This window comes from Pseudogulbenkiania sp. AW2-16, from assembly GCF_056824575.1.
The window spans coordinates 564,327-621,997 of sequence record NZ_CP157668.1 but is presented as its reverse complement, the minus strand read 5'-3'; the positions used below and the strand labels follow the sequence as shown (position 1 = coordinate 621,997).

The 57,671-nt window shown below is 65.0% G+C and carries 48 protein-coding genes and 2 pseudogenes (1 of these 50 only partly in view); 35 read left to right on the top strand and 15 right to left on the bottom strand.

Annotated elements, in window-relative coordinates; genetic code table 11:
- Positions 1-28: 28 nt before the first annotated feature.
- On the top strand, positions 29-1,468 hold the full coding sequence (locus ABKF58_RS02975; protein ID WP_482583323.1) for a hypothetical protein: 1,440 nt from the start codon (positions 29-31) through the stop codon (positions 1,466-1,468).
- 117 nt (positions 1,469-1,585) lie between these two features.
- Here ABKF58_RS02975 and gabD read toward each other — a convergent pair whose 3' ends face one another.
- From gabD to ABKF58_RS02945, 6 genes are all read right to left on the bottom strand, one after another.
- Complete coding sequence (gene gabD, locus ABKF58_RS02970; RefSeq protein ID WP_008955629.1) at positions 1,586-3,046, bottom strand: NADP-dependent succinate-semialdehyde dehydrogenase; 1,461 nt, start codon at positions 3,044-3,046, stop codon at positions 1,586-1,588.
- Between the two features lie 63 nt (positions 3,047-3,109).
- A complete protein-coding gene (gene gabT / locus ABKF58_RS02965; RefSeq protein WP_482583322.1) occupies positions 3,110-4,375 on the bottom strand; it encodes a 4-aminobutyrate--2-oxoglutarate transaminase in 1,266 nt (421 codons plus the stop codon).
- Between the two features lie 499 nt (positions 4,376-4,874).
- On the bottom strand, positions 4,875-6,176 hold the full coding sequence (locus ABKF58_RS02960) for a TolC family outer membrane protein (RefSeq protein ID WP_482583321.1): 1,302 nt from the start codon (positions 6,174-6,176) through the stop codon (positions 4,875-4,877).
- Between the two features lie 119 nt (positions 6,177-6,295).
- On the bottom strand, positions 6,296-9,427 hold the full coding sequence (locus ABKF58_RS02955; RefSeq protein WP_482583320.1) for an efflux RND transporter permease subunit: 3,132 nt from the start codon (positions 9,425-9,427) through the stop codon (positions 6,296-6,298).
- A gap of 10 nt (positions 9,428-9,437) precedes the next feature.
- A complete protein-coding gene (locus ABKF58_RS02950) occupies positions 9,438-10,511 on the bottom strand; it encodes an efflux RND transporter periplasmic adaptor subunit (RefSeq protein ID WP_482583319.1) in 1,074 nt (357 codons plus the stop codon).
- A gap of 15 nt (positions 10,512-10,526) precedes the next feature.
- A complete protein-coding gene (locus tag ABKF58_RS02945) occupies positions 10,527-11,186 on the bottom strand; it encodes a TetR/AcrR family transcriptional regulator (RefSeq protein ID WP_014085817.1) in 660 nt (219 codons plus the stop codon).
- A 141-nt stretch (positions 11,187-11,327) separates the two neighbouring features.
- Between ABKF58_RS02945 and argB the strand changes: the two genes are divergently transcribed.
- The 3 genes from argB (at position 11,328) to fdhA (ending at position 14,459) form a co-directional block, all read left to right on the top strand.
- A complete protein-coding gene (gene argB / locus ABKF58_RS02940; protein ID WP_014085818.1) occupies positions 11,328-12,203 on the top strand; it encodes an acetylglutamate kinase in 876 nt (291 codons plus the stop codon).
- 239 nt (positions 12,204-12,442) lie between these two features.
- Positions 12,443-12,898, top strand: coding sequence for a CBS domain-containing protein (locus tag ABKF58_RS02935; protein ID WP_294867774.1), 456 nt, complete (start codon positions 12,443-12,445; stop codon positions 12,896-12,898).
- A gap of 364 nt (positions 12,899-13,262) precedes the next feature.
- Positions 13,263-14,459: a formaldehyde dehydrogenase, glutathione-independent gene (gene fdhA / locus ABKF58_RS02930; RefSeq protein ID WP_008955621.1), complete on the top strand. Its 1,197-nt coding sequence runs from the start codon at positions 13,263-13,265 to the stop codon at positions 14,457-14,459.
- Between the two features lie 81 nt (positions 14,460-14,540).
- Here the strand turns inward: fdhA and ABKF58_RS02925 are convergent, their stop codons facing one another.
- Positions 14,541-15,317, bottom strand: a complete 777-nt coding sequence (locus ABKF58_RS02925; RefSeq protein WP_482583318.1) for an IclR family transcriptional regulator — start codon at positions 15,315-15,317, stop codon at positions 14,541-14,543.
- Positions 15,318-15,480: 163 nt separating this feature from the next.
- Between ABKF58_RS02925 and ABKF58_RS02920 the strand changes: the two genes are divergently transcribed.
- The 7 genes from ABKF58_RS02920 (at position 15,481) to ylqF (ending at position 22,601) form a co-directional block, all read left to right on the top strand.
- Positions 15,481-16,668 (top strand): acyl-CoA dehydrogenase, encoded by a 1,188-nt coding sequence (locus tag ABKF58_RS02920; RefSeq protein WP_482583317.1) that lies wholly within the window; start codon positions 15,481-15,483, stop codon positions 16,666-16,668.
- Between the two features lie 218 nt (positions 16,669-16,886).
- Positions 16,887-18,035, top strand: a complete 1,149-nt coding sequence (locus ABKF58_RS02915; protein WP_482583316.1) for a CaiB/BaiF CoA transferase family protein — start codon at positions 16,887-16,889, stop codon at positions 18,033-18,035.
- Between the two features lie 261 nt (positions 18,036-18,296).
- Positions 18,297-19,916: an electron transfer flavoprotein-ubiquinone oxidoreductase gene (locus ABKF58_RS02910; RefSeq protein ID WP_482584325.1), complete on the top strand. Its 1,620-nt coding sequence runs from the start codon at positions 18,297-18,299 to the stop codon at positions 19,914-19,916.
- Between the two features lie 291 nt (positions 19,917-20,207).
- Complete coding sequence (locus ABKF58_RS02905; RefSeq protein WP_482583315.1) at positions 20,208-20,765, top strand: hypothetical protein; 558 nt, start codon at positions 20,208-20,210, stop codon at positions 20,763-20,765.
- Positions 20,766-20,884: 119 nt separating this feature from the next.
- Entirely contained in the window at positions 20,885-21,223 is a 339-nt protein-coding gene (locus ABKF58_RS02900; protein WP_008955615.1) for a DUF4870 family protein, read from the top strand.
- A gap of 225 nt (positions 21,224-21,448) precedes the next feature.
- On the top strand, positions 21,449-21,661 hold the full coding sequence (locus ABKF58_RS02895) for a DUF3820 family protein (protein WP_008955614.1): 213 nt from the start codon (positions 21,449-21,451) through the stop codon (positions 21,659-21,661).
- A gap of 4 nt (positions 21,662-21,665) precedes the next feature.
- The gene (gene ylqF / locus ABKF58_RS02890; protein ID WP_482583314.1) at positions 21,666-22,601 is read left to right on the top strand and encodes a ribosome biogenesis GTPase YlqF; all 936 of its coding nucleotides are present in this window, start codon (positions 21,666-21,668) and stop codon (positions 22,599-22,601) included.
- Positions 22,602-22,856: 255 nt separating this feature from the next.
- On the opposite strand, the gene ABKF58_RS02885 is transcribed toward ylqF, so the two are convergent.
- Genes ABKF58_RS02885 through ABKF58_RS02875 form a run of 3 tightly spaced genes read right to left on the bottom strand, consistent with a single transcriptional unit; the run spans position 22,857 to position 24,290 of the window.
- Entirely contained in the window at positions 22,857-23,309 is a 453-nt protein-coding gene (locus ABKF58_RS02885; protein ID WP_482584324.1) for a DUF3592 domain-containing protein, read from the bottom strand.
- Positions 23,309-23,737, bottom strand: a complete 429-nt coding sequence (gene ruvX, locus ABKF58_RS02880; RefSeq protein ID WP_482583313.1) for a Holliday junction resolvase RuvX — start codon at positions 23,735-23,737, stop codon at positions 23,309-23,311. The genes ABKF58_RS02885 and ruvX overlap by 1 nt, the downstream gene beginning before the upstream one ends.
- Positions 23,730-24,290: a YqgE/AlgH family protein gene (locus ABKF58_RS02875; RefSeq protein WP_482583312.1), complete on the bottom strand. Its 561-nt coding sequence runs from the start codon at positions 24,288-24,290 to the stop codon at positions 23,730-23,732. Before ABKF58_RS02875 ends, ruvX begins: the two co-directional genes overlap by 8 nt.
- Positions 24,291-24,453: 163 nt before the next feature.
- On the opposite strand from ABKF58_RS02875, the gene smc reads away from it, so the two are divergent.
- Positions 24,454-27,876, top strand: a complete 3,423-nt coding sequence (gene smc / locus ABKF58_RS02870) for a chromosome segregation protein SMC (RefSeq protein WP_482584323.1) — start codon at positions 24,454-24,456, stop codon at positions 27,874-27,876.
- Between the two features lie 119 nt (positions 27,877-27,995).
- Here smc and ABKF58_RS02865 read toward each other — a convergent pair whose 3' ends face one another.
- From ABKF58_RS02865 to ABKF58_RS02850, 4 genes are all read right to left on the bottom strand, one after another.
- On the bottom strand, positions 27,996-28,568 hold the full coding sequence (locus ABKF58_RS02865) for a YceI family protein (protein WP_482583311.1): 573 nt from the start codon (positions 28,566-28,568) through the stop codon (positions 27,996-27,998).
- A gap of 199 nt (positions 28,569-28,767) precedes the next feature.
- Positions 28,768-29,316, bottom strand: a complete 549-nt coding sequence (locus ABKF58_RS02860; RefSeq protein ID WP_482583310.1) for a YceI family protein — start codon at positions 29,314-29,316, stop codon at positions 28,768-28,770.
- Positions 29,317-29,345: 29 nt separating this feature from the next.
- A complete protein-coding gene (locus ABKF58_RS02855; RefSeq protein ID WP_482583309.1) occupies positions 29,346-29,891 on the bottom strand; it encodes a cytochrome b in 546 nt (181 codons plus the stop codon).
- A complete protein-coding gene (locus ABKF58_RS02850) occupies positions 29,878-30,345 on the bottom strand; it encodes a MarR family winged helix-turn-helix transcriptional regulator (protein WP_482583308.1) in 468 nt (155 codons plus the stop codon). Before ABKF58_RS02850 ends, ABKF58_RS02855 begins: the two co-directional genes overlap by 14 nt.
- Positions 30,346-30,667: 322 nt before the next feature.
- On the opposite strand from ABKF58_RS02850, the gene ABKF58_RS02845 reads away from it, so the two are divergent.
- The 23 genes and pseudogenes from ABKF58_RS02845 to ABKF58_RS02735 all read left to right on the top strand — a co-directional run bounded on the left by ABKF58_RS02845 (position 30,668) and on the right by ABKF58_RS02735 (position 56,702).
- Entirely contained in the window at positions 30,668-31,834 is a 1,167-nt protein-coding gene (locus tag ABKF58_RS02845; protein ID WP_014085833.1) for a cell division protein ZipA C-terminal FtsZ-binding domain-containing protein, read from the top strand.
- Positions 31,835-31,884: 50 nt separating this feature from the next.
- Positions 31,885-34,333: pseudogene (gene ligA, locus ABKF58_RS02840) on the top strand (NAD-dependent DNA ligase LigA).
- Complete coding sequence (locus ABKF58_RS02835; protein ID WP_482583307.1) at positions 34,330-35,805, top strand: tetratricopeptide repeat protein; 1,476 nt, start codon at positions 34,330-34,332, stop codon at positions 35,803-35,805. Before ligA ends, ABKF58_RS02835 begins: the two are co-directional and overlap by 4 nt.
- A gap of 31 nt (positions 35,806-35,836) precedes the next feature.
- On the top strand, positions 35,837-36,709 hold the full coding sequence (gene galU / locus ABKF58_RS02830; protein ID WP_482583306.1) for a UTP--glucose-1-phosphate uridylyltransferase GalU: 873 nt from the start codon (positions 35,837-35,839) through the stop codon (positions 36,707-36,709).
- 65 nt (positions 36,710-36,774) lie between these two features.
- On the top strand, positions 36,775-37,317 hold the full coding sequence (locus ABKF58_RS02825) for a hypoxanthine-guanine phosphoribosyltransferase (protein ID WP_008955600.1): 543 nt from the start codon (positions 36,775-36,777) through the stop codon (positions 37,315-37,317).
- A 115-nt stretch (positions 37,318-37,432) separates the two neighbouring features.
- On the top strand, positions 37,433-38,170 hold the full coding sequence (locus ABKF58_RS02820) for an S-methyl-5'-thioinosine phosphorylase (protein WP_482583305.1): 738 nt from the start codon (positions 37,433-37,435) through the stop codon (positions 38,168-38,170).
- Positions 38,171-38,363: 193 nt separating this feature from the next.
- Positions 38,364-39,782 carry a class I adenylate-forming enzyme family protein gene (locus ABKF58_RS02815; RefSeq protein WP_482583304.1) on the top strand — a complete coding sequence of 473 codons (1,419 nt, stop codon included), beginning with the start codon at positions 38,364-38,366 and terminating at the stop codon, positions 39,780-39,782.
- Positions 39,779-41,158 (top strand): aldehyde dehydrogenase family protein, encoded by a 1,380-nt coding sequence (locus tag ABKF58_RS02810; RefSeq protein ID WP_482583303.1) that lies wholly within the window; start codon positions 39,779-39,781, stop codon positions 41,156-41,158. The genes ABKF58_RS02815 and ABKF58_RS02810 overlap by 4 nt, the downstream gene beginning before the upstream one ends.
- 83 nt (positions 41,159-41,241) lie before the next feature.
- Complete coding sequence (locus ABKF58_RS02805; RefSeq protein ID WP_482583302.1) at positions 41,242-42,354, top strand: radical SAM protein; 1,113 nt, start codon at positions 41,242-41,244, stop codon at positions 42,352-42,354.
- An 11-nt stretch (positions 42,355-42,365) separates the two neighbouring features.
- Complete coding sequence (locus ABKF58_RS02800; RefSeq protein WP_482583301.1) at positions 42,366-42,854, top strand: acyltransferase; 489 nt, start codon at positions 42,366-42,368, stop codon at positions 42,852-42,854.
- 20 nt (positions 42,855-42,874) lie between these two features.
- Complete coding sequence (locus tag ABKF58_RS02795) at positions 42,875-43,105, top strand: hypothetical protein (protein ID WP_014085842.1); 231 nt, start codon at positions 42,875-42,877, stop codon at positions 43,103-43,105.
- Positions 43,106-43,168: 63 nt separating this feature from the next.
- A complete protein-coding gene (locus ABKF58_RS02790; protein ID WP_482583300.1) occupies positions 43,169-44,185 on the top strand; it encodes a methyltransferase domain-containing protein in 1,017 nt (338 codons plus the stop codon).
- Complete coding sequence (gene rffA / locus ABKF58_RS02785; RefSeq protein WP_482583299.1) at positions 44,182-45,348, top strand: dTDP-4-amino-4,6-dideoxygalactose transaminase; 1,167 nt, start codon at positions 44,182-44,184, stop codon at positions 45,346-45,348. The genes ABKF58_RS02790 and rffA overlap by 4 nt, the downstream gene beginning before the upstream one ends.
- Before the next feature lie 163 nt (positions 45,349-45,511).
- On the top strand, positions 45,512-50,158 hold the full coding sequence (locus ABKF58_RS02780) for a glycosyltransferase (protein ID WP_482583298.1): 4,647 nt from the start codon (positions 45,512-45,514) through the stop codon (positions 50,156-50,158).
- Positions 50,159-50,265: 107 nt separating this feature from the next.
- Positions 50,266-51,105, top strand: coding sequence for a flagellin N-terminal helical domain-containing protein (locus ABKF58_RS02775; protein WP_008955590.1), 840 nt, complete (start codon positions 50,266-50,268; stop codon positions 51,103-51,105).
- Positions 51,106-51,187: 82 nt separating this feature from the next.
- Positions 51,188-51,610 carry a flagellar protein FlaG gene (locus tag ABKF58_RS02770; RefSeq protein ID WP_008955589.1) on the top strand — a complete coding sequence of 141 codons (423 nt, stop codon included), beginning with the start codon at positions 51,188-51,190 and terminating at the stop codon, positions 51,608-51,610.
- Between the two features lie 102 nt (positions 51,611-51,712).
- A complete protein-coding gene (gene fliD, locus ABKF58_RS02765; protein ID WP_482583297.1) occupies positions 51,713-53,095 on the top strand; it encodes a flagellar filament capping protein FliD in 1,383 nt (460 codons plus the stop codon).
- Between the two features lie 23 nt (positions 53,096-53,118).
- Positions 53,119-53,546, top strand: a pseudogene (gene fliS / locus ABKF58_RS02760) (flagellar export chaperone FliS).
- Positions 53,547-53,598: 52 nt separating this feature from the next.
- Complete coding sequence (locus ABKF58_RS02755; protein WP_482583296.1) at positions 53,599-53,916, top strand: flagellar protein FliT; 318 nt, start codon at positions 53,599-53,601, stop codon at positions 53,914-53,916.
- A 117-nt stretch (positions 53,917-54,033) separates the two neighbouring features.
- Positions 54,034-54,357, top strand: a complete 324-nt coding sequence (locus ABKF58_RS02750) for a DUF2802 domain-containing protein (protein WP_148282927.1) — start codon at positions 54,034-54,036, stop codon at positions 54,355-54,357.
- Between the two features lie 115 nt (positions 54,358-54,472).
- The gene (gene fliK, locus ABKF58_RS02745) at positions 54,473-55,360 is read left to right on the top strand and encodes a flagellar hook-length control protein FliK (protein WP_482583295.1); all 888 of its coding nucleotides are present in this window, start codon (positions 54,473-54,475) and stop codon (positions 55,358-55,360) included.
- Positions 55,341-55,679, top strand: a complete 339-nt coding sequence (locus tag ABKF58_RS02740) for an EscU/YscU/HrcU family type III secretion system export apparatus switch protein (RefSeq protein ID WP_014085852.1) — start codon at positions 55,341-55,343, stop codon at positions 55,677-55,679. The genes fliK and ABKF58_RS02740 overlap by 20 nt, the downstream gene beginning before the upstream one ends.
- Positions 55,680-55,835: 156 nt before the next feature.
- Positions 55,836-56,702, top strand: a complete 867-nt coding sequence (locus ABKF58_RS02735; protein WP_014085853.1) for an NAD(P)-dependent oxidoreductase — start codon at positions 55,836-55,838, stop codon at positions 56,700-56,702.
- Between the two features lie 67 nt (positions 56,703-56,769).
- On the opposite strand, the gene cyoE is transcribed toward ABKF58_RS02735, so the two are convergent.
- Positions 56,770-57,671 carry the 3' portion of a heme o synthase gene (gene cyoE, locus ABKF58_RS02730; protein WP_482583294.1) on the bottom strand. 25 nt of this gene lie beyond the right edge of the window, so 902 of the gene's 927 nt are visible here — the last part of the coding sequence; its start codon lies beyond the right edge, outside the window; it ends in the stop codon at positions 56,770-56,772.

Below are 57,671 nucleotides of genomic sequence, written 5' to 3'. Positions count from 1 at the left end.
TTTATTCCGCTGATCGATGTAGAGACCGATGAAACCCCATCCCCGCAATGCCCGCATCAAGGGCGAGCCGCAGCCGCCCAGCCGTTTCATTTTCGGCGACGCCGTGGACGAGGCCGGACTGGAGCCATGGGAGTACGTGGTCCACACCGGATCGCCCGCCTTCGTCTGCCGCCTGGTCGGCAACGACGTGACGCCGTTCGCCGGCCGCGACAGCACCGAGTTCGCCAGTGCCGTGCTGTTCGACGACGAGGAGCAGCTGACCCATTACGTCTGCAACAGCGGCTTCAGGCTGTTCGATTTTTCCTTCCGCGACGAGGTGCCCAGCGCCGCCCGCCTGCAGTCCATCTGCGACGAGGCGATGACGGTCTATCAGCGCCTGCAGCAGGTCTACAACGAGCGCGACATGGGGCCGAAGGCGCGCGAGATGCGGGTCGGGCCGAGCGAGCCGCTGCCGCCGGCCGAGCGCGCGCGCGCGATCCGTTCGCTGGCCGAAACCGCCCAGGCCGCGGTGGTCGACCCGGTGCGCCGGGTGCAGCTCTCCGCCGACGTGCAGATGGCGTTGGCGGGCGGCGACCAGGCCGTGTTCACTGAGGCCCAGCTGGCGTTGCAGGGCGAGGTGCCGGCGCGCCAGCTGCTGGTCGATACCGCGCGCGACTGCATCGCCTTCCCGGAGGTGGTGCGCCAGGACGGCAGCAGCGTGTCGTTCGAACTGTGGGCGCTGCCGCTGGCGTTTTCGCGCGCGCAGGGCGGGGTGTGGTGGCACTTCCCGCTGCTGGAGCGCATCGAGGGGGTGTTGGCGGATGCGCTGGACGTGCCGTCGCAGGCCATCCTGTGGGTGTCGCCGACCCTCTTCACGCTCGACATGCTCAACGAGCGCTCCTGCCAGAACCTGGTGCACCTGGCGCCGGTGATGGACAGCGGCTGCGATTTCGCCCCGGTCGAGCCGGAGCCGGCGCGCGCCACCTTCGAGGCTGCGCGCAAGACCCAGCAGCCGCAGCTGGTACTGGCGTGGATTCCGTTCATCGTCGAGCGCGGCGTGCTGACCGTGGAGCGCGTGCGTCAGCTCGGCCGCAAGGCGCTGGAGCTGACCATGCCGGTGGTGCAACAGGCCATCGCCAGCGAGATGGAGTACGGCGAGGCCGAGCTGTTCACGCCGTTGCCATGGTGGGAGGCGCTGTCCGCCGGGGTGCAGGCCTGGAACCGCAAGCGCCTGGGCATGACGGTGGCGTTGGTGGCGGCGGGCCATGGCGGTCTGCAGGAGCTGGAAGCCGTGGCGGAGTATCAGCCCGAGCTGCAGGGCTACGATGTCGGCCTCAAGCTGAAAGGCAGCGAGGAGGTCCTGGCCCATACGCCGTGGATGCTGGTGCCGGATGTGGCGCCGGACCGCGAGCTGTCGTTCCACGACCTGGCCTCCTGCCTCAAGGAAGCAGGGATTCCGCTGTCGGAGCGGGTGGCGCGGCTGCACTGAGACCGGGCGTTGCCGCCAAGGTTGGCCGAAGCCTGTCGTTCGGCCAAGCGGCAAAAAAAGGGGCCGGTCTCAGCCGGCCCTAATTCGCTTCACACCTGACAGGGTCTTACAAATTCATCAGCGGTCGATACCGCCCAGCAGCACATACTTGATTTCCAGATAGTCTTCGATGCCGTACTTGGAGCCCTCGCGGCCCAGGCCGGATTGCTTCACGCCACCGAACGGCGCGGCCTCGTTGGAGAGGATGCCGCTGTTGACCGCGACCATGCCGTACTCCAGGCCTTCGGAGACGCGGAAGATGCGGCCGATGTCGCGCGCATAGAAGTACGAGGCCAGGCCGAACTCGGTGTCGTTGGCCATCTGGATCGCTTCTTCTTCGGTCTTGAAGCGGAACAGCGGCGCCAGCGGGCCGAAGGTTTCTTCCTTGGCGACCTTCATCTGCGGCGTCACGCCGGTGATCACGGTCGGCTCGAAGAAGCTGTGGCCCAGGGCGTGGCGCTTGCCGCCGGTGACCAGCTTGCCGCCCTTGGCCAGCGCGTCGGCGATGTGCTCTTCCACCTTGGCCACCGCGTTCAGGTCGATCATCGGGCCTTGCGTCACGCCGGCTTCCAGGCCGTTACCCACCTGCAGCTTGGCGACGGCGGCGGCGAATTTCTCGGCGAAGGCGTCGTACACCCCGTCCTGCACCAGGATGCGGTTGGCGCAGACGCAGGTCTGGCCGGCGTTGCGGTACTTGGAAATCATCGCGCCTTCGACCGCGGCGTCGAGGTCGGCGTCGTCGAACACGATGAACGGCGCGTTGCCGCCCAGTTCCATCGACACTTTCTTCACGGTGTCGGCACACTGCGCGATCAGCTTGCGGCCCACTTCGGTGGAGCCGGTGAAGGAGAATTTCTTCACCGTGTCGGAGCCGGTCAGCACGGCGCCGATTTCGCTGGAGCCGCCGGTGATCACCGAGAACACGCCTGCCGGGATGCCGGCGCGGTGCGCCAGTTCGGCGATGGCCAGCGCCGACAGCGGCGTCTGGCTGGCCGGGCGCACCACCATCGGGCAGCCGGCGGCCATGGCCGGAGCGGCCTTGCGCGTGATCATGGCGTTGGGGAAGTTCCACGGCGTGATCGCGGCGGTGACGCCGATCGGCTCTTTGGTCACCAGGATGCGCTTGTCGGCGCCGGTGGACGGGATGGTGTCGCCGTAGATGCGCTTGGCTTCTTCGGCGTACCACTCGATGTAGCTGGCGCCGTAGGCGATTTCGCCCTTGGCCTCGGCCAGCGGCTTGCCCTGTTCGGCGGTCAAAATGACGCCGAGGTCTTCCTGGTTGGCCATCATCAGGTCGAACCACTTGCGCAGCAGGTTGGCGCGCTCCTTGGCCGACTTCTTCTTCCAGCTCTTGAACGCTTCGGCAGCGCCGGCCACGGCGCGCTCGGCTTCGGCGCGGCCCATTTTCGGCACGTGGGCGATGATCTCGCCGGTGGCGGGGTTAGTGACCGGGATGGTCTCGCCGTTGTCGGCGTCCAGCCACTCACCGTTGAGGTAGCACTGCTGCTTGAGCAGCGACGGGTCTTTCAGGTTCAGCATCATGTTCTCCGTGTGCGGGACGCTTCGGCCAACCTGGACAGGTTGGCCGAAGGGCAGGGCGGCTCAGGCGCGCAGGGCGGCGTCGAGCTTGGCCAGCGCTTCCTGGAATACGCTGTCCTCGATGGTCAGCGGGAACAGGAAACGTACCACGTTGGCGTAGGTGCCGCAGGTCAGCAGGATCAGGCCGGATTCCAGCGCCTTCTGCTGCACCTTCTTGGTGAACTCGGCATCCGGCTCGTGGCTGCCCGGCTTGTTGAATTCGACGGCGATCATCGCACCCAGACCACGCACTTCGGCGATCTGCGGCACGGCCTGTTTCAGACCGTGCAGTTTTTCCTTCAGTTCCTCGCCCAGACGGTTGGCGCGCTCCAGCAGCTTTTCTTCCTGGATCACGCCGATCACGGCCTTGGCCGCAGCCAGCGCCAGCGGGCTGCCGGCGTAGGTGCCACCGAGGCCGCCCGGGGCCAGGGCATCCATCAGTTCGGCCTTGCCCACCAGCGCGGCCAGCGGGAAGCCGCCGGCCAGCGACTTGGCCAGCGTCATCAGGTCCGGCGCCACGCCGAAGTGTTCCATCGCGAACAGCTTGCCGGTACGGGCGAAGCCGGCCTGCACCTCGTCGGCGATCAGCAGGATACCGTGCTGGTCGCACAGCGCGCGCAGGGCTTTCACCCACTCGGCCGGGGCCGGCACGAAGCCGCCTTCGCCCTGGACCGGTTCGAAGATGATGGCGGCGACGCGCGACGGCTCGATGTCGTACTTGAACAGACGCTCGAGGCTGGTCAGCGAATCGGCGATCGACACGCCGTGCAGCGCATTCGGGTAGAGACCGTGGTAAATGTCGGCCGGGAACGGACCGAAGCCGATCTTGTACGGAGCGACCTTGCCGGTCAGCGCCATGCCCATCATGGTGCGGCCGTGGAAGCCGCCGCCGAAGGCGATCACGCCGGAGCGCCCGGTGGCGGCGCGCGCCACCTTGATGGCGTTTTCCACGGCTTCGGCGCCGGTGGAGAAGAACGCGGTCTTCTTGGCGTAGTCGCCCGGGGTCAGGGCGTTGAGTTGCTCGGCCACCTCGACGTAGAGCTCATAGGGGACAACCTGGTAGCAGGTGTGGCTGAACTTGTTCAACTGTTCGGCCACGGCAGCCTGCACCTTGTCGTGAAGGTGACCGGTATTCAGGACGCCGATGCCGCCGGCGAAATCGATGTAGCGGTTGCCTTCCACGTCCCACAGCTCGGCGTTCTTGGCGCGTTCGGCGTAGAAGCCGCACATCACGCCGACACCGCGCGGAGTGGCGGCGGCTTTGCGTTGCTGCAGTTGTTGGTTGCTCATGAGGTCTCTCCTGTGTTCTGTGCCTGTGTGTCGGGCTGAGTGGGGTGGTCTCTACGGGTCCATGCCGGGGGCCCTGCGGCGACAGCGGCGTGCGCCGTCGTCGTGGGCCGCTCTGCTGAATCGGTCTGGGCCCGGCGAGCAGCACGGGTTGAGCAAATTCTAGACGGGTGTTTATTAAAAAGCTACGTTGTACTTAATAAATTAAACGGCAGGACGGCGCGAGTGTTGCGCTGCCGCCAAAGAAAACCGGCCGGAGGGAGCCGGCCGGAGGGTGTGCTGAGGAGCGTAAGCGTTTGTTTCGACAGGAAGAAGTCGGGGCCTGAGCCAAGCCGGTCGGGCGGTGCTCGAATCGTGCCACGGTGCAGGCACGCAGGCTGTGGCGAAAGGCAGGACCGGCCACCGTGCCTGGCGGTGCTAAACAAAGCGGGGCATCGCGCTGTACCGGCGCCGGCGCACCGCCCGCTCACCCCGCGGCACGCTGCGCCAGGGACTGTGAGGCTCAGCGCACGATGTAGGCGTTGACCTCGGCCAGTTGCTGCGGCCCCAGCTGGCCGGCGGCCTGCGCCAGCTGCAGCTTGGCGAGCAGGTAGTTGTAGCGTGCCTTGGCCAGCTGGGTCTGGTCGTTGTAGTACTCCTGCTCGGCCTGCAGCAGATCGAGGTTGGTGCGCACGCCGACCTCCTTGCCGAGCCGGGTGGAGTCGAGCTTGCTCTTGGCCGAGACCAGCAACTGCTGCTGCGCCTTGACCAGGGCCGCCCCGCTGGTGACGCCCAGATAGGCCTGGCGCACCTGCTCGCGCACCTGGCGGCGCGTCGCTTCCAGCTTGTCCTTGGCGCTGTTCTCGTTGGCCGCCGCCTCGCGCACCCGCGAGTTGATGCCGCCGCCGGCGTACAGCGGCAGCGTCAGCTGCAGCCCGACCGAGGAGGCACGGGTGTGCGCGGGGAGGGTGCTGTTGTCGGTGTTGTCCTTGTAGCCGGCGGTGAGCGACACCACCGGCAGGCGCTGCCCGCGCTTCTCGGTCAGATCCTGGCTGGCCAGCGCCAGGTTCTGCTCCTGTGCCTTGATGTCGAGGTTATTGGCCAGCGCCTGGGCGATCCAGCCGTCGAGATCGACGTTGGTCGGCTGATCCAGCGGCAGCGCCGGCGTGACGGCCTGCACCGCGAGCGGCTCGAGCCCGGTGAGACGCCGCAGGGCGTTGCGCTTGATCTCGAGATCGCTCTCGGCCAGGATTTCCTGCGCCACCGCGCCGTCGTAGCCGGCCTGCGCCTCGTGGGTGTCGGTGATGGTGGCGGTGCCGACCTCGAACGCGGTCTTGGCCTGCTCCAGCTGGCTGGCGAAGGCCTTCTTGGTGGCCTGGGTGGAGGCCAGCGTGTCCTGCGCCAGCAGCACGTTGAAGTAGGCTTGCGCCACGTCGACGATCAGCTGCTGCTCGCTGGCGGCGAAGCGGGTGTCGGCCAGGGCGCTGCTGGTCTTGCCCTTCTGGTAGCCGGTGTACTTGCTGACGTCGAACACGGGCTGCGTCAGCTGCACGCCGACGCCGTGCGTGGTGAAATTGCCGCCGGCGACGGAGGGCTGGATCAGGTTGGTGCGGCTGTAGTCGGCGCTCAGCGCCACCTGCGGCAGCAGCCCGGCACGGCCCTGTGGCGCTTTTTCGTGGCCGGCGTCGCGGTCGTAGCCGGCGGCGGCGAAGGACGCGTCGTAGCCGCGGGCCTGCTGCCAGGCCTCCATCAGGTCGAAGGCCTGGGCCGGCAGCGCCGCGGCGGCGATCAGCAGAGCGGTCAGGGTACGGATACGTGATGTCATTGCTGTTCTCGTCAAAGGCTGTTGCCGGAGCCTGTTCCGGATGATGTCGTTCTGCTTCGGGGCCGCCGTGCCGGTAGCGGCGTGGCGGGCGGCTTCCCGGCCGAGGCGTGCCATGCTCGTCATGCCTCGGCGCCTGCCGGCTGCGGTGCTGTGCCGGGCGCCTCCGCCGTGGCGCGCGCGACGTGGTCCTGCGCACGCGGCGCTGAGCGCTGCACCTTGAACCACTGCGCGTACAGTGCGGGCAGGAACAGCAGGGTCAGCACCGTGGCCACCAGCAGCCCACCCATGATCGCCACCGCCATCGGCCCCCAGAAGGTGCTGCGCGTCAGCGGAATCATCGCCAGGATCGCCGCCAGCGCGGTCAGCATGATGGGGCGGAAGCGGCGCAAGGTGGAACCGACCACGGCCTCCCAGCGCTCGATGCCCTCGCCGATGTCATGCTCGATCTGGTCCACCAGAATAACCGAGTTGCGCATGATCATGCCCGACAGCGCGATCACTCCCAGCATCGCCACGAAGCCGAACGGGGCACGGAAGGCGATCAGCGTCAGCGTCACGCCGATCATGCCGAGCGGCGCGGTGAGCACCACCATCAGCGTGCGCTGGAAACTCTGCAGCTGCAACATCAGCAGGGTCAGCACCACCACGATCATCAGCGGCGCCACCTTGGCGATGGCCTGCTGCGATTTCACGCTGGATTCGACCGAGCCCCCCATCTCGATGTGATAGCCCAGCGGCAGCGTGGCTTCCAGCTGCTTGAGACGGGGAGCCAGCGCCTGCACCACGTCCGCCGCCTGCACGCCGTCGGCGGTGTCGGCGCGTACCGTCACCGTCGGCAGCCGGTTGCGGCGCCAGATGATGCTCTCCTCCGGCTGGTACTCGATGCGTGCCAGCTGCGATACCGGGACGAAGCGCCCGTTCGCGGCCTGCACCATCAGGTTGCCCAGGCCGGCGACGTCGGTCTTCTCGGCCGGGTTGAGGCGCGCCTCGACGGTGATGGTGCGGTCGCCCTCGCGCAACTCGGTCACGGCGGCGCCGGAAATCAACAGCTGCAGTTGCCGGCCCAGGCTCTGGGTCGACACGCCGAGGGCGCGGGCGCGGTCCTGGTCGATCACCAGGCGCAGCGACTTGATCTGCTCGCCCCAGTCGTTGTTGACCTGGCGCGTGCCGGGCTGGCTGCGCAGCAGCGCTTCCAGCCGCGCGGCGATGCGTTTCACTTCCTCGTGGCGTTCGCCCATCACCCGATACTGTACCGGATAGCCTACCGGCGGCCCGTTTTCCAGCCGGATCACGCGTCCGCGCAGCGCGGGGAAGTCGCTGTCGAAGGCGCGCTCCAGGTCGCGCTTGACCGTTTCGCGCACCTTCTCGTCCCGGGTCATCACCATCAGCTGGGCGTAGTTGAGGTGCGGCATCTGCTGGTCGAGCGGCAGGTAGAAGCGCGGCGAGCCGCCGCCGACGTAGCTGGTGATGCTGTCGACGCCGGGGTGATGGGCGAACATCGCCTCCAGCTTCTTCGTCTCGCGCTCGGTGGCCTGGTAGCTGGCGCCCTGCGGCAGCCACAGGTCGACCAGCAGTTCCACGCGGTTGGAGGAGGGGAAGAACTGCTGCGGCACGAACAACCTGAACGCCCCCAGCGACAGCAGAAACAGCGCCAGCGTGGCGGCGATCACGCTCTTGCGGTGGTCGAGACACCATTCCAGCACGCTGCGAAAGCGCCGGTAGAACGGCTTGTGGTAGACGTCGGCGTGCTCTCCCTCGGCCTTGAACGTCGGCAGCAACTTGAAGCCGAGGTAGGGGGTGAAGATCACCGCCACCACCCACGACAGCACCAGCGCCAGCCCGACCACGGCGAACAGGCTGAACACGTATTCGCCGGCGTTGGACTTGGCCAGCCCCACCGGTAGGAAGGTGGCGGCGGTGATCAGCGTGCCGGTGAGCATCGGGAAGGCGGTGCTGGTGTAGGCGAAGGTGGCCGCCTGGTAGCGGTTCCAGCCCTGTTCCAGTTTCAGCGCCATCATCTCCACCGCGATGATGGCGTCGTCCACCAGCAGGCCCAGCGCGATGATCAGCGAACCCAGCGAGATGCGCTGCAGGTCGATGTTGAAGAAGTACATGGCGAGGAAGGTCATCGCCAGCACCAGCGGGATCGACAGCGCCACCACCACGCCCGAGCGCCAGCCCAGGCTGAAGAAGCTCACCGCCAGCACGATGACCACCGCCTCGATCAGCGAATGCATGAACTCGCTGATCGAGTGCCCCACCACCTTGGGCTGGTCCGACACCGGCGCGATCTCGACGCCGAGCGGCAGCGACGCCTTGACGCGTGCCAGCAACTGGTCGAGGTCGCGTCCCAGGCGCAGCACGTCGCCACCGTCCTTCATACTGATGGCGAGCCCCAGCGCCGGTTTGCCGTTGAAGCGCATGCTGAAGCCGGGTGGGGTGACGAAGGCGCGGTGCACGGTGGCGATGTCGGCGAGGCGGAAGCTCTGGCCGTTCACCGTGATCGGGGTATTGCGCACCGCCTCCAGCGTGCCGTAGGCGCCGCTCGGGCGCACCCAGATGCGTTCGCCGGCGGTCTCGAACACCCCGGCCGGCGTCACCGCGTTCTGCTCGGTCAGTGCGTTCCAGACGGTGCGGGTGTCGAGCCCCAGCGTGGCGAGCCGGCTGGTGGAGAGGTCGACGTAGAGGCGCTCCGGCTGTTCGCCGACGATGTCGACCTTGCCGACGTCGGGCAGGCGCAGCACTTCCTGGCGCGTGCGGTCGGCGTAGCGGCGCAGCTCCTCGGCGCTGAAGCCGTCGCCGGTGAAGGCGAGGATGTTGCCGAAGGTGTCGCCGAATTCGTCGTTGAAGAACGGGCCTTTGAGGTCGGCGGGCAGGTTCTGGCGGATGTCGCCGAGCTTCTTGCGCACCTGGTACCACTGCTCCGGCACCTTGTCCGGCGCGATGCCTTCGCGCAGGTTGAGCAGCAGCTGCGCCTCACCGGGCTTGGTGAAGCTCTTGACGTATTCCAGCCCGTCCAGCTCCTGCAGCTTCTGTTCCAGCTTGTCGGTGACCTGCTGTTCCATCTCGCTGGCGCTGGCGCCGGGCCACACCACCTTGACCATCATCGCCTTGAAGGTGAACGACGGGTCTTCCTTCTGCCCCAGCTGGGTATAGGCCCAGGCGCCGGCCAGCATCAGGGTGATCATCAGGTACAGCACCAGCGCCTGGTGCTTGAGCGCCCACTCGGACAGGTTGAGTCGTTGTTTCATGGCGGGCACCTCAAGGCTGGAGCAGGCGGACCGGCTGGCCGTCGCGCAGCAGGTGCACGCCGGCGCTCACCACCTGTTCCCCGGTTTTCAGCGCGCCGCTGACGCGGGCAACGCTGTCGTCGATGCCCTGCACGCTGACCTCTCTTCGGCCAACCTTGTGGCTCTTGGGATCGATCACCCAGACGTAGTGCCGGCCGTCCTGGTCGAGCAGGGCGGAGAGCGGCAGCTGCAGGTTCCGGTTGCTGTCCGGCGCCGGCAGCGTCACGGTCGCGCTCATGCCCAGCGCCAGCCCGGCGTTGGCGCCGTCGAGGCTGATGCGCGCGGCGTAGGTGCGGGTGGCGGGGTCGGCGTCGGCCGACAGCTCGCGCAAGCTGCCGTTGAAGGTCTGGCCGTCGGCCCACAGCTTCACCTGCAGCGCCTTGGCTGCCCGCAGCGCCGCCAGCGCGTTCTCCGGCACCTGGATCGCGACTTCGCGCGGACCATCCATGGCCAGCCTCAGCACCGGCTGGCCGGCGGCGACCACCTGGCCGGCCTCGGCGCTGACGCTGCCGATCACACCGTCGGCGTCGGCGACGAGCGTGGTGTAGGCGTTCTGGTTGCGGCTGCCGGTGAGCTGGGCCTGGGCCTGCTGCAGCTTGGCGCGCGCGGCGTTGACGGCGTTCTGCTGGCGCTCGACCTGGGCCGGGCTGATGAACTGCTTGCCCAGCAGTTCCTGGGAGCGCCTGAGGTCGGCCTCCTGCTGCGTGAGGTCGGAGCGGGCGGCGGCGAGCTGGGCCTGTTTGGCCGTGAGGTCGAGTTCGTAGTCGCTGGCGTCGAGCCGGGCCAGGAGCTGCCCCTTCTTCACCCGCTCGCCGGCATTCACCAGGCGCTGGGCGATCTTGCCGCCGACGCGGAAGGCCAGCGGCGTTTCCTGCCGGGCGCGGATGTCGCCGGCAAAGCGGGCGCCGGGCTGGGAGGCGTTGTCGCCGGCGGTGACGTAACGTACCGGGCGGATCTCTTCCTGTACTGTCGCCTCCTTGGCACAGGCGGCGAGCCCGAGCACCGCCACGGCGGTGAGGAGCCAGCGAGAGTGAGGTGTCTTCATCGTGTTGGGCCTTGCTTAGTTGTTGTTATGACTGGGGGCGCACAGGCCATTGAGGACCAGGTCGAGGGCCTCGGCCAGATGATGGCGCGAATTCTTGTAGGAATAACCGGCCCCCTCCGGCACCACCTTGCCGAACGAGTGCGCCCAGGTCATCGCCAGCACCAGCGGCGCCAGCAGGGCGTCGGTGGCGCTCTCAATCGGCACCGCGCGGAATTCCCCGTTGGCGATGCCGCGCTGCAGGATGCGGCCGACCATGCAGAGGCTGGGCTGGATCACCTCGGCGGCGTAGAACTGCGCGAGTTCGGGGAAGTTGGTGGCCTCGGCGATCACCAGCTTGCAGATACCCGCCAGCTCGGTGCAGCCCACCTCGTCCCACCACTTGAACATCAGCTGCTGCAGCAGCTCGGCGGCGCTGCCGCTGTGCTGCCGTTCGATCTCGGCGAATTCGGCGAAGCGCGACGACAGGTTGACCTGGATCACCGCCTTGAAGATTTCTTCCTTGTTCTGGAAGTACAGGTAGGGCGTGCCCTTGGTGACGTTGGCGGCGTGCGCAATGTCTTCCATCTTGGTGGCGCGAAAGCCTTTTTCGACGAACAGGCTCAGGGCGGCGTCGAGGATTTCCGACGGCCGGGCGTCTTTCTTGCGCTGCCAGCGCGGCAGGGTGGGTTCGCTCATGGTGATTGCTGAATGCTTGTTCAGTAGTGGAATGCAAATGTACTAAGCGCGGAGGCGGTTGGCAATTAATAAATAACAGTTCAGCAACGTGATTGATTACAATGCAACACTTCCCGTATCCCCTTACCCAGGAGACCGCACGTGACCGTATCCGCCACCGAGAAGGCGCTCATCCTCGCCGAGGCGCTGCCCTACATCCGCCGCTTCAACGACAAGACCATCGTGATCAAGTACGGCGGCAACGCGATGACCGACGACAAGCTGAAGGAGGACTTCGCCAAGGACGTGGTGCTGCTGAAGCTGGTTGGCCTGAACCCGGTGGTGGTGCATGGCGGCGGCCCGCAGATCAACGACATGCTGGAACGCGTCGGCAAGCACGGCGAGTTCATCCAGGGCATGCGCGTCACCGACCAGGAAACCATGGACGTGGTGGAAATGGTGCTGGGCGGCCAGGTCAACAAGGAGATCGTCTCGCTGATCAACCAGCACGGCGGCAAGGCCGTGGGCCTGACCGGCAAGGATGGCCACTTCATCCGCGCCCACAAGCTGTTCCTCAAGGGCGAGGGCGAGGGCGAGCAGATCGACATCGGCCGCGTCGGCGAAATCGACGTGATCGATCCGGCGCTGGTGTCGCTGCTCGACTCGCAGGACTTCATCCCGGTGATCGCGCCGATCGGTGTCGGCAGCGACGGCGAGGCCTACAACATCAACGCCGACCTGGTGGCCGGCAAGTTGGCCGAAACCCTCCATGCCGAGAAGCTGGTGCTGATGACCAACACTCCGGGCGTGCTGGACAAGAACGGCAAGCTGCTGACCGGGCTGACTGCCGAGAGTGTCGAGGCCCTGTTCGCCGACGGCACCATCCACGGCGGCATGCTGCCCAAGATCAGCTCCGCTCTCGACGCCGCCAAAAACGGCGTCAACTCGGTGCACATCATCGACGGCCGCGTCCCGCACGCGCTGCTGCTGGAAATCCTCACCGACGCCGGCGTCGGCACCATGATCCGTGCCAAGTAAGCGCGGCTGGGCAGCTATTCGTTCCGGATCATCTATAGTGGAGGCATAGTTCCAAAAAGCATTAGACGCGAGAACGCGAAGGCAAGTGAGCGGGGCCACAGACAGTACAGATAGTACGGCAAGTGCTCGCTGAGCGAATCTTGAAGATTCGCACGCTGTCTGCGTAGCGCCGCCGACAAAGTTATCGTGTTTAAGGCGAATTGGAACAACAGGTCCAAACGTCTGCAAAGGGGGATCGCATGCAAACCGTACGACAATTGCTCGACAGCAAGCCCAACCGGCAACTGATCTTCGTTAGTCCCGACGCCACGGTGTTCCAGGCCCTGCAGGTCATGGCCGAACAGAACGTCGGGGCGGTACTGGTGATGCACGCCTGCGACGTGCACGGCATCTTTTCCGAGCGCGACTACGCGCGCCGCGTGGTGTTGCAGGGGCGGACTTCGGCCGGCACCCACGTGCGCGAGATCATGACCAGCCGCGTGGTGTACGTGACCCCCGAGCAGACCGTGGACGAATGCATGGCGCTGATGACCGAGAAGCGCATCCGCCACCTCCCCGTGATGGAGGGCTGCGAAGTGCTGGGTGTGGTCTCGATCGGCGATCTGGTGCGCGCCACCCTCGAAGAGCAACAGCTCACCATCGACCAGCTGGTGCACTACATTCAGGGCGCACCGGCCAGCCCTCCCCGGATATAAGCGCACGGCAACCGGACGCCCGGCCTCGTGCCGGGCGTTCTGCTGCCGGCCTGACCCCTTTTCCTGTTGTATCCCCCCAACGCTTTTCTGCCGTGCCATCCCCGCGGGGCGCTGTCGCGCCTGGTTGTTTGCGGCGGCGGCCGGCCGCTGTCGTATTGCCATGAAGCGTCGTTCTGGCTCGGCGACGGCGTGGTGGCCGGTGCAAGACAGGGGCGTCCGATTTTTCCGCATGTCGGTTTTTGGCCGTTGTGGGGCGTTTTCTGTCTCGTTGCCGGGGGCGATCGCGCCTATTGTCGCGAAGCGCGCCGGCCGACGCTTTGCCGTCGCCGTGCGTGTAACCCATCGAAAAATTCGGAGGCAGACAATGAGCGACAATCGCGGTGTGGTGTATCTGGGGCAAGGTCATGTCGAGGTGCAATCCATCGGCTACCCGAAAATGGTCGATCCGAGCGGGCGGCCGATCGGCCACGGCGTCATCCTCAAGGTGGTGACGACCAATATCTGCGGCTCGGACCAGCATATGGTGCGCGGCCGCACCACGGCCGAGGTCGGGCTGGTGTTGGGCCACGAGATCACCGGTGAAGTGATCGAGATCGGCCGCGACGTCGAGACGCTGAAGATCGGCGACCTGGTGTCGGTGCCGTTCAACGTGGCGTGCGGTCGCTGCACCACGTGTAAGGAGCAGCACACCGGGGTGTGCCTGAACGTCAACCCGTCGCGCGCCGGCGGCGCCTATGGCTACGTCGACATGGGTGGCTGGATCGGCGGGCAGTCCGAGTACGTCATGGTGCCGTACGCCGACTTCAACCTGCTCAAGTTCCCGGACAAGGACAAGGCGATGGAGAAGATCCGCGACCTGACCTGCCTGTCCGACATCCTGCCCACCGGCTACCACGGCGCGGTGACGGCCGGGGTGAAACCGGGCTCGACCGTCTACATCGCCGGCGCCGGTCCGGTCGGTATGGCCGCTGCCGCTTCGGCGCGTCTGCTGGGCGCGGCGGTGACCATCGTCGGCGACATGAACCCCGAACGTCTGGCGCACGCCCGTGCAGTGGGCTTCGAGACGGTGGACCTGTCGCTCGACGCCACGCTGGGCGAGCAGATCGCCGCCATCCTCGGCACCCCCGAGGTGGATTGCGCGGTGGATTGCGTCGGCTTCGAAGCGCGCGGCCACGGCACGCACGCCCACGAAGAGGCCCCGGCCACGGTGCTCAACTCGCTGATGGAAGTTACTCGCGTGGCTGGTGCCATCGGCATTCCGGGCCTGTACGTGACCGACGACCCGGGCGCGACCGACGCCGCCGCCAAGCGCGGCAGCCTGTCGATCCGTTTCGGCCTGGGCTGGGCCAAGTCGCACTCCTTCCATACCGGCCAGACCCCGGTGATGAAGTACAACCGCAACCTGATGCAGGCCATCCTGTGGGACCGTCTGCCGATCGCCCAGATCGTCAACGTCAGCGTGATCTCGCTCGACGAGGCGCCGAACGGCTACCGTCAGTTCGACGGCGGCGCGCCGCGCAAATTCGTCATCGACCCGCACGGCACGCTCAAGTCGGCCTGATCGTTCCGCCATAAACCAAGCGGGCGAACGCAATGCGTTCGCCCGCTTTTTCTTTGTCTGGTGTTGTGGCTGTGGGCGGCGTCAGGCCGCCCCCGGCGCGATGCGCCGCGCCATCTGCTGCAGTGCCGGCGCGATGTCGCGCTCGAAGCGCTCCGCGGTGAACAGCGCCGCCGGGCCGCTCGCGTTCAGGCTCATCGGCGGCTGACCCGGAATCGGCGACGGCAGCGGCACGCCGACCGCCATCACCTCCGGCACGAACTCCCCGAACGAACTGGTGTAGCCCTGCTCGCGGCATTGTTGCAGTGCGGCGTCGAGGCGGTTCTTGATCGGCGGCCAGTTGCCGCCGTAGCGGCTGGCCAGTTCTTCGTCCAGCCGTGCCCGCTCGCTGGCGCCAAGCCCTGCATAGCAGGCGCGACCGATGGCGGTGGTGGCGACCGGCACGCGCGAACCGACCGTCAGCTGCACCGACACCCGCGCCGCACTGCGGCAGGTCTCCAGGTACACCATGTCGCTGCCGTCGCGCATCGCCAGGCTGACCGAGACATTGTGCGCCAGCGCGAACTCGCGCATCAGCGGCGCGGCGGCACGGCGCACGTCGTAGCTCGCCAGCACCACCGAGCCCAGTTCCAGCACCGCCAGCCCAAGTCGATAAAAGCCGCTGTCCGCTTCGTGGCTCAGGTAGCCCAGCTGGGTCAGGGTGTGGGTCAGCCGCGACACCGTGGATTTGGGCAGCCCGGTGCGGCGCGCCAGCTCCTGGTTGGACAGCCCGCTCTCGCCGGAGCGGAAGGCGGACAGCACCGTCAGGCCGCGTGCCAGCGCGGTGACGAACAGCCTGTCCTTGTCGTGCTCTTCCGTCATGGTGTTCTTCTTCCTGTGGGTTTTGGCGCGGCAAGCATAGCCTGCCTGCTCGTTGCGGCCAAGAAAACGCTTTACAAGCCAGCGCGGCGCTTGCTAGTCTATTTCACATAGTAAAACCAAATTCCGCATAGCGGAACAACGAAACCGCAAAGGAGAGTCGCCAATGGCCGCCCCGACCAGCCGTGCCCCGTTTTCCTGGGAAGATCCGCTTCTGCTGGAAACCCTGCTGACAGAAGAAGAGCGCATGGTGCGCGATACCGCCCACGCCTACTGCCAGGAACGCCTGATGCCGCGCATCCTGACCGCCAACCGCGAGGAGCGCTTCGACCGCGAGATCATGAGCGAGATGGGCGAGCTGGGCCTGCTGGGCTGCACCATCGACACTCACGGCTGCGCCGGCCTCTCCCACGTCGCCTACGGCCTGATCGCCCGTGAAGTCGAGCGTGTCGATTCCGGCTACCGCTCGGCGATGAGCGTGCAGTCGTCGCTGGTGATGCACCCGATCTGGGCCTACGGCACGGAAGCGCAGAAGGACAAATACCTGCCCAAGCTGGCGACCGGCGAGTGGGTCGGCTGTTTCGGCCTGACCGAGCCGGACGCCGGTTCCGATCCGGCCGGCATGAAGACCCGCGCGCGCAAAGTCGACGGCGGCTATCAGCTCAAGGGCAGCAAGATGTGGATCACCAACAGCCCGATCGCCGACGTGTTCGTGGTCTGGGCCAAGGACGATGACGGCGAAATCCGCGGCTTCGTGCTCGAAAAGGGCATGAAAGGTCTGTCGGCGCCGAAGATTCACGGCAAGTTCTCGCTGCGCGCCTCGATTACCGGCGAGATCGTGATGGACGACGTGTTTGTGCCGGAAGAGAACCTGCTGCCGGGCGTGAAGGGCCTGAAGGGGCCGTTCGGCTGCCTCAACAAGGCGCGCTTCGGCATCGCCTGGGGCGCCATGGGCGCCGCCGAGTTCTGCTGGCACGCGGCGCGCCAGTACACGCTGGACCGCAAGCAGTTCGGCCGCCCGCTCGCCGCCAACCAGCTGATCCAGCTCAAGCTCGCCAACATGCAGACCGAGATCGCGCTGGGCCTGTCGGCCGCGTTGCAGGTAGGGCGGTTGATGGACCAGGGCCGTGCCGCGCCGGAGATGATCTCGCTGATCAAGCGCAACAATTGCGGCAAGGCGCTCGACATCGCCCGCGTCGCGCGCGACATGCACGGCGGCAACGGCATCGCCGACGAATTCCACGTCATCCGTCACGTGATGAACCTGGAGGCGGTCAACACTTATGAGGGCACGCACGATGTGCACGCCCTGATTCTGGGCCGGGCCCAGACCGGGATTCAGGCGTTTGCCTGATAGGGAGCGGCCGCCGAGGCTCCACCCGGCGGCCATGGTCGTTCCTGTCTGTTCTTGAGGCCCGGCTTGTCCGGGCCCTTTTTTCTGCCGTGACAGCCCAGAGTGGATGGCCGACCGTCCGTTGCGGCCTGTTTCGGCCAACCTTTATGAAAGTTTGCAGAGCCTGTCCCAGTAGGCGTAGCTGCCTAATGGAGCAGGGTCTTACTGAGGAGATGACAATGTCTGGCGCCCTTTCCGGTTTCAAGGTTCTCGATCTGACGCGCGTATTGGCAGGGCCGTGGACCGGCCAGCTGCTGGCCGACCTCGGCGCCGAGGTGATCAAGGTGGAACGTCCCGGCCAGGGCGACGACACCCGGCAGTGGGCGCCACCCAGCCTGCCGGACGGTACCGCCGCCTACTTCCTGTGCGCCAACCGCGGCAAGCGCTCGGTCACCGTCGACATCACCCGTCCCGAGGGCCAGGCCATCGTGCGCAGGTTGGCCGAAGAGGCCGACGTGCTGCTGGAGAACTACAAGGTCGGCGGGCTGAAGAAATACGGGCTCGACTACGACAGCCTCAAGAGCCTCAACCCGCGCCTGGTGTACTGCTCGATCACCGGCTTTGGCCAGGACGGCCCCTACGCCGAACTGCCCGGCTACGACTACATCGTGCAGGGCATGAGCGGACTGATGAGCATCACCGGCCCGGCCGACGGCGAACCGCACAAGGTCGGCGTCGCGGTGACCGACCTCTTCACCGGCCTCTACGCCGCCAACGCGGTGCAGGCGGCGCTGCTGGCCAGGAGCCGCACCGGGCAGGGCCAGTACATCGACATGGCGCTGTTCGATTGCTCGCTTGCCATGCTGGCCAACGTCAACATGAACTGGCTGGTCGGCCGCACCGTGCCGCCGCGCCTGGGCAACGCCCATCCCAACATCGTGCCCTACCAGGTGTTCAAGACCGCCGGCGACGGCCACTTCATCCTCGCCTGTGGCAACGACAAGCAGTTCCGCGCGGTGTGCCAGTTGATCGGTCAGCCGCAACTGGCCGATGACGAACGCTTCGCAAGCAACCCGGCACGGGTACAATACCGCGAGCAACTGGTGCCGATGTTGGCCGAAGCCTTCCGCGCCCGCAGCCGCGACGAGTGGCTCAAGGCGCTCGACGAGGCTGGCGTGCCGTGCGGGCCGATCAACAACGTGGCCGAGGCCTTCGCCGATCCGCAGATCCGCCATCGCGGCATGGAAATCCATCTGGAAGACAGCGTCGGCCAGGACGTGCCGCTGGTGGGCTGCCCGATCAAGCTGTCCGGCACGCCGGTGGAGTATCATCGGGCCCCCCAAGCTCGGTGCCGACACCGACGAGGTGCTGGGCGCGCTGGGGTATGATGGTGAGGCAATTGTGCAACTGCACCAATCAGGAATAATTTAAACGCTTGTTTGATTTTTGACGGATGGCTGGATTCATTGCATCATGATCGCCATTGAATTCCAAACAGCATCAGGAGCGAGAAAACGAAGCCCGTCAGGGCGAGTTTCTGCGAAGCTAAGGCGAAGGCAAGTGAGCGTAGCCGACAAAGTTGTCGCTTCTAAGGCGAGTTGGAATAACGTCATGCGGATGAGCGAGGAGTAGCGGTGGAACGCGAATACATGGAATACGACGTGGTGATCGTCGGCGGCGGCCCTTCGGGGCTCTCCGCGGCGATTCGCCTCAAGCAGCTGGCGGCCGAGAAGGGCCAGGAGATCAGCGTCTGCCTGCTGGAGAAGGGCTCCGAGATCGGCGCCCACATCCTGTCCGGCGCGGTGCTCGAACCGCGCACGCTGAACGAACTGATCCCCGACTGGAAAGACAAGGGCGCGCCGCTCAACACCCCGGCCCAGAAGGACCAGTTCCTGCTGCTGACCGAGACCGAGTCGATCCAGCTGCCCACCCCGCCGCAGATGCACAACGAGGGCAACTACATCATCAGCCTGGGCAACTTCTGCCGCTGGCTCGGCCAGCAGGCCGAAGAGCTGGGAGTGGAAATCTACCCCGGCTTCGCCGCCGCCGAAGTGCTCTACCACCCGGACGGCTCGGTCAAGGGCGTGGCCACCGGCAACGTCGGCACCGGCAAGAACGGCGACCAGGACGGCGAGCCCGGCATCGAGCTGTGGGCCCGGCAGACCGTGTTCGCCGAAGGCTGTCGCGGCTCGCTCACCAAGACCCTGTTCGAGCGTTTCAAGCTGCGCAACGGCGCCGACCCGCAAACCTACGGCATCGGCATCAAGGAACTGTGGGAGGTGAAACCCGAGCTGCACCAGCCGGGCAAGATCACCCACACCGCCGGCTGGCCGATGGACACCGCCACCTACGGCGGCTCCTTCCTCTACCACCTGGAAAACAATCAGGTGGTGGTCGGCTTCGTGGTGGGGCTGGACTACCAGAACCCCTACCTGTCGCCGTACGAGGAATTCCAGCGCTTCAAGACCCACCCGGCGATCAAGGACGTGTTCGAAGGCGGGCGGCGCCTGTCCTACGGCGCGCGCGCCATCTCCGAAGGCGGGCTGCAGAGCATTCCCAAGCTCACCTTCCCGGGCGGGGTGCTGATCGGCGACACCGCCGGCTTCCTCAACGTGCCCAAGATCAAGGGCACCCACACCGCGATGAAGTCCGCCATGCTGGCGGCCGAGGCGATCGTCGAGGCGCTGGCCACGGCCCAGGAAGGCCAGCCGCTCGAGGCCGCCACGTACACCGCCAAGTTCAAGCAGAGCTGGCTCTACGACGAGCTCTACCGCGTGCGCAACATCCGCCCGGCGTTCCGCTGGGGACTGTGGCCGGCGATGCTCTACTCGGCGCTGGACACCTACCTGTTCCGCGGCAAGGCGCCGTGGACGCTGCACCATAAGCACGCCGACCACGAATGCCTCAAGCCCAAGGACGAGTGCACGCCGATCGCCTACCCCAAGCCGGACGGCGTGCTGACCTTCGACCGGCTGTCGTCGGTGTTCATCTCCAACACCAACCACAGCGAAGACCAGCCGGCGCACCTCAAGCTGAAGGATCCGACGGTGCCGATCCGCGTCAACCTGGAAAAGTACGACGCGCCCGAGCAGCGCTACTGCCCGGCCGGGGTGTACGAGATCGTCGGGCGCGAAGAGGGGGCGCCGCGCCTGCAAATCAACGCGCAGAACTGCGTGCACTGCAAGACCTGTGACATCAAGGACCCGACCCAGAACATCAACTGGGTGACGCCGGAAGGCGGCGGCGGGCCCAACTACCCGAACATGTGATCCAGCAAACCCGGCGTCATGCCGGGTTTTTTTATCCCCTTGCTCCTTGACAGGGGAGGGGAGCCATCGGCATGATGGGGCCATGCTTAAATCCTTTGTCACCTCCTACGTCTATTTTTATTGGTACCGCAGCTCATGGCGGCGCCAAGGGGCGTGTGTGCTCTGACAAAGCAAACCAACACACCAGATTCCCGACAAATGCCGCCGCGGTTCAGGCGGCATTTGTCTTTTCAGCTCCCGGCAAATGATCTCCCGAACCGCAGTCACCCGACTTCACTGGAGAACGAGATCATGAACCCCCGCCACGATGCCTTGCTCAGCGCCGACGCGGCCCTGCCGAGCCTGCCGGGCTGTGCTATCACCCTGTTAAGGGATGTGGAATTGCTGTCCGAGGGTGCCAACGGCGTGGCCGAACTGCGCGCCACCCAGCCCATGCCCGGCACCTTGCTGCTGGCGGAATCACGCCTGCCCGGCATCCGCACCGTCGCCATGCTGCTGGCTGCTTCTCGGCGCCGACACGACGGCAGCCATGCCCCGGCGCGTTTCAGCGATGCGGCCGACTGGCTGGCGGCACGCATCCTGCTCCTGGGCTTGAGCCATGTCGCGGTGAGCGCCGATACGCTGCCGCAACTGGACGAAGCCAACCGCCGCTTGGCGTTGCTGGCACAACGGCTGGGGCTGCCGTCTCGCCCGGCGGTGCCGGTGCTGATGACGGGAGCGGCGCAGGCCGAGGTGGCTGGGCCGAGCCTGCCGCTGTGGCTTGAGCGCTGCCGGGTCGAGGAGGTTATCCGCTTCTGCCGCGACGAGACGGCCAAGGTCCTGGCGCGCTGGAGCGCGGCCGGCGTCTAGCCCCGAACCGCTCAGGCTGGCGTCGCTGCGTTACCTTGCGCTACTGTCTGTGGCCGTGGGCCAGGACGGGACGGCTTTGCCGGCGTGCCGGTGGCCATCCGATAAAACAAGGAAAACGCATGGAACTGATCGACCACGAATTTGAACGCAAGCTCAACAACCTGACGCTGGCCGTCTACATCCTGCAGGCGCTCAGCCTGTTCGTCGGCGTGACGGCGATCGTCGCCATCATCATCAATTACCTCAAGCGTGACGACACCCGTGGCACGCTGTACGAGAGCCATTTCCTGTGGCAGATGCGCACCTTCTGGTGGGGATTGCTGGGGCTGGTGCTGGGCTACTTGACGGTGTTCCTGCTGGTCGGCTTCGTGATCCTGTTCGCGGTCTACGTCTGGCTGATCTATCGTGTGGTGAAGGGCTTTCTCAATCTCAATGACGGCAAGCCGATGCCCTTGTAAGAGCCTATCCCATTAGGCAGTTGCGCCTTCGCATCTTGAGCGCCGGCAGTGCTCGGAATCCTCATGGACTACGTGTCCATTCCGGTTCCTGTGCGCTGGCGGCACTCAACCTGCTTTGGCTCACTTGCCTACTGGAATAGGCCCTGAAGACAGGTTTTCTATGTTGCGCATGGTCAGTGCCTGCACTCTTTGGCACAATGCGCTTCCCCGAGTTCGAGTGCCGCCATGAATGCCGACGACCTTCTCCTGCTGGTGACGCGCCAGATGCCGTTCGGCAAGTACCAGGGCCGGCTGATCGCCGATCTGCCCGGGCATTACCTGGCTTGGTTCGCCCGCGAAGGCTTTCCCAAAGGGGAAATCGGCCGCTTGCTGCAGCTGGCCTTCGAACTCGATCACAACGGACTGTCGTCCCTTTTGGACCCCTTACGGAAACGGTAACAGCATGGCGATTCAATGGTTTCCCGGCCACATGAACAAGGCGCGCAAGGATCTGGCCGAGCGCGTCAAGGATATCGATGTGGTCATCGAAATGCTGGACGCCCGTCTGCCGGCGTCCAGTGCCAACCCGATGATCGCGCGCATGACGCGCGGCAAGCCGGCGTTGAAGATTCTCAACAAGCAGGATCTGGCCGATCCGGCCATCACCCAGGTCTGGCTGGATTACTACTGTTCCAAGCCGGGTACCCGCGCCATCGCGCTGGATGCCGGCGAGCGGGCGCCGGTCACCAAGCTGGTGTCGGCCTGCCGTGCGCTGGCACCCAACCGTGGTGGGCTGGAAAAGCCGTTGCGTGTGCTGATCTGCGGCATTCCCAACGTCGGCAAGTCGACGCTGATCAATAGCCTGGCCGGGCGGCGCATCGCCAAAACCGGCAACGAGCCGGGTATCACCAAGGGTCAGCAGCGCATCCTGCTGGCCGACGACTTCGAACTGGTCGACACCCCGGGCATGCTGTGGCCCAAGATCGAGGTGGAAGAGGGCGGCTACAACCTGGCCGCCAGCGGCGCGGTCGGCCGCAACGCGCTGGACGAGGAAGAGGTGGTGCTGGAGCTGCTGCGCTACCTGATGAAGCACTACACCACGCTGCTGCAGGAGCGCTATAACGTCGGCGATATCGAGGGCTGGCAGGATTTCGAGGTGCTGGAGCAGATTGGCCGGCGCCGCGGTGCCATGCTGGGCGGCGGGCGGGTGAATATCCAGAAGGCCGCCGAGATCGTGCTGACCGATTTCCGCGCCGGCAGCATCGGCCCGATCACGCTGGAGCGCCCGGACGAATGGAAAGCCTGGGAAAAGGCGGCGCGCGAGCGCGAGGCGGAGCGCCAGGCTTTGCGTGAAGCGCAGCGGCTGGAGCGGGAGCAACGCGCCAAGGGTTCGCGCTGAGCTTCTCCCATTAGGCGGCTGTACCTTTGCATCTTGAGTGCTGGCGGACTGCGTGCGACTCTTTTTAAAGAGTCGCGCAGCGATGCGGAATCCTCATGTACTCCGTGTCCATTCCGGTTCCTGTGCTCCGGCAGACACTCAACCTGCTGTGGCTCGCTCGCCTCCTGGGATAAGCTTCCATGGCGGCAGTTTTTGAATCAATGAACAACGGGTGCCCGAGGCACCCGTTTCGTTTTGGTCCGCTTGGCTCCTGGCCTAATCCTCGCCCTTCAGCAGCAGCAGGCCAGCCGCCGCGACGAGCAGCGTCAGCGCCTTGCCGGCCCAGGCGGTCCAGTGCTCCCCAGGCTCCAGGCAGGCTTCCTGCGGCCGTTCCGGGTTGTAGTAGACGCGTACCACCGCGCCGTTCGGGTACTTCGCCAGGACCGCTTCGGCCTGATCGCGGCTTTGCATCGCGCCGGGGTTGGGGTAGCGGCGGATGGTGGATTCGAGGGTGACGCCGCCGACGCTGTAGCGGTAGCGCAACTGCGGCAGATAGTCGTCGCGATTGCCGTCGCCGCCGTTGTGGGAGCGGATGTCGAGACGGCTCTCCACGATGGTGCCGCTGGCCGAGGGCCAGTGCGTGGCGTTCTGCCCCTTCTCGCCCAGTTTCCACAGGTAGACGAAAGCCGCACCGCCGATCAGCAGCAGCGCGAGCGGGATCAGGCGCATCACACCGATTCGCCCGGTTGTTCGAACCAGGTCTGCAGGATGGCCTGCGCCGCGACCTGGTCGAGCGCCGGCTTCTGCTTGCGGCCGCGCACCCCGGCTTCGTTGAGCAGGCTTTCGGCGATCAGCGAGGTGTGGCGCTCGTCGACCAGCCACACCGGCAGCCCGAAGCGGCCCTTGAGGCGGTTGGCGAAGCGGCGCGAGAGCCGGGTCAGGTCGTGCTCGGTGCCGTCGGCGTGCACCGGCAGGCCGACCACCAGTTGTGCCGGCCGCCATTCCTCGATCAGCTTGCCGATGGCGGCGAAGCGCTGCTCGGTGATTTCGGTGTCGATGGTGGTGAGTGGATGGGCGATGCCGAGCAGCGTCTCCCCCATGGCGACGCCGATGCGGCGTTCGCCGAAATCGAAGGCCAGCGTGGTTCCGTCAGGCATGGCCGCAATCGGTGGAGAGCAAGGTGGGGTCGAATCCCAGCAGCGCCATGGCGGCGTCGTAGCGTTCTTCGGCGGGCAGCGCAAAGATGATGTGCGGGTCGGCGTTGACCGTCAGCCAGCCGTTGTTGCGGATTTCCTCTTCCAGCTGGCCGCTCGACCAGCCGGAGTAGCCCAGGCTCACCATCATGGTGTCCGGGCCCTTGTTCTCGGACACCGCCACCAGCACGTCCTTGGAGGTGGTGAGTGCCAGCTCGTCGGTGACCAGCAGGCTGGTCTGCCAGTTGCCGACCGGCATATGCAGCACGAAGCCGCGCTCCGGCTGCACCGGTCCGCCGAAGTAGACCGGCTCGCCCTGCAGCGCTTCTTCGGTCAGCGGCAGGTCGATCTGGTCGAACAGCTGGGCCATGGCGATGCCGGAGGGCTTGTTGACGATGATGCCCATGGCGCCGTGTTCGCCGTGCTCGCAAAGATACACCAGCGAGCGCGCAAACAGCGGGTCGGTCATGCCGGGCATGGCGATCAGGAACTGATTGGACAGGGAGAGGGCTTCCATGAAGCCATTATGGCACAACTCGTGAGGGGCACCAGCGGGCGACGCCGCCGCCCGCCTGTCGTAAAATGCGCGCTTCCGCTCCCTTTGCTGCGAGGACGTCTTGCGTCTCACCCATATCAAACTGTCGGGCTTCAAGTCCTTTGTCGATTCCACCGCGATCCCGGTGCCGGGCCAACTGGTGGCGGTGATCGGCCCGAACGGGTGCGGCAAGTCCAACGTGATCGACGCGGTGCGCTGGGTGCTGGGCGAGTCGTCGGCCAAGCAGCTGCGCGGCGAATCGATGCAGGACGTGATCTTCAACGGCTCCAGCACGCGCAAGCCGGTGAGCCGCGCCTCGGTCGAGCTGGTGTTCGACAACGGCGACGGCCAGCTCACCGGGCCGTGGGGGCAGTACGCCGAGGTGGCGATCAAGCGCGTGCTGACGCGCCAGGGCGAGTCGAGCTACTACATCAACAACCAGCAGGTGCGCCGCCGCGACATCACCGACCTGTTCCTCGGCACCGGGGTCGGTGCGCGCGGCTACGCGGTGATCGAGCAGGGCATGATCTCGCGCATCATCGAGGCGCGTCCGGAGGAACTGCGCGCCTACCTGGAAGAAGCGGCCGGGGTGTCCAAGTACAAGGACCGGCGGCGCGAAACCGAGAACCGCCTGGCCGACACCCGCGACAACCTGGATCGTATCGGTGATCTGCGTCAGGAGCTGGAGCGCCAGGTCGAAAAACTGACCGAGCAGGCCGAGGTGGCGGCGCAGTTCCATGACTTGAAAGGGGCGCTGACCCACAAGCAGAACCTGCTGGCGCTGGCACGCCGCGAAGAGGCGGCGCGCACCGAGGCCGCCGCGCGCGCCGAACTGGCGCGCATCGAAACCGAGGAAGCGGCGCAGGAGGCGGCGCTGACCCATCTGGACACCGAGCTGGAAACGGTGCGCGAGCAGCACTTCGCCGCCAGCGACGCGGTGCACGAGGCGCAGCAGGCGCTGTTCGAGGCCAACGCCCAGCTGGCGCGCCTGGAAGAGGCGCAGCGCCACCGCGAGCAGAGCCGCGCCCGGCTCACGCGCGAACTGGCCAGCGCCAGCAGCGAGCGGCAAACGTTGGCCGAAAGCCGCGCCCTGGTGGCGGCCCAGCTCGACGACTGGTTGCCGCGCCACGAGGAGGCGCAGCTCAAGCTGGAGGAGGCGCAGCTGGCGCTGGAGGATGGCGCCGACGCGCTGCCGCGCGCCGACGGGGCGTTCCGCCAGGCCGACCAGGCGCTGACCCAGCTCACCAGCCAGCAGGCCAACCTGACGCGCGAGCGCGACCTGGGGCGCCAGCGCATCGAGCATTTGAACCAGGCGCTGCAGCAGCTGGCGACGCGCGAGGCGGCGCTGACGCGCGAGCTGGCCGACCTCAACCTGCCCGAGCCGGCGGCGCTGGCGGCGGCCGAGGCCGAAGTGGCGCGCGCCCGTGCCGCGCTCGACGCGGTGCGTGCCCGCGTGGTGGCCGACGAAGCCAAGCTGGCCGACCTGGCCGCCGAGCGCGAAAAGCTCGACGAGACGCTGGCTGAGCAGCGCGCCCAGTTGGCGCGGGCCGAGGCCGAGGCGGCGGCGTTGCAGGCGGTGCTGGCGCGCGAGGCGGCCGGCGAGCAACTGGCCGGCTGGCTGGCGCAGCAGGGCCTGGCCGAGGCGCCGGCGCTGTGGCAGTCGCTCGACGTCGATCCCGCCTGGCGCGTGGCGCTGGAGGCGGTGCTGGCTGAACGGCTGACCGCACGTGCCGGCCAGTTGCCGGATACCCTGCCGCCGGCCCCGCTCTGTCTGGTGGACAGCGCAATGCACGCCGTGTCGCGTGCTGGCCGGTCCTGGCCGGCACTGCTCGATTGCGTCAAGGCCGATGATGCGTTCGCGGCCGTGCTCGTCGACTGGCTCGCCGGCGTGTACTGCGCCGAGACGCTGGAGCAGGCGCTGGCGCGGCGCGCGGAACTGGCCGCCGGTGAATGCTGGGTGACGCCGCAAGGGCATCGTGTCGGCGCCGCCAGCGTCAGTTTCCACGCCGCCGCCAGCGACGACGGGGTGATGGCGCGCAAGGGCGCGCTCGACGCCGCGCTGCAACGTGCCGCCGAGCTGCAGCCGGCGCTCGATGCCGGCCAGCGCCGGCGCGAAACGCTGCAAAGCCAGAGCGCCATGTTGGCCGAAGCGGTGCGCGCCCAGAAGGGAGCGCTGACCCGCCTCGAAGCCGAGCTCAACGCCGTGACGCTGGAGCAGGTCAAGCTCGACCAGGCGGCGCGCCAGGGTGCGGCGCGGCTCGCCGCGATCGAGGCCGAGCGCCAGCGCATCGCCGACGAGCGCACCCATGCCGCGGAGGAGATCGACGAGGCCGGCATCGGCAGCGAGGAAGCGGCGCTGGTGCTGGAGGAGCTGGTGGAGGCGCTGGAAGACGCGCGGCTGGCGCGGCTCAACGCCGAGACCGGCTTGCAACTGGCACGCAACAAGACGCGCGACGCCGAGCGCCTGGTGCACGAGGCGCGCCTCGAACTGACCACCGCCGAGCAGAAGGTGGGCGAACTGGCGCGCCGCGCCAAGGAACTGGAAGAACGCGACGACCAGCTGGCTGAACGGCTCGAAACGTTGGCCGAAGAGGCCTTGACGGTGGACGAGGCGGTGCCGGAGGAGGCGCTGCAACTGGCGCTGGAACAGCGCGATGAGCGCGACACGCAACTGGCCGAGGTGCGTGACCGCCTCAACGGCCTGACCGAGCAACTGCGCCAGCTCGGCCTGCGCCAGCACGACGTCAGCGCCGCGCTGCCGGCGTTGCGCAACGCCCGCGCCGACTGGCTGCTGAAACACCAGGAGGCGCGGCTCGGCGTGGAGCGCTTCAGCGAGGAGCTGAAGGAAGCCGGAGCCGACGAGGCGGTGCTGTTGGCCGACCTGACCGACGCCATCAAACCGAACACGCTGGCGGCCGAGATCGCGCGCTTGGCGCGCGCGCTGGAAAACCTCGGTGCGGTCAACCTGGCGGCGCTCGACGAGCTGCAGCAGGCACGCGAACGCGGCGACTACCTGGCCAGCCAGTCCGACGACCTGCTGCAGGCGATGGCCACGCTGGAGGAGGCCATCGCCAAGATCGACGGCGAGACGCGCGACATGCTGCAGTCCACCTACGACGCGGTCAACGCCAAGATGAGCGAGTTTTTCCCGACGCTGTTCGGCGGCGGCCGCGCCGAACTGGTGCTGACCGGCGAGGACCTCCTGGACGCCGGGGTGCAGATCATCGCCCAGCCGCCGGGCAAGAAGAACAGCACCATCCACCTGCTCTCCGGCGGCGAGAAGGCGCTCACCGCGATGAGCCTGGTGTTCTCGCTGTTTAGCCTCAACCCGGCGCCGTTCTGCCTGCTCGACGAGGTCGACGCCCCGCTCGACGACGCCAATACCAGCCGCTTCTGCGACCTGGTCAAGCGCATGGCGGAGCGTACCCAGTTCCTCTACATCTCGCACAACCGCCTGACCATGGAGATGGCCGAGCAGCTGGTCGGCGTCACCATGCAGGAACAGGGCGTCAGCCGCATCGTGGCGGTGGACATCGTCGAGGCGCTACAGATGCGCGAGACCGCCTGAAAGCCCATTCCATCAGTCGGCTGCGCCTGCGATAGGCATCCTGGCCGTCAGATGCCCATCCCCAAAACAAACAGCCCGCCAATCAGGCGGGCTGTCGTGATTGCTACGGAGCGCGGGGCTTACTCGGCCTTGACGGCTTCGATCGCCACTTTCAGCACTACGTCGTCGGCGATGGCCGGCAGGAAGGTCTTCATGCCGAAGTCGCTGCGCTTGATGACGGTCTCGGCGTTGGCGCCGTAGGTCTGCTTGCCGGTCATCGGGTTCGGCTTGCCGCCGAACTGGGTGACTTTCAGCGTAACCGGCTTGGTCACGCCGAGGATGGTCAGGTCGCCCTTCAGTGCGGTCAGCTTGTCGCCGGCGAACTCCAGGTTCTTGGACTTGAAGGTGATGGTCGGGTACTGCGCCACGTTGAAGAAGTCCTTGCTCTTCAGGTGCTTGTCGCGATCCGGCAGGAAGGTCTGCAGCGAGTCGGCGTCGATGGTGATGTCGACCGCGCCTTTCTTGGCGGTGCTGTCGAGCTCGACCTTGCCGCTGGTCTTGGTGAAGGTGCCGGACTGGACCGAGAAGCCCAGGTGGTTCACTTCGTACTGGGCAAAGGTATGGGTCGGGTCGACGTTGTAGGTCACCGGGGCGGCGAGGGCGGCGGTGCTCAGTCCGGCCAGGGCGGCGGCGATCAGGGTCTGCTTCATCATGTCTTACTTTCTCCTGCTGGTTGCTTGGAACCTGCTCACGATCCTGCTGCGCGATCCCTGATCGGGGTTCATGTGCACTGCGTGCGAATCTATGGATTCGCTCAGCGATCAGAAATCCTCATGGACGCCATGTCCATTCCGGTTTCTGTGCTGCTCTTCACCCCGCTGAGGGCCGCTCGCGACGGATCGTGAACAGGTCCTACTTGGTCGCGGCCGGGAAAGCCACGCGGAATTTGATCTGCACTTCGTCGGCGACGGTGCCGGTATCGGTCCAGTCGCCTTCACCGATCTTGAAGGCCAAGCGGGACACCGGCATCACGCCTTCCACCACGCTCAGGGCGCCTTGCCGTTTCAGCGTGAACGGCGCGCTGACGTCGCGGGTGATGCCCTTGAGCGTGAGTTTGCCGGTCACCTGGTAGCGGTTGGGGCCGGCGCTCTTGATGCTGCTCGACACGAAGCGCGCGGTCGGGAACTGGCCGGCGTTGAACCACTCCTTCTTCTTGGCCTCGGCTTCCGCGTCGCGCGTCGGCAGGCTGATGCTGCCGGTCTGGATGGTGATGTCGGCCTTGCCGGCCTCCGGCTTGGCCGGGTTCAGCTCGACGTTGGCCGAAAAGCTCTTGAAACCGCCGTCGACCGGCGTGCCCAGTTGTTTCATGGCGAAGCCGATGCGGCTTTGGGTCAGGTCGGCCGGCGCGGCGAAGGCCAGCGGGGTCGCCAGCAGCAGGGCGGCGGAAATCAGCACTCTCATGTCGGGTCTCGGTAGCAAAGTTGTGAAGGTCAGGCGCGCGGCTGTTTCAGGCTCATGCGGAACAGCAGGCCGTCGCGGTCGATGAAGTGGTGCTTGAACGCCACCAGCACGTGGCCGGCCACGGCCAAGGCCAGCGTCCAGTTGAGCAGCTCATGCACTTCCTTGAGCTGGTGGGCCAGGGTCTCGTTGGCCGCGATCAGGTCGGGCAGCGGGATCAGGCCAAGGTAGACCACCGGGATGCCGTAGGCCGAGCTCATCAACCAGCCGGTCAGCGGCACCGCCAGCATCAGCGCGTACAGCGCCAGATGCCCGCCCTTGGCGGCCAGTTGCGCCAGCGGCGACATCGTCCCGGGCAGCGCCGGTGCCGGCCACAGCAGCCGCCCTGCGAGGCGCAATGCCAGCAGCGCCAGCACGCTGATGCCCAGCCACTTGTGCCAGCCGATCAGCTTGAACTTGGTCGGCGACAGCGGCATGCCGGACAGGGTCAGGCCCAGGCCGAACCCCACCATGATCAGCAGCGCCACCAGCCAGTGCAGCAGGATGGACGGGGTGGCGTAACGTTCAGGTCGATTCATTTTCTTGTTTCTCCAAAGCCTGGTTGAGTACCGTCTTCAACCCCGCCAGCTGGTTCGACCAGAGCTGGAGCTGGTCGCGGCTGCACTGGCTGAAGGCCTGGTGCATGTAGTCGCAGTGAGCCGGGAACACCTGGCGGAACAATTCCTCCCCGGCAGCGGTCAGTGAGATGAACACGCTGCGGCGATCCTCGGGCCGCTCCTGGCGCGTCACCACGCCTTTTTCGGCGAGTCGGTCGATCACGCCGGTCAGGGTGCCCTTGGTGATCAGGGTTTTTTCCGAGAGCTCCTTGCAGCTCATGCCCGGCGTGTTGCCGAGCGTGGCGATCACGTCGAACTGCGGCGGGGTCAGGCCGAGTTCGCGCACGTGACGTGCCGAGTACTGTTCGAACGCCTGGAAAGCGCGCACCAGCTCCCGAATGACGGGGAGAACGTCGGTCTTGTAAACGGTATCCACGGGCAGTCCTGTTTTGGTTCGTATTAGTTTAGTTCTAACTAGTACTAAATGACAAGTGCCACGCTTTCCCCGGTGCCAGCAGGCTGCTGGGACACGACGTTGGCGTGAATGGTTCGCCATGAACATGACAAATACGCGCCACCAGAGGCGAAAAGGGCCGGGGCGGATGACAAATCGCTATCGATTTGGCGGTTTTGCTATGGAAGGGACGAGGCGTGAAGTGGTAAGGTTCGGGTGAAACGATTGACAACGTGATAGCTGTGTCAAGCATCCCCTTCCGATATAATGCTTCGGGATTATTCGCCTTAACGCGGACGGGCTAATGAGCGAATTGCAGATAGGTTTACTGGCGTTGGGCGCGGCCGTGGTCGGCCTCGTCTACGGATTCAACGTGTTGCAGGAGTGGCGCTTTCGCAAGAAAACGCGCCAGGCCTTTGCGCGTCATCATGACGACGTGCTGTTGAACGTCCCCAAGAACAACGTGCGCGACGGCGTCAAGGCGACCCGGCTGGAGCCGGTGCTGGTCGACGCGGCCGGCGCCGACAACGAGCCGGAAGCACCGGGCTTCGAACCGGAACTGCCTCCGCTCGACCCCCACGACATCCCCGAACTGCCACGGCTGGACGACGATATCGACCTGGAAGAGGAGACCGATTTCGCCTTCGACTCGGCCGACCACCAGGCCCTGGTGGTGGCGATGCTCGACCCCTCGCTCGACTTCATCGCCGAAGTGGTGTTCCACCAGTCGCATGAACTGGCCGCGATGCCGCGCTTCAACGTCGCCAAGCGCGTGCAGATCATCGGCCGCACCGAAAAAGGCCTGTGGAAGCCGGCCGAGATTCTGCCCGGCACCCGTTACAAGCAACTCAATATCGGCCTGCAGCTGGTCGATCGCGGCGGCGCCGTGACCGAACAGGAGCTGGCGAGCTTCTGCCAGCAGGTGTCGCGTTTCGCCGACGAGCACAACGCCGCGGTCAGCTTCCCGCAGCGCCAGCAGAAACTGGTGGCGGCACGCGAACTGGACCGTTTCTGTTCCGAGGTCGACATGCTGATCGGCATCAACATCGTGCCGCGCCAGCCGATCGACGGCGCACGCCTGCGCAGCTTCAGCGAAGCCGGCGGACTGCAGCTGGAGCCGGACGGCGCATTCCACTACCTGGCCGATTCCGGCAACTCGCTCTACTCGCTGGCCGCCGCCGACCAGACGCCGTTCAGCTACCACAACCTGCTCGACCACTCCTTCGCCGCACTGACGCTGCTGTTCGACGTGCCGCGCGTGGCCGGGGGCGTCGAGGTGTTCGACCGCGCGCTGGAGTTCGCCCAGCAGCTGGCGCACGAGTTTGACGCGCAGCTGGTGGATGACAACCATCGCGTGCTGTCCGACGTTGGGCTGACCCGCATCCGCGACCAACTGCAGCATATCTACGGCAGCATGGACGATCGTGGCATCGCGCCGGGCAGCGTGGCTGCACTGCGCCTGTTTGCTTGAACCAGGATCTTCAGGAATGACCGGCCGGCTCTGATGCCGGCTTTTTTGCTATGGGTTTGACAATGTCGCAATCGAACGAGCGCGAACAGGCGGTGCAGCGCATCGCCGAACTGGTGCCGCTCTTGAACCGCTACAGCCGCGAATACTACGAACGGGATGCGCCGACGGTGCCGGACGCCGAGTACGACCGCCTGTACCGCGAGCTGGAGGCGCTGGAGGCGGCTCATCCCGAGCTGCACCGCGCCGACTCGCCGACCCTGCGTGTCGGCGGCGCGCCGCTGGCCGAGTTTTCCAGCGTGACCCATGCCGTGCCGATGCTGTCGCTGAACAACGCCTTCTCCGACCTCGATGCCGCCGACTCCGAGCAGCGCCACGCCGAGCTGATCCAGTTCGACGAGCGCGTGCGCAAGGCGCTGGGGGCGGCGGAGGTCGAGTACGCGGTGCAGCCCAAGTTCGACGGACTGGCGGTCAGCCTGCTCTACCGCGACGGCGTGCTGGTGCAGGGCGCCACCCGTGGCGACGGTTTTTCCGGCGAGAACGTCACCGAGAACCTGCGCACCGTGCGTGCCATCCCGCTGCGTCTGGCCATCGAACACCCGCCGGCGCTGCTGGAAGTGCGCGGCGAGGTGCTGATGCTCAAGCGTGATTTCGAGCAGCTCAACGCCGAGCAGGCCGCGCGCGGCGACAAGACTTTCGCTAACCCGCGCAACGCCGCCGCCGGCAGCCTGCGCCAGCTCGATTCGCGCATCACCGCGCGGCGCCGGCTGTCGTTCTTCGCCTACGCCATCGCCCAGGTCGAGGGCGCCGACTGGCCGACCTCGCACCAGGCCGAGCTCGACTGGCTGCACCGGCTCGGCATCCCGCTGGTGCCGGCCGACCTGCGCCCGGTGGTGCGTGGCGTGGCAGGGCTCGCCGCCTACTACGAGGCCATCCTGCGCCAGCGTGCCAGCCTGCCGTACGACATCGACGGCGTGGTGTACAAGGTCAACGACCGTGCCCAGCAGGAGGCGCTCGGCTTCGTCTCGCGCGCGCCGCGCTGGGCCATCGCCCACAAGTTTCCCGCCGAGGAGGCGCTGACCCTGGTCGAGGCGATCGAGGAGCAGGTCGGCCGCACCGGCGCCATCACGCCGGTGGCGCGTCTCAAGCCCGTCTTCGTCGGCGGCGTCACCGTCACCAACGCCACGCTGCACAACGAGGACGAGGTGCGGCGCAAGGACGTGCGCGTCGGCGATACCGTGATCGTGCGCCGAGCCGGCGACGTCATCCCCGAGGTGGTCGCCGTGGTGCTGGAGCGCCGGCCGATGCGTCCGGTGGCCAGTGGTGACCTGTTCAGCAGTGGCGACGAGCCGCAATATCCGGCCTACCGTCTGCCGACCACCTGCCCCGTATGCGGCAGCCACGTGGTGCGCGAGGAGGGCGAGGCGATTGCGCGCTGCTCCGGTGGCCTGATCTGCCGCGCCCAGCGCAGCCGGGCGATCCAGCATTTCGCCGGGCGCCGCATGATGGACATCGACGGCCTGGGCGAGCGCTACATCGACAACCTGGTCGAGTTCGGTTACGTCAACAGCGTCGCCGACCTCTACACCCTTCAGCTTGCCGATCTCTTGGAAATGAAGCGTCGCGCCGACGAGCGCGACGGGGTGGTGCCGGAAACGGTGCAGAAGGGCCAGATCGCCACCAAGTGGGCCGAGAACCTGCTCGCCGCCATCGCCGCCAGCCGCCGTCCGACGCTGGCGCGGCTGCTGTTCGCGCTCGGCATCCGCCACGTCGGCGAATCCACCGCCAAGACCCTGGCCGACTGGCTCGGGCGTCTCGCACTGATTCGCCGCGCCCCGGCACCGCTCTTGGCCGCGCTGCCCGACATCGGCGGCGTGGTGGCCGAGGCCATCGCCGACTTCTTCGCCGAGGACAACAACGAGACGGTGCTCGAGGCCCTGCTGCGCCATGTCGAACCTCGGCGACGAGCACGCGCCGTCGCCCAAGTTGGCCGAACGACTGCAGCCGGCGGCGTTGCTGGCGCGGCTCGGCATCCCGCGCCTGACCGAACTGCGCAGCCAGCAGCTGGCCGGCCAGATCGCCGGCCTCGCCGCCCTGGCGGCCTGCGAGCGGCGCGAGCTGATGCAGCTCGATTTGCCAGCCGACGTCTTCAACGCCCTGGCCGATTGGCTCGACGAGCCGGGCCGGCGTGCCGAGCTGAGCCAACTCGCCTCGCTGGTGGACGCTATCCTGGCCGACCTGCCCACGCAGCCGTCTTCGGCCAACCTGGTGCTGGAGGGCAAGACCCTGGTGCTGACCGGCACGCTGCCCACGCTGTCGCGCGACCAGGCCAAGGAGCTGATCGAGGCGGCCGGCGGCAAGGTGGCCGGCAGCGTGTCGAAGAAAACCCACTACGTGGTGGCTGGTGAGGCGGCGGGCAGCAAGCTCGCCAAGGCCGAGGAGCTCGGCGTGCCGGTGCTCGACGAGACCGGCCTGCTAGCGCTGCTGGAGCGGGCGGAGTGAGTCCGAAAACGGAGAACATCATGGCGGAGACGGTGGCGGAAGCGTTCGAGAGGGGGAACCGGCTGGCGGCGGCGGGGCAGTTCGAGGAGGCCATTGCCGCCTTCGACCGCTGTCTTGCTCTCGATGCCGATGACTGGCAGGCGCTGGCCAACCGCGGCAACGCCAGGGTGAAGCTCAAGCGCTATCACCTGGCGCTGGACGATTACCTGCGTGCCGCCGCGCTCAACCCGGCCTCGGGCAGCGTCAAATGTAATCTGGCGGTGCTGCTCAAGGAGCTGGGCGAACTGACGTTGGCCGAAAGCCTGCTGCGCGAGCTGCTGGCGGCACAGCCCGATCATGTCGATGCCTGGAGCAACCTCGGCGTGGTGCTGCAATATGCCCTGCGTTATGACGAATCAGCCGCCTGCCAGCGACGGGCGATCGAGCTGGGCGGGCCATCGCCTGGCCGCTACAACAACTTGGCCAACGCTCTCAGCTGCGCCCTGCGACTGGACGACGCGGAGGCGGCCTACCGTGCCGGGCTGGAATTGGCGCCGGACGACGCCGACTTGCGTTTCAACCTGTCAATCGCCCTGCTGTTGCAGGGACGCTACCTCGACGCCTGGCCCTTGTACGAGGCGCGCTGGTCGTCGGTATTGGTGCCGCGCTACCGCGAACGGCGCTGGCAAGGCGAGCCGCTGGGCGGACGGACGCTGCTGCTATGGGCCGAGCAAGGGCTGGGTGACACCCTACAGATGGCGCGCTTTCTGCCCGTGCTGCGTCAGCAGCAACCCGACGCTCGCCTGGTGCTGGCGGTTCCGCGCACTTTCTTGCGGCTGTTCGGGCAATTCGACCGGGTCGAGCTGATCGACCTCGACGCGGCCGCCCCCCGCACGATGTGCAGGTTCCGCTCATGTCGCTGCCGGGCGTGCTGGGCATCGAGCTGGAGACGCTGCCCACGGCGACTTACCTGCAGGCGCTGCCGGCCCGGCAGACGGGTCTTCCCGTTGCCGAGCCGGGGCGCCTGCGCGTCGGCGTGGTGTGGGAGACCGGCAGCTGGGGCGTCGGCATCGCCGACCACGGCCGGCAGAATAAATCGGTGCCGCTCGAACAGTTCTCTCGCCTGTTCGATATGCCGGGTGTCGACTTCATCTCGCTGCAGCTGGGCGAACTTCCCGCAGGGTTGGAGGAGGGTGCGGGCTCTGCCCATCTCCGACTTTGCCGATACCGCCGAGGTTATCGACCAGCTCGACCTGGTGCTGAGCGTCGACACCTCGGTGGTGCACCCGGCCGGCGCCATGGGAAAGCCATTGTGGGTGCTGATGCGGGCCGAAAGTGCGCCTTTCTTCATGGCCGGCGGCGAGTCCAGCCCCTGGTATCCCTCCATGCGCATCCTGCGTCAGCGCCATCCCGGCGATTGGAGTGAGGTCATTGCGCGTGCAGGTCAAGAATTGGCCGCGCTCGGCTCGGCAAAGCACGCCGCCACGGGGTAAAATCCCCCGATTCCATCAGAGAGCCGTAGAGATGAAGAAAATTACCAAAGCCGTGTTCCCGGTCGCCGGCATGGGCACCCGCTTCCTGCCCGCCACCAAGGCGAGCCCCAAGGAAATGCTGCCGGTGGTCGACAAGCCGCTGATCCAGTACGCGGTCGAGGAGGCCATCGCTGCCGGCATCACCGAGCTGATTTTCATTACCGGGCGCAACAAGCGCTCCATCGAAGACCATTTCGACAAGGCCTACGAGCTCGAAACCGAGCTGGAGTACAAGAACAAGCAGAAGCTGCTGGACCTGGTGCAGGGCATCCTGCCGCCGTCGGTCACCTGCATCTATATCCGCCAGACCGAGGCGCTCGGCCTCGGCCACGCCGTGCTGTGCGCCCGCCCGGTGGTCGGCGACGAGCCGTTCGCGGTGATCCTCGCCGACGACCTGATCGACGGCGAGCCCGGCGCCATGGCGCAGATGGTCGAGACCTTCGACGAGCAGCAGTGCTCGGTGCTGGGGGTGGAAACCGTTGCGCCGGAAGAAACCGGCTCCTACGGCATCGTCGAAGTGCAGCGCGATGCCAATGGCCTGCAACGCATCAGCAGCATCGTCGAGAAGCCGCACCCGGACGTGGCTCCGTCCAACCTCGCCGTAGTGGGACGCTATATCCTGACCCCGCGCATCTTCGACAAACTGGCCAAGACCCAGGCCGGTGCCGGCGGCGAAATCCAGCTCACCGACGGTATCGCCGAACTGCTCAAGGACGAAACCGTGCTGGCGCTGCCGTTCAACGGCGTACGCTACGACTGCGGCTCCAAGCTGGGTTACCTCAAGGCCACCATCAATTACGGTCTGAAACACCACGAGGTCGGCCGTGAATTCGCGGACTATCTCGCTACCTTCAACGCGCGCTGAGCGCTCCGCCCGACGGAACCAGCGCAGCCCCCGTTCGGGGGCTTCTTCTTTGAATGGAGACAACCATGCCCAACGTCGCCGAAGCCCGTGGCATCCTGAACAGCTCGGACATCCTGTTTACCGCCGAAGAGGTCGACGCCGCCGTCGACCGCATGGCGCTCGACATCACCGCCAAACTGGGCGACAGCTACCCGCTCATCCTCTCCGTGATGGGGGGCGCCGTGGTGTTCACCGGCCAGTTGCTGCCGCGCCTGATCTTCCCGCTCGACTTCGACTACGTGCACGTCTCGCGCTACGGCGACAAGACCCAGGGCGGCGAACTGGTGTGGCGTCAGGCGCCGAAGGAAGACGTGCGCGACCGCGTGGTGCTAGTGCTCGACGACATCCTCGATGAAGGCCAGACCATGGCGGCGATCCGCGACAAGGTGATGGAGATGGGCGCGAAGAGCTTCTACAGTGCGGTATTCGCCAACAAATTAATCAGCAAGGAAAAGCCGATCGCAGCCGATTTCGTCGGCCTCGACGTACCAGACCGCTACGTGTTCGGCTACGGCATGGACGTGCGCGGCATCTGGCGCAACCTGCCGGCCATCCACGCGCTGAAATAAGCAAGCTGTAAGCCCCGGCGCATTTTCCCGCCGTCATTATTAAGCCATAATGGCGGCACAATAAGCCTTGCGTGGCCGGCGCTCGCCAGCCACGCTCTTGCCAAGGGGAACCGCCATGCTAGCCATCATCGGCGGCAGCGGGCTTGCCACGCTGCCCATTCTCGAAATTACCCATCGCCAAGTGGTGCGCACACCCTTTGGCGACCCCTCTTGCGCACTCACCTTCGGCCGCATCGGACAGGAAAACGTCGTCTTCCTGGCGCGCCACGGTTTTGGCCACTCCATCGCTCCCCACGAGATCAATTCCCGTGCCAATATCTGGGCCCTGCACAACCAGGGTGTCAGGGGCATCGTCTCGATCGGTTCGGTGGGCGGCATCGCCGTCAACCTGGAAACCGGCATGCTGGTGGTGCCGGACGACATCATCGATTACACCTGGGGACGCAAGCACACCTTCTTCGAAGGGCCGGACAAGCCGGTGGTGCACGTCGATTTCACCCGTCCCTACTGCCCTCATTTGCGCGCCCGCCTGCTGGCCGCGGCCCAGGGTGCAGGGGTGCCGATCGTGGACGGTGGCGTCTACGCCGTCGCCCAGGGCCCCCGTCTGGAGTCGCCGGCCGAGATCCGCCGCCTTGAGCGCGACGGCGCCACCATGGTCGGCATGACGGGTATGCCGGAGGCGGCGCTGGCCAAGGAAATGGGCATTCCCTACGCCCATGTGTGCATGGTGGTCAACAAGGCGGCCGGGCTCCAGCCTGGTGCCGATGAGATCGTGTTCGATCCCGGCGTGCTGCAGCAGTGCAAGAGCCGCATCGATGTTTTGTTGGAAACGCTGCTGGGGTGCACCGGCTAGCCGGCGCAAGCACAGGGTGTGGCTAGTACCCCGCTCAAGAGAGGGCGGGGCAGGAGCCTCATCGGGAGGTTGGCGGCGGAGGGCGGCGATAGCCGTGGATACCCGCCAGCCCTGATGTGCCATCGCCCGGAGAGGTGCTGACACGGTGGCGTGCAGGCTCCCGTCATCCCTGGCTCATCATGGAGAAAACACTATGCCTTCGACACGGTATGAATTTTTTGCGAATCGTTTCCTGCATGGCGAGGATTCACCGTTCCTGTTGCTCGATGGCGATAAAACCATCCATTACCGCGAGTTTTTCGAGCGGGCCGTCCGCCTGCTGAACCATCTGGTCCGCCAAGGTGCGCGCCATGGCGACCGGGTCATCATCGGGCTGGAGAATCGCCCCGAATATCTCGAACTGATCCTGGCCCTCGCCTTGGGCGGGATGACGGCCTGCCCGGTCGATCCGGCGGTGAGCGTGGCCCAGTTGGACAAGGCCAAGCGTGTCGCCAATGCCTCCATGGTGATCACCTCGTACGACCAGCTCGCCTATGCGCTCGACACCTCCATTCCCGACTGCGTTCACCAAGGCGGGATGTCCGATCCGTTCCTGGTGGTCTTTTCCTCCGGCACGACCGGGGCGCCGAAAGGCATCGTTCAGTCTCTGGAAAATTTCTTCGCCGCCGCCAAGGTGTTTGCCGGCGCGGTCGGCCTGCAGCCCGGACAGGTGACCCTGCACAATTGGCCGATGTTCTATAACGCGGGCTTGTTCAACCTGTTTGCTTGCCCCTTGCTCTCAGGCGGTGTCATTGCGGTGGGGAAACGCTTTGCGGCCAAAAACCTGGGCGATTTCTGGGCCGACCTGGCACGATTCCGGCCGGATTCTCTCTACCTGTCGCCGACTATGGCGGCCACGCTCGCCAAGACGTACCGGTTTTTCTCGGCGGATCTCGAGCCCCTCCAGCGCGCGCGCATCATTTCCACCAGTTCGATCCTGTATCCGGCCATCAAGGAAGAATTCCTGCGCGTGCTGGGCGCGCCTTTGCTGCCGTGCTTCGGCATCACCGAGCTGGGCGGGTCGTTCACCATCGGCGACGCCGATAGTGGCCCGTTCTCGGTCGGGAAGGTCATGGCGGACGTGGGCGTGCAGATCGACGATCAGGCCGATGGCGAGTTGCTGGTGCAATCGCCCTATATGGCCCTGGGCTACCTCGCGGAAGGCGGTGGCATCAACTATTTCGACCGCCGGCAACCGTTCCGGACGGGCGACCTGGGCCATGTCAGTGATGGCGAACTTTATATTTCCGGTCGCAAGAAGGACTCCATCAAGAAGGGGGGCGAGATGATCAACCTCGCCGAGATCGAGGACATGGTCCACGCCACCCAACTGTGCGAAGAGTGCTATGCGGTTGGCAAGCCCGACCTGTTCTGGGGCGAAACCTACGACGTGTTCTTCGTGCCACCGGCCGGTGGCAATGCGCAGGCGATCAAGGACGAGCTGAGCCGCCTGTTCAATGCATCGTTGCCGCAGTCGCAACGGCCGGACCAGATTCATGCCGTGAGCGAGGTGCCGCGCACCTCGTCGGGCAAGCCGATCAAGCGGCTCATCAGCTACGAGGTAGCCCAGTGAGCGCATTGCTGACCACGCATGACCCCCGCACCGGACTGCCGGCGGCATCGTATCCCTGCGCCACGCCGGAGCAGGTCGCCCAGGTTTGCCGGCGGGCGCGTGATGCCTTTTTTAATCAATGGCGGGCCGTGCCGTCGATGGAGCGCGCGACGGCGCTACTCAGCGTGGCGGCGTTGCTGCGGGACCGGCTTGAGGAGTTTGCTGCCGCTGAAGCGCGCGATACCGGCAAGCCCCTGGATGTGGCGCGCGGCGAGGTGGCCGGTGCGGCGGGCCTGTGGGAGTACGCGGCGGCGCTGGCCCGGACCGAACACAGCGAGTGCCTGAGCACGGCCACGACCCAAGGGCTGGCCCTGACCCTGCGCGAGCCGATGGGCGTGGTGGGGCTGATCGTGCCGTGGAATTACCCGCTGATCACGGCTGCGGAGCGTATGCCCTTCGCCTTGGCGGCCGGCTGCTGCGTGGTGCTCAAGCCGAGCGAACTGGCAGCCGGCAGCCTGGCGTTGCTGGTCGAGGCGATGGCGAACAACCCCTTGTTCCCGCCTGGGGTGGTGCAGGTGCTGTTCGGCCAGGGCGATGCCGTCGGCCGGGCGCTGGTGGCCAATCCGGACGTCGACATGATCGCCTTCGTCGGCTCCACGGCGGCGGGGCGGGCCATCGAGTCGGCCGCCACGGCCACCGGCAAACGGGTGTCGGCCGAGCTGGGCGGCAACAACCACGTGCTGATCTACCCCGACGCCGACCTGCCGCGGGCGGCGCGGGCGGTGGTGGCCGGCGGTTTTCGCAACGGCGGACAGGCCTGCATCGCCGGCACGCACGTGCTGGTGGACCCGAGTGTTGCGGACGAGTGGGCGGTGCACCTGGAACAGGCGCTGCGCGAACGTTTCCCGGTAGGAGAGGCGGGGACGGCCGCGACGATCCAGCCCATGATTTCCGCCGCGCACAAGCAGCGCCTGCTGGACTTGATCGAACAGGCGCGGCCGGCCGGCTTCGTGCCCTTGCCGGGATCGCTGCTGGACGGGCCGGGCAACTTCCTGGGGCCGGTGGTGCTGGACCGGGTACCCTTGCACTCTCCGCTGCGGCAGCAGGAAATTTTTGGACCGGTCGTCACCGTGATGCGCGTCGAAGCCGATAAATTTCCGGCGATTCTGGCCGATAACCAGTATGGCTTGGCGGTGTATGTGTGGACGGCCGCCACGTCGGCCGCCCTTGCCGCCATCAGGCAGGTTCGGATCGGCCGTATCTGGGTCAACGCGGACCCCGAGTTCTGGCTGCCGGAGCTGCCGGTAGGCGGTTTTGCCGCCTCGGGTATCGGGCGGGAAGGCGGGGTCAAGGCGCTGGACACGTATTCCCTGCCCAAGTCGGTCCTCATTTTTTGATTGAACGGCCTCGGTCGTGAGCAATTCCACCTGTCGGGCCGGTCTCGCCACGACAGTGCGGGCAAACACTTAGGAGTGTGCATATGGGCCAGATTTCCCGCCCGCTTTCTCTGGTTGAAAAACTGAAGCAGGAGTCCGTGCAGGATTTCATCAACCGGTTTCTCTGGAACAAGAGCAACAACGCTCCTTTCGTGGTTGAACTGGATCCAACGACCGCCTGTAACCTGGCGTGCCATGACTGCATCAGCGCCAACCTGCTCAACCAGGGGGGGATAGACAACGAGCGTCTGCTGCGCCTGGCCGAAGAGTTTGCGGAGAGCGGGGTGCGTGCTGTAGTGCTGATCGGCGGCGGCGAGCCGATGGCGCACCCCAAGTTCGGGGCGCTGGTGAGCTCGTTGTACCAGTCCGGGGTCAAGGTCGGGGTCACTACCAACGGCACGCTGATGCATCGCTACATGGACGAGTGCATCACCATGACCAGCTGGCTGCGGGTATCGGTGGATGCAGGCAGTGAAGAAGTGTTCGCCGACTTCCGCCCGCACGCCAGTGGCAAGTCTCAGTTCAACCTGGTGATCGACAATATGCGGCGGATGGCCGAACGCAAGACCGGTCTCTTGGGCTATTCCTTCCTGCTGCTGTCGAAGTTCAATAGCGACGGCAGCCTGCTGCGCAGCAACGCCGTGGATATCGAAAAAGCCGCCCGCCTGGCCAAGGACATCGGCTGCGACTATTTCGAGGTCAAGCCGGCCTTCGACATGATGCACTTCCTGCAGCAGCAGGACCTGTCGGTGGTCGAGATGGTCAACCGCAACCTGAAGGCCATTCACGAGCTGGCCGACGACAACTTCAAGATCATCGCGCCGTTCACCCTGGAAGAGGCGCTGAAAGGCGTTGGCACGCAGATCAAGCCCTACAACCGCTGCCTGACCGCCGAGCTGCGCACGGTGATCACGCCGAGCGGCGCCTACGTGTGCCCGTACCACCGCGGCAACCTCAACATGCGCATCGGCGACGTCGCCAAGACCTCGCTGGAGGAGCTGTGGAAGGGCGATCGCCGGGCCCAGGTGATGACCCGAGTCGATCCGGCCAAGCACTGTACCTTCCACTGCATCCGTCACGAGTCCAATCTGCTGCTGGAGCGCATGGCGGCGGGCGAGGTGGTCGACACCGTACCGGACTTCGACCTGTTCATCTGACCGGGAGCTCCATGGAACCGTTGAGCCGCGAAGAAGTGCTGGCGCTGGGCTTCAGCCACGTCGGTGAAGGGGTGCGTGTTTCGCGCCGCGCCACGTTTTACGATATCTCCGGCGTGATCGGGGATGGCGCGCGTATCGACGATTTCGCCATCCTGACGGGCCATATCGAAATCGGCCGGCTGGTGCACGTATCGCCGTTCTGCTTTCTGGGCGGCACCGGCGGGACGATACGGCTGGGGGACGGGGTGGGCTTCTCCACCCATGTCAGTGTCTTTACCAAGAGCGACGACTATCAGCAGAGGACGGACGGCCCGCGCGACAAGGTTTGTGGCGACGTCGTAATCGGCGATTTCACGATCTTCGGTGCGCAGTGCGTGATCCTGCCGGGGAGCGTGGTCGGCAAGCACTGCTCGGTCGGCATCGGCTGCGTGGTGCACGATACGCTGCCCGATGGCGGCCGCTACGTCAGCATGGGTATCAAATCTGTGCGCCTGCCATGAGGGCGCTTTGTCGAGGGAATATGGAAACCATCAAAGCCTGGATTCTCGATTACCTGCAGTCCGAAGGCGTCGGTGATATCGAAGCCGACAAGCCCCTGTTCGAACAGATCGACTCGTTCAGCGTGGTCGGCTTTCTGCTGGCGTGCGACGAGCGCTTCAGCAGCTTTGCCTCCCTGCCGGTGGAGTCGCTCGGCACGCTGACCGTCGAGGAAATCGCCCGCCGGATCGAGGCGCAACAAGCTCCGGTGTGAGCCTGGAGTGGGGGATATCGCTCCGCATGAGAGGCGAGCCCCTTTCGAATGAGGCATGGTTTGATGCTGGATAAAAATACCTTCGACGCGGCATTGCGGCCTGGCGTGCGTGCCTCCCTCGCCGGCGCGAACCAGGCGCTGCGACGGGCCGAGGCTGAAACTTTCGGCCGCCTGCTCGATGAGCGGGGTGACTTTCTCCCCGGCGCCAGTTTCCGGCGTGATTGCCCGCAGTGCGGCACAGCGCACGAGCGGGCAGCTGTGCTGCTGCGGGCTCACGGCATGCAACTGGTGCGCTGCCCCGAATGCCGGCTGGTGTACAGCCGGGAGGTCATCGATCGCGACTTCGAACGGCAGCGCTATCAGGACAGTTCGGCGAGCCAGGCCAATCTCGAGCTCAAACACGACCCGTTCTATGCCGCGCTCGAGCGCGACAAGGCGGCCTACGTGGCCGGCCGGCTGAGTGAGCTGGCGGGGCCTGGTCGTCTGCTGGATATCGGCTCCTCGTCAGGCGCCTTGCTGCGCACGGCGGAAGAGGCGGGGTGGCAGTCCTTCGGCATGGAGATCAATCCAGCAGCTGTGCAAGCCTGCCGGTCGGCCGGGCTCTCCGCCGTCTGCGGCGAATACCCGTGCGCCCTGCCTGAAGAGTGGGGGCCGTTCGATGCAATCGCGCTGCTGGACGTGCTGGAGCATGTCGCCGATCCGCTGGCCTTCCTCGATCGCGTCAGCCAGGATCTCAAGCCGGGGGGCTGGCTGGTGGTGCAGGTGCCCAATTTCAGCAGCCTCCTGCTGACCATCGAGGGCGTGCATAACAACAATATCTGCCACGGTCACTGGAGCTATTTCGAGCCGGCGACCTTGCCGGCCCTGCTGGTGCACGCCGGCTTCGAAATGCGCTGGTTCGAAACCTACATCAGCGAGCTCGACCGGGTGCTGGCATACCCGGACGAGCAGGTCGCGGCGGCCTGGGAGCAACTGACGGGACAGACCTTGGCCGAACCCCGAGACCTTCAAGTCGAGCAATTGCACACCCGGATGCTGGGCTACAAACTGTTCGGCCTGTTCCAGAAAGTCGCGACGTGAATCTTTCCCGCATCCCCTTCGGCAAACCGTTCATCGTCGGCAAGGAGTTGTTCTACATCGCCCAGGCGGTGATGAGCAGTTCGATCGCCGGCGACGGCGCCTATACCCGCAAGTGCCAGCAATGGCTGGAAGAGCACCTCAAGGCACGCAAGGTCCTGCTGACCCACTCGTGCACAGGCGCCCTGGAGATGGCGGCGATCCTGGCCGGTATCGGCCCCGGTGACGAGGTGATCATGCCCTCGTTCACCTTCGTGTCGACGGCCAACGCCTTCGTCCTGCGCGGTGGCGTGCCGGTCTTCGTCGACATCCGCCCCGACACGCTCAACCTCGACGAGAGGCTGGTCGAGGCCGCCATTACCGAGAAGACCAAGGCGATCGTGGCGGTGCACTACGCCGGCCAGCCCTGCGCCATGGAGGCGCTCAAGGCGCTGTGCCGCAAGCACGGTGTGCGGCTGATCGAGGATGCGGCGCAAGCCATCCTGGCCCAATCCGACGGCCAGGCGCTGGGGACGATCGGCGACCTGGGGTGCCTGAGTTTTCACGAAACCAAGAACATCATCAGCGGCGAGGGCGGGGCCCTGCTGATCAACGATCCCGAGCTGATCGACCGCGCCGAGGTCATCTGGCAGAAGGGCACCAACCGCAAGGCCTTCTTCCGTGGCGAGGTCGACAAATACACCTGGGTCGACATCGGCTCCTCCTTCCTGCCCAGCGAGCTGACGGCTGCCTTTCTCTACGCTCAGCTGGAGCAGGCCAGGCGCATCAACGCGCATCGGCGCTCGCTGTATGACCGGTACATGGACCTGCTGACGCCGCTGGTGCGGGAAGAGCATTTCGCGCTGCCGATCAATCCGGGGGAGCACCCCGAGAACGGCCATATCTTCTACCTGGTCTGCCGGAGCGAAGAGAAGCGCGACGGCCTGATCGATCATCTGCGCAGCCAGGGCATTTCGGCGGTATTCCACTACGTGCCGCTGCATGATTCGCCTGCGGGCATGCGCTTCGGGCGGACGGCGGGCGGCCTGCCGGTGACCGAGCGCGTGTCCCGCTGCCTGGTGCGCTTGCCCCTGTACTCCGAAATGACCGTGGAACAAGTACGCCGCGTGTGCCAGGAAATCGGCGCCTTCTTCACCGCCGATGCGGCATCGCCATCCCCTTACTGAACTTACCTGACCGGGCCATCATGTCTCAAGCCAGCGCTTCCTCTCCGAGCCAATCCGCTCCCTACTACGTTTATGCCCCGCCATATCGCGAGACTTCCGGGGGGTGAGGGCGCTCCACTACCTGTGCCATGAGCTGAACCTGCGCGGACAGGAAGCCTACGTCATGCAAGGCGATACCTCGGCGACGCTACTTACCCCCGAGCTGACGCCCGAGATCTATCAGGCCCATCTCGGTGCTGGCCGCGAACCCATCGTGATCTACCCCGAAATCATTCAAGGCAACCCGATGCGGGCCGGGCATGTGGTGCGCTACCTGCTCAACGTGCCCGGCGCGCTTACCAATACCTCGCTGGGCGACCTGGGCTGGTCCGCCGACGATCTGCTCTATGTGCACGGCTACGACGTCCTGCCGGAGGGTTGGCAGGCCGGCTTGCTGCAAGTGCCGCTGGTCGACACGCGCGTCTACCATGCCGACGGAGTGGATGATGGGGAGCGGCATGGCCATCTGGTCTGGCTGAACCGCTATCTGAACAAGGGGGGCGAACCGTGGCCGTTGACGGCGGAGGCCACCGAGATTTCGTTCCGTGTTCCCAACCGTTCGCCGGCGGAGCTGGCCGCGCTCTATCGCGGCGCCGAATTGCTGTTCACCTACGAGCACTCCACCGCCTGCTTCGAAGCCTTGCTATGTGGCTGCCCGGTCGTCTATCTGCCCAACCCGATCATGCTGGAAAAACCCATGCACAATTACCTGGGCTCTGACGGCGTGGCATGGGGCGCAGGAGAGGAAGAGATCGCCCGAGCCAAGGCGACCGTTCGTCGCGTGCAGGAACAATACAAGGCGACGCAGGCCCAGTTCGGCGAGGAACTGGTGGCGTTTATCGAGACCACGCAGGGGCACGTGCGGGAGGCGGGGAACACGCCTAGCCAGAGCATGGCGTCCGCCACCCAGGTGGAGAAGCGCAAGCCGCGCATCGGCGTGCTGAGCCAGGACCCTCCCGACAGCGCGTGCTTCCGACTGCGTCTGGGCGACCCGCTGGCCGTGCTGGCCGATGCGATCGAGGTCCACTACTGGCGGTACACGGCCAGTGTCATGGTGGATGGGCAATTCCCGTTCGCCAGCGACCAGGACTTCATCGACGCCATGGACATGTTCATCGTGCAGCGCTCGGCGCTGCATCCGTCCACCGACGAACTGGTGCAACGGCTGCTGCAATCCGGCAAGCCTCTGGTGTACGAACTGGACGATTGGCTGCCGTCGCTGCCTATGAGCCACCCGCAATACGCCGAGTTCAAGCCCAGCTTCTCGCGTATCAAGAACATGCTGCCGCGCTTCCATCTGGTGACTGCGAGTACGCCGGTACTGGCCGAGATCGTCAGGGCCTACAATCCGAACGTCGCGGTCTTGCCCAATTACCTGAGCGCAGCGCGTCTGGTGGAGCCGCAGCTGGACGACCAGGCGGCCACGGTGACCATCGGTTTCGCCGGCACCGCAACCCACCGTCACGACCTTGCCCGTATCGGCAGCGCCCTGGCGCGGCTTGCGCGCGATTACGACGGCAAGGTGTCCTTCGTGTTCTGGGGCAGCATACCGCCGCAGATGGAAGGCGTGCCCGACGTCCGTTTCGTGAACGGGGGCGTGGAATACCAGGGCTATCTGCCGAAACTGGGCAGCCTGAAGATCGACATCGGCATCGCCGCGCTGGAAGAGTCCGAGTTCAACGCGGGCAAGTCCGACATCAAGTGGCTGGAATACTCCTCCGTGGGGGCGGTGTCCGTCCTGAGCGATGTGCCGGCCTACCACCACATCAAGGAGCTCGATCTGGGCGTGGTGCTGCCGCCGGATGACGAGGATGCCTGGTACGAGGCCCTGGCGGACTTGGTGGAAAATGCCGCCAAGCGGCGCGCACTGGCAACCCGCGCACGCGATTACCTGCTGCGCGGGCGCCTGCTGGAAGGGCAGATAGACCGTTTCGTCCAGGCCTGGAACCTGGTGCTGCCGGAGGCGTTGCGCATCGTGCTGCCGCCGTCGTTGGCGACGCCGCCTCTGGACAGCGTCGGCGGCGGCGATCTGGCGGTATTGCGCCAGTACCGCACATGGCTGCAAAACCACCATTTCCGCGAGGTGCACGCCGAACAGTTGGCCGAACGCATGGTCCTGGCTTGGTCGTCGCGGCCGGTGTTCAATCTGGTCACGGTCGTGAGCCGGCAGGAGCAGAACCGCCTGGCCGACACGGTTGACGCCTTGCAGCAGCAGCTCTACCCCCACTGGCGACTGATCGTGCTCGCGGACTGGGAGGCGCCGGATCCGGCCTTCCAGGAGCACGAACAGCTGGGCTGGCTGCAGCTCGATACGCTGGACGATCCGGATCTTTTGGCACGGGCCGTGAACAGCGTGGCGGCGGAAGTGCCCGCCGATTGGCTGATGTGGTTGCCAGTGGGCTTCCGCCTGGTCCCGCAGGCCCTGGTGCGTTTCGGCGAGGCCATCCACATGCATCCGGAATGGGCGGCCTTGTACTGCGACAGCGATATCGTTTCCCCTATGGGCGAGCGTTTCAAACCCCGCTTCCGTCCCGACTTTGCGCCGGAATATCTGCGCTCGATGGATTACATCGGCGACGCCGTGGCGGTGGCGACATCGGCATTGCTGGAGCGCGGCGGTTTTGAAGCCTACCCGGGGGCCTACTGGTTCGACCTGTTGCTGTGGCTGTTCGAGCAGCATGGACCACAGTCCATCGGCCATGTCGACGACATGCTGCTGTCGTTGCCTCCGGTCAAGCCGCATCCCCTGACTCTGCCGGCGCAACGCGTCGCGCTGGAGAACCATGCCCGGCGCCTGGGACTGGATGTGGAATTGGGCGACGGCTATCTGGAGGGAACGTTCCACTTCAACCTGCGTGTGCAGGGCGAACCGCTGGTGTCCGTGATCGTGCCCAACCGCGACAAGCTCGAGGTGCTGGAACCGTGCGTCGAAAGCCTGTTCGAGGGGAGCCGCTACCAGAATTTCGAGCTGATCATCGTCGACAACCGTTCGGAAGAGCCGGAAACCCGGGAGTACTATCGGGACATTTGCTCACGTTGGCCGGATCGGGTGCGCATCGTGGCCTACGACGCGCCGTTCAACTTCTCCGCCCAGTGCAACCTGGGCGTGGCGGAAGCCCGCGGCAGCTATGTGCTGCTGCTCAACAACGACACCGAAGTGGTGTTGGACACCTGGCTGGAGCGCTTGCTGGCCTGGGCGCAGCAACCGGGCGTGGGGGCGGTCGGCGCCCGCCTGACCTATCCGGAGGTCGGCCTGATCCAGCATGCCGGCATCGTGCTCGGCCTGCCCGGCGGTCTGCGTTCGGTCGCCGATCACGTGTTCGAGGGCGAAGACATCTTCTCCCCGGGCTACATGAACCGGCTGCTCACCGGCCAGAACTACTCGGCGGTGACGGCAGCCTGCCTGATGGTGGCCAAGGAACACTACCTGGCGGTGGGCGGCATGGACGATACCGCACTCACCGTGCTGTTCAATGATGTCGACCTCTGTCTCAAGCTCCAGGCCGCTGGCCTGCGCAATGTCTACAACCCCTTTGCCGTGATGGTGCACCATCACGCCCGCAGCATCGGGCGCCGCACGTCCGACCCTCGCGTGGCGCTGGAAGCGGCGGTACGCGAGTACGACGAACTGAACACCATGATGGCGCGCTGGCTGCCGCAACTGGCGCGCGATCCTGCCTACAACCGCCACTTGGCCCTGAACAGCCGCAAGATGATGCTGGAAACCAGCCGTGCCGCATCTTGGGACCCCGCCATCCCTGGCCGCCGGCGAGTGCTCGGTCTGCCCGTCAGCGGCGGCAGCGGCGAATACCGTGTCTGCATGCCGCTCAACGCGTTGCAGGCAGCGGGCCGTCTGGATGGCGACATCCTGCAGCCGAGCGGCAGCAGCGGCCTGCATGTGCTGTCAGTGGTGGAAATGGCCCGCCAGGCCCCCGATACCCTGCTGCTCCATACCGCCATCGGCGACGGCCTGGTCGAGGCGATGAAGAACTATCGCCAGTTCCTGCCCGAGATGCGCATTGTCTTCGGCATGGACGACCTGGTCGGTGCCATTCCGGAGAAAAGCTCGTTTTCGCGCCATTGGAAGAAGGTATTTCCGGATGCCCGCTCTCGGTTGCGCAAGGCCCTGGCCTTGAGTGACACCCTGATTGTGTCGACTGACCCGCTGGCGGAACACTGCCGTGGCATGATCGACGATATCGTCGTTATCCCCAATCGCTTGCAGAAGAGCCGTTGGGACGGATTGTCGTCTCTCCGTGGCACGGGCAAGAAGCCCCGCGTCGGCTGGGTGGGGGCAGCTCAGCATCGTGGTGATCTCGAGCTGATCGTCGAGGTAGTCAAGCAGACTGCCGATGAAGTGGACTGGGTGTTCATGGGCATGTGCCTGGCGGAACTGCGTCCGTACGTGGCAGAGGTACATCCCTTTGTCGCTTTCGACCTGTATCCAGAAAAGATGGCCAGCCTGAACCTGGACCTGGCCATCGCTCCGCTGGAAGTGAGCCCGTTCAACGAGGCCAAGAGTAACCTCCGCTTGCTAGAGTATGGGGTGCTGGGCTGGCCGGTGGTGTGCACCGATATCTACCCCTATCAGACTGGCGGGGCCCCGGTATGCCGGGTCGCCAATGAGGTTTCCGGATGGGTCGAGGCGATCCGTCAGCGGGTGCACGATTTGCCGGCTGCCTACCGCGCAGGGGACCAGTTGCGCGACTGGGTGCGACAGCATTATATGCTGGAAGAGCATCTGCACGATTGGCAACGGGCCTTGTGCTAGTCATATGCAGGAAAAATGCAAAAAGACGCTAAAGTTTATGAGAGGCGGGTCGATAACTTGAACAAGCCGGATGCACTGCCGAGCCAACCGACCCAAGGAGAATTGTCATGGCCCTGACCGTAAATACCAACATCGCCTCGTTGAACGCCCAACGCAACCTGAACAACTCGACCAGCTCGCTGAACCAGTCGCTGCAACGCCTGTCTTCCGGCCTGCGCGTGAACAGCGCCAAGGACGATGCTGCCGGTCTGGCGATCTCCCAGACCCTGACCTCGGCGATTCGTGGTAACAACCAGGCCATCCGTAACGCCAACGACGGCGTGTCGGTGGGGCAGACGGCGGAAGGTGCGCTCGGTCAGATCACCAACAACCTGCAGCGTATCCGTGAAATCGCCGTGCAGGCCTCCAACGGTTCGGTCAGCGACACCAACCGTTCGCAGCTGCAGAAGGAAGTGGACCAGCTGACCCAGGAAATTTCCCGCATCACCCAGACCACCCAGTTCAATGGCACTTCCCTGCTGTCGGGCGGTAGCGCATTGACCTTCCAGGTCGGCTCCTCGGGCTCGGCTGACAACCAGCTGACGATCAGCGCTTCCGACCTGACGTCGTTGCACAGCTATAATACGGCGCTGAGTGCTACGGTTACGATCGACGTGACCACCCAGGGTGCGGCTTCCGCCGCCCTCTCTGGCCTGGATGCCGACCTTTCTTCCGTGTCGTCCAGCCGTTCGGACTTCGGTGCCGTACAGAACCGTTTCGATGCAGTGGTCGCCAACCTGTCCAACTACGTTGAGAACTTGTCCAGTGCCAACAGCCGTATCGTCGACGTCGACTTTGCCGCGGAAACGGCCAACTTGACCAAGAACCAGATTCTGCAGCAGGCCGGTACCTCCATCCTGAAGACGGCCAACTCGACGACGCAGTCCGCTCTGTCGCTGCTCCAGTAAGGCAACTCGCCGCAGATGAGTTAAGAGATGGCCTCGGTTCCACCACCAGGCCATTTCTTGTTCCTTGAAAGGAGGTGAAGAGATGCAAATTTCCACACCATTGGTAAGTCCTCTTTCTCGCTCCGATGGGAGTTCGGCGCGGGCGGTTGCGCCACCTCCCCAGGCCTCTTCAGGCGAGACGGCTGGGGTGGCGGTTTCGCCTGTTTCGAGCCAGGCGGTCAGTGCCGTAGACAAAGAAAAGGAAACGTCGAATAGCCGTGACGCTACCAAGAAGCCGGTATCCCTCTCCGACTTACAGCCGGCACTACGCAAGCTGAATGAAGCTGTCCAGCATTACGATAGCGAACTGGAGTTTTCCGTCGACAAAGATACCGATATTTCAGTGGTCAAGGTGGTGGACAAGGAAACCCAGAAAGTCATTCGCCAGATTCCTTCCGAAGAGGCCATCAGTATTTCAAAGGCTATTGAAGACTTCAAAGGCTTGCTGATCAAGGATAAGGCATAGGGCTGGGTATAATGCCTGGTACTTGCCCTGCTCGATTGCGATGACAATGAAGGCGGCGCGGGGGTGCGTTACCGTTCTTAACGGCTTTGAAAGGTAAGAATCATGGCTTCCATTACGACGTCGGTTGGTGCCCTCGATGTCCAGAGCATCGTCAGTCAACTCATGACGATCGAGCAGCAGCCGATGACGGCGAGCCAGAGCCGTGTCTCAAAGTTCAATACGCAGCTCAGTGCTGTGGGTAAGATCAGTTCCGGCTTGTCCAGTTTACAGACAGCTATTCGCTCTTTGGCTTCGGGCTCGTTTTTGCAGTCTTACAAGGCCAGTTCAAGTGACTCGACAATCGCCAGCGTTGCGACCTCTGCTGCCACTGTAGCGGGCAGTTATGCCCTGAATATCACGAGCTTGGCACAGCCTCGGCAGTTGGTGTTTGATAAGTATGCCGATGGTACTGCCATCACCGATCCCACGGCAGCTATTGCTTCCGCTCCGGACAGCCTGACCTTTACCGTTGGGGGAAAAGCCACAACCCCAATCAGTCTGAGGGACAATCCCGGAGATTCCGTCACGTTGAACAGCATGCGGGACCGGATCAACCAGGCCGGCGTCGGCGTGACGGCCAATATCGTCAATAACAACGGCAACTACAAGTTGGTTATTACGTCGACCAACAGTGGGAGCGATAATGCCTTTTTGATTTCGGCCGGAGGGGCCGAGCCAGCTGATGCCAGTTCGCCGGCGTCATTGGGGGGCTTGACCCAGAGTACGGGTACCGCTAGTGCGATCAGCGAGTCCCACGCAGCTCAGAATGCAGCGTTGACTATCAATGGTGTCAGCGTGTCTGCAGCCAGCAATCACTTGACCGATGCGATTGCTGGGCTGACTCTCGATCTGAGCAAGACTGGAGAGGCCAGTATCAACGTGGTGCAAGATTCAGATGGCATCACTACGGCCTTGCAAGCGTTTGTCGATGCCTACAATCAGGTACATTCAGCCGCAGAGTCGGCGCGGACCGATAGCATGAAGGGAAACGCTTCGGTTCTGGCGATCGAGTCGCAGATGACCTCCATACTTGCTACGCCTGTGTCTGGGGCGAACCCCTATAATTCTTATGCCTATCTGGCTCAGGCAGGAATTTCGATCCAGAAGGACGGCACGCTGAAACTGGACAAGACAGCGTTCAATACGGCCCTGTCGGCGAATCCGGCTGCTGTCAAAAATCTGTTCGGCAATAGCAATAATGACGGTTTTGCCGATCGCTTCAATACGGTGATCAATCAATTACTGGGGCCCGATGGCATCATTGAGTCCAGCAAGAGTTCGATCAACAGTCGCATAGATTACGAGACGAATTACCAGACAGGTCTCCAATCGAAGCTCGATCGGTTGAAAGCGCAGTATACCCAGCAATATACAAATCTGAATGCGATTTTGGCCAAGATGCAGTCTGCGACCAGCAGCCTGGCAAACCTGCTTTCGTCATCATAGTCATCTTGAGGGTATGGATAGAGATGCTTAACAAACATGCGCTCAGGCAGCTTAACCAGGCATATGAGAAAGATGCGTTGGTTGCCGCAGTCTATGGAGCAAGCCCTGTTGGTATTGTTGTCCTTTTGTATAAAGGGGCAGCAAACGCCATAGCTCAGGCTGGTAATGCCATCAACATGCAGGACTATGCTTCAAAAGCCCGTCTTATCTCCAAAGCCATCGATATTCTTGATGGTTTACGCGAAATGACAAATCTGGAAGAGGGGGCGATGCTGCGCGAAACTTGAATGATTTATATCTTTATATGAAGGCTCGCTTGGCTCTGGCAGGGAAAAGCAATGACCAGGACATCCTGGCGGAGGTTCGTAGCTTGCTTGACACCCTCCTGCCTGCATGGGTTGAGCTGGATAAACGGGAATACTCGGGCGCTCCGGTTTCTGCCGTTGGCTGATATCAAGACAAGCGTATGCTGCGCATCACTCTGATGAAGGAGTGGGATCGGAATGGATGAGGACGTGGGATTGAGCTCTCCGGTAATGAAGCTTGCCCATATCACGGAAGCAATGTTGGCAGCCGCCAGCAATGCCGAGTGGGAACGATTTACCGAACTCGATATCGAGCGAGATGCCCATTATCGTCAAGTCATCCTTGAGGTCGATGTGCCTGCGCTAGCAAACAGCCCTGAATTGCGAGAGGTACTCGATACCGTCGTAACCCAAAGCAGGGAGATAGAAAGCTTGCTGGTCGAGCGCTGTACCGAGTTGCAGTACTCGCTGTCATTGACTAACCGGCAACAGAAGCTCCAGAAAATTTATCGTTAGGGCTCGGCAAGTTGGGCTTGGGCCACAGAGCACCCTGCTGTACTCTTAAGAGTAGCAAGATGTTATGAGTAGAGGCCTGACGTGTCTATTTGGACGATAGTATCCTTGGCGGTGTCTGTGGGTACCCTGATTGCTTTGGGGTACCTGTGGTGGCGCGCGAAACGCGATGGAGAGAGCAGCGCAAGGCTGACTGCTCTTCACCTCGATCACCTGCAGCAGCAACTCAGCATGCTGCAGCGTGACATGGAGCATCTGGCCAAGAGCAAATCCCTGCCCAGGCCGCAGAGCAAGGGGGAGGACTTGACCTCTACGCCTTACAATCAGGCTATCGAGCTTGTCAAACATGGCTTGTCGGCGGCGGAGGTGGCCGAGCGCTGTGGCATTTCCCGCAGTGAGGCCGAGCTGATCGTGTCCCTGTACCGCAATAATTCCACTTCATGATTTCCCCCTTTCTGGCAAAGCACTCGGCGCCGCGGCGGTTTCCGGTGTCCGGCTGCTGGGCGAAGGCGGCCGGCTGCTGCTGGAAGCCTCGGTACTGCCGGCCAAGGCGCCGTCCTTGAGTATTGGCGAACTGGTTTCGGCCCGGGTTGCTGAACGTCTGGACAATGGGCAGTTCGCCGCATTGATCAAGAATGGTTTGTTCACGTTGAATCTGCCCAAGGGCATGCAGCTCAACGGCGAGGCGCTCACGCTGCGAGTGGCCAGTTTGTCGCCAAAACTGACCTTCGCGCTGGTCGAGCAGGCTGCGGATAGTGAGGTGCCGAATGGTTCGGTCGATGTTTCGCTGAGCCCCGCCTCGCGTTATCTGACCGATCTGCTGCACAGCGCCAAGAGCGCGCCGACGCAGGCGGGACTGCAGCTGGATGCCTCGCGCCAGGATCCGGCGGATGTGGCCGCAGCACTGAAACAGGGGACCGACAAGAGCGGGCTGTTCTACGAGTCGCACGTCAAGGCTTGGGTCGATGGTCGTTTGTCGCTGGAGAGCCTCAAGGACGAGCCGCAAGCCAGGCTCGGGCAAAGCCTTGATTCGGCGCAGACGACTCCCTCTCCCCATGGCAAAGCGGCCTTGGCGGAGCTGGGTAACCTGGTGCAACGGCAGCTCGACACCCTGGAGAACCACCAGCTTCAACTGCAGGGGTGGGCCTGGCCGGGGCAGCCGCTGCAGCTGAGCATTCAGCAGGACGAGACGCGAGAGCGAGAGGCGGGCGGTGCAGAAGCGGTAGCGGCCTGGTCTACCCGTCTGGCGCTGGAACTTCCGGTGCTCGGTGGCCTGTCTGCCCGTATCCGTATCGTCGGCGGGACGGTACAGCTGTCTTTTGCCACCGAGGAGGCGGCGACGGAGCAGTTGATCCGCGACCATGCGCCTCGGCTCGAGGCGGGCCTGGGGGCTGCCGGACTGAATCTTGCAACACTGTCGGTGAGCCATGACGAAGCCGCCAGCTGATCCGGCGCGCCGCTCCGCCATCGCCCTGAGCTACCAGGACGGTGCACGTGCGCCAAAGGTGGTGGCCAAGGGCTACGGCGAGTTGGCCGAACGCATCATCGAACGAGCCCAGGAGGCCGGCGTATTCGTGCATGACTCGCCGGCGCTGGTGTCCTTGCTGATGCAGGTCGATCTGGATCAGCAAATTCCACCGGAGCTGTACCGGGCCGTGGCCGAGGTGCTGGCCTTTGTCTATTTTCTGGAGCACCAGGCGGCGGGCCGTGATTTCGAGTTCGACGCGTGGCTGTCGCAGCGCCCATCCCCCCCGCCTGAAAACTGATACCCCGGCTGGCTTGAACGGTCGGCTTTCCGTATGCTTGCCCCTTGTGTGCAATTTGAGCCCGCTGTGATCGACGGCAGGGCGCCATCGGCGTGTCATGCGCGGTCGTGACGCGTCAGCCGTTCAATCAACTGGGCTTCAGCCGGAGATGGATAGATGAAAGTAGGCTATATCGGACTGGGTATCATGGGCCGCCCTTGCGTGCTCAATCTGCTCAAGGCGGGACATCATGTCAGCGTGTGGGCGCGCCGGCGCGAATCGGCCGAGCCGCTGCTCGCTGCCGGTGCCTGCTGGTGCGACTCCCCGGCCGAACTGGCCGCCGGTGTCGAGCTGGTGGTGACCAATGTGTCCGACACTGCCGACGTGGAGGCGGTGCTGCTTGGTGACAACGGCGTGGCGCTGGGGGCCAAGCCGGGTCTGGTGTGCGCCGACATGAGCACGATTTCTCCAATAGGTGCGCGCAAGATCGCGGCCAGCCTGGCCGAAAAAGGCATCGACTTCCTCGATTGCCCGGTGTCGGGCGGTGAGGTCGGCGCCATCAACGGCACTCTGACCATCATGGTCGGTGGCAAGGCCGAGGCGCTGGAGAAGGCACGGCCGGCGCTGCAGGCGATGGGCAAGACCATCACCCATATTGGCGAGTCGGGAGCGGGGCAGGTAGCCAAGGCGTGCAACCAGATTGCCGTCGGCGTCGGTGTGGCGGCAGTGGCCGAGGTGATGAAGTTGGCCAAGGCGTGCGGCGTCGATCCGGCACCGGTGCGCGAGGCGCTGCTCGGCGGTTTCGCCCAGAGCCGGGTGCTGGATGTTCATGGCCAGCGCATGATCGACGACAACTACGCGCCGGGCTTCAAGGCCAAGCTGCACCTCAAGGACATGGGCATCGTGCTCGATACCGCGCGCGAATTGGGTATCAAGCTGCCGGAAGCGGAACGGGTGGCGGGCCTGATCGGCGAACTGGTCGAGAAGGGGGAGGGCGAGTTGGATTCGTCGGCCATCGCCCGGCTGATCTGGGAAAAGAACTGAGCCGGACGACGCGCTCGCTACAAATGAACAGGGCCCCAAGCGGGGCCCTGTTTGTTTCGTAGGGGACTCAGGCGACCAGCTTGCTCAAGGCCGCCAGCACGCCGCTGCCGGGGGCAGGGGTGCAGCACAGCTCGGGAATCTGGAAATCCACCGCCATCATCACCGAGAGTGCGGTAATCGTGATGATGGAGAAGAAGAACACCTGACGCGCCCACGCCCGGTCATCGGTACTGCTCTTGTAGCCTGACAGCGCCATCTTGAGCCACCACAGGCTGGTGGCACAGGCCACGGCGAGGTAGCCATAGCCGGCGTAGCCGCCGAAGGCCAGCATCACGGTGGCGGCGGCGAAGGCCAGGATGTAGAGCACGATCTGCTGCTTGGCGGCCGAGATACCCTTCACCACCGGCAGCACCGGGATGTTGGCTGCCTCGTAGTCCTTGAAGCGAAAGATCGCAATCGCGTACGAGTGCGGCATCTGCCACAGGCAGAACATCAAGAGCAGGATGGCCGCGCCCATGTCGAACTGGCCGCTGACCGCGCAGTAGCCCGCCACCGGCGGCACCGCGCCGGACAGGCTGCCCACCAGCGTGCCGTAGACCGACTTGCGCTTCATGTACAGGCTATAAACGCCGACGTAGATCACGAAGCCGAACAGCGCGCAGGCAAAGGCCAGCGGGTTGGTCCAGTGCCACAGCGTCCAGAACCCGGCGAGACCCAGCAGCATGCCGTGCATCAGGGCGGCCTTGAACGACATGGCGCCGGTGACCAGTACGCGGTTCCGGGTGCGTGCCATCTTGCAGTCGATGTCGCGGTCGATGCAGTTGTTCAGGGAACAACCGGAGGCGACCACCAGCGACAGCCCGATCACTGTGGCCAGGAGCAGCCCCAGGTCGGCATGGCCTCGCGCGGCGAGCAGGAAACCTCCCGCCGTCGAGATCAGGTTGCCGAAGATGATGCCCGGCTTGGTGA

What these genes read in the sequence shown, in the direction of transcription:
- ylqF (WP_482583314.1), top strand. Translation starts at nt 21,666, where the DNA reads ATGGCGATTCAATGGTTTCCCGGCCACATGAACAAGGCGCGCAAGGAT.
- ABKF58_RS02805 (WP_482583302.1), top strand. Translation starts at nt 41,242, where the DNA reads ATGGGCCAGATTTCCCGCCCGCTTTCTCTGGTTGAAAAACTGAAGCAG.
- ABKF58_RS02865 (WP_482583311.1), bottom strand. Translation starts at nt 28,568, where the DNA reads ATGATGAAGCAGACCCTGATCGCCGCCGCCCTGGCCGGACTGAGCACC.
- ABKF58_RS02845 (WP_014085833.1), top strand. Translation starts at nt 30,668, where the DNA reads ATGAGCGAATTGCAGATAGGTTTACTGGCGTTGGGCGCGGCCGTGGTC.
- ABKF58_RS02735 (WP_014085853.1), top strand. Translation starts at nt 55,836, where the DNA reads ATGAAAGTAGGCTATATCGGACTGGGTATCATGGGCCGCCCTTGCGTG.
- fliD (WP_482583297.1), top strand. Translation starts at nt 51,713, where the DNA reads ATGGCTTCCATTACGACGTCGGTTGGTGCCCTCGATGTCCAGAGCATC.
- ABKF58_RS02905 (WP_482583315.1), top strand. Translation starts at nt 20,208, where the DNA reads ATGAACCCCCGCCACGATGCCTTGCTCAGCGCCGACGCGGCCCTGCCG.
- ABKF58_RS02925 (WP_482583318.1), bottom strand. Translation starts at nt 15,317, where the DNA reads ATGACGGAAGAGCACGACAAGGACAGGCTGTTCGTCACCGCGCTGGCA.
- ABKF58_RS02755 (WP_482583296.1), top strand. Translation starts at nt 53,599, where the DNA reads ATGGATGAGGACGTGGGATTGAGCTCTCCGGTAATGAAGCTTGCCCAT.
- ABKF58_RS02815 (WP_482583304.1), top strand. Translation starts at nt 38,364, where the DNA reads ATGCCTTCGACACGGTATGAATTTTTTGCGAATCGTTTCCTGCATGGC.
- ABKF58_RS02795 (WP_014085842.1), top strand. Translation starts at nt 42,875, where the DNA reads ATGGAAACCATCAAAGCCTGGATTCTCGATTACCTGCAGTCCGAAGGC.
- ABKF58_RS02775 (WP_008955590.1), top strand. Translation starts at nt 50,266, where the DNA reads ATGGCCCTGACCGTAAATACCAACATCGCCTCGTTGAACGCCCAACGC.
- ABKF58_RS02935 (WP_294867774.1), top strand. Translation starts at nt 12,443, where the DNA reads ATGCAAACCGTACGACAATTGCTCGACAGCAAGCCCAACCGGCAACTG.
- ABKF58_RS02955 (WP_482583320.1), bottom strand. Translation starts at nt 9,427, where the DNA reads ATGAAACAACGACTCAACCTGTCCGAGTGGGCGCTCAAGCACCAGGCG.
- ABKF58_RS02885 (WP_482584324.1), bottom strand. Translation starts at nt 23,309, where the DNA reads ATGCGCCTGATCCCGCTCGCGCTGCTGCTGATCGGCGGTGCGGCTTTC.
- ABKF58_RS02950 (WP_482583319.1), bottom strand. Translation starts at nt 10,511, where the DNA reads ATGAAGACACCTCACTCTCGCTGGCTCCTCACCGCCGTGGCGGTGCTC.
- ABKF58_RS02780 (WP_482583298.1), top strand. Translation starts at nt 45,512, where the DNA reads ATGCAAGGCGATACCTCGGCGACGCTACTTACCCCCGAGCTGACGCCC.
- ABKF58_RS02860 (WP_482583310.1), bottom strand. Translation starts at nt 29,316, where the DNA reads ATGAGAGTGCTGATTTCCGCCGCCCTGCTGCTGGCGACCCCGCTGGCC.
- ABKF58_RS02855 (WP_482583309.1), bottom strand. Translation starts at nt 29,891, where the DNA reads ATGAATCGACCTGAACGTTACGCCACCCCGTCCATCCTGCTGCACTGG.
- ABKF58_RS02915 (WP_482583316.1), top strand. Translation starts at nt 16,887, where the DNA reads ATGTCTGGCGCCCTTTCCGGTTTCAAGGTTCTCGATCTGACGCGCGTA.
- ABKF58_RS02895 (WP_008955614.1), top strand. Translation starts at nt 21,449, where the DNA reads ATGAATGCCGACGACCTTCTCCTGCTGGTGACGCGCCAGATGCCGTTC.
- gabT (WP_482583322.1), bottom strand. Translation starts at nt 4,375, where the DNA reads ATGAGCAACCAACAACTGCAGCAACGCAAAGCCGCCGCCACTCCGCGC.
- ABKF58_RS02790 (WP_482583300.1), top strand. Translation starts at nt 43,169, where the DNA reads ATGCTGGATAAAAATACCTTCGACGCGGCATTGCGGCCTGGCGTGCGT.
- ABKF58_RS02945 (WP_014085817.1), bottom strand. Translation starts at nt 11,186, where the DNA reads ATGAGCGAACCCACCCTGCCGCGCTGGCAGCGCAAGAAAGACGCCCGG.
- ABKF58_RS02740 (WP_014085852.1), top strand. Translation starts at nt 55,341, where the DNA reads ATGACGAAGCCGCCAGCTGATCCGGCGCGCCGCTCCGCCATCGCCCTG.
- galU (WP_482583306.1), top strand. Translation starts at nt 35,837, where the DNA reads ATGAAGAAAATTACCAAAGCCGTGTTCCCGGTCGCCGGCATGGGCACC.
- gabD (WP_008955629.1), bottom strand. Translation starts at nt 3,046, where the DNA reads ATGCTGAACCTGAAAGACCCGTCGCTGCTCAAGCAGCAGTGCTACCTC.
- ABKF58_RS02900 (WP_008955615.1), top strand. Translation starts at nt 20,885, where the DNA reads ATGGAACTGATCGACCACGAATTTGAACGCAAGCTCAACAACCTGACG.
- ruvX (WP_482583313.1), bottom strand. Translation starts at nt 23,737, where the DNA reads ATGCCTGACGGAACCACGCTGGCCTTCGATTTCGGCGAACGCCGCATC.
- ABKF58_RS02975 (WP_482583323.1), top strand. Translation starts at nt 29, where the DNA reads ATGAAACCCCATCCCCGCAATGCCCGCATCAAGGGCGAGCCGCAGCCG.
- ABKF58_RS02800 (WP_482583301.1), top strand. Translation starts at nt 42,366, where the DNA reads ATGGAACCGTTGAGCCGCGAAGAAGTGCTGGCGCTGGGCTTCAGCCAC.
- fdhA (WP_008955621.1), top strand. Translation starts at nt 13,263, where the DNA reads ATGAGCGACAATCGCGGTGTGGTGTATCTGGGGCAAGGTCATGTCGAG.
- ABKF58_RS02820 (WP_482583305.1), top strand. Translation starts at nt 37,433, where the DNA reads ATGCTAGCCATCATCGGCGGCAGCGGGCTTGCCACGCTGCCCATTCTC.
- ABKF58_RS02770 (WP_008955589.1), top strand. Translation starts at nt 51,188, where the DNA reads ATGCAAATTTCCACACCATTGGTAAGTCCTCTTTCTCGCTCCGATGGG.
- ABKF58_RS02875 (WP_482583312.1), bottom strand. Translation starts at nt 24,290, where the DNA reads ATGGAAGCCCTCTCCCTGTCCAATCAGTTCCTGATCGCCATGCCCGGC.
- ABKF58_RS02825 (WP_008955600.1), top strand. Translation starts at nt 36,775, where the DNA reads ATGCCCAACGTCGCCGAAGCCCGTGGCATCCTGAACAGCTCGGACATC.
- ABKF58_RS02960 (WP_482583321.1), bottom strand. Translation starts at nt 6,176, where the DNA reads ATGACATCACGTATCCGTACCCTGACCGCTCTGCTGATCGCCGCCGCG.
- ABKF58_RS02920 (WP_482583317.1), top strand. Translation starts at nt 15,481, where the DNA reads ATGGCCGCCCCGACCAGCCGTGCCCCGTTTTCCTGGGAAGATCCGCTT.
- ABKF58_RS02910 (WP_482584325.1), top strand. Translation starts at nt 18,297, where the DNA reads ATGGAATACGACGTGGTGATCGTCGGCGGCGGCCCTTCGGGGCTCTCC.